Genomic DNA, 57,671 nt, shown 5'->3' with positions numbered 1-57,671 from the left:
CTGTTCGCCCTGGTGGACAGCGCCGCCCTGCGCAAGGCCAACCCGAAGATCGCCAAGCAGCTCGGCCTCGCCGAGGGCGACCAGGCCGGGCTGACCCCGATCGAGCAGGACGAGCTGCCGGCCGGCATGGAGCTCGACAAGTTCCTCGGCACCATCGCCTGGCCCGACTCCGTGGCCGGCTGCGCCCTGGTCGTCGAGCGCCTGATGCTGCCGCCGGGCGCCGAGCAGTCCCGCCCGCGCGGTGCCAGCGACGCCCAGCTCGCCGAGTGGGTGGCCAACCACCCCAAGCGCGAGGAGGTGCGGATCACCGCCGCGGTGCTCCGCGACGGCAAGAAGGAGATCGCCCTGCGGCTGCGTTCCAAGGACGTCGCCCGCGAGGTGCTGACCGGCCCCGACCTGGTGCCCGGCCTGACCGACGCGCTGCTGGCGACCTTCGCCTGACGCCTCCCCCGGCCACCGTCCCTGGTGGCCGCTCTGCGGCTACTCGGCCGCTACTCGGCCGCGCAGGACGGCAGCGCGGAGGTCTGCCCGGAGCGGACCTGCTCCAGTGACTTCAGCGCGCCGTCCAGCGTGTCCGTCTTGATCAGGGTCAGCCCGGACGGGACGTTCTTGCCCGCCTCGGCGCAGTTCGAGGACGGGGTGAAGAAGTACTCGGCGCCGGCGTCCCGGGCGGCGATCAGCTTCATCGAGATGCCGCCGATCGGGCCGACCTTGCCGTCGTCGTCGATGGTCCCGGTGCCGGCCACGAACCTGCCGCCGGTGAGGTCGCCGCCCGGGGTGAGCTTGTCGATGATCCCGAGCGAGAACATCAGGCCGGCGCTCGGGCCGCCGACGTCCTGCAGGCCGATGTCGATCTGGAACGGGTAGGTGTGCCGGATCCCGGTGCCGATGCCCACCACGGCGAGCTCGGCCCGCTCGGCCGGGGCCTTCGGGTCGAGGTCCTTGGCCCGGACGGTCGGGACGGTGACGTCGGTCTTCCCGCCCGCCGCGGCGGCGCCGTTCGCGTCCTTGACCCGCGGCACGACGGTGAAGACCGCCGACTCGCCCGGCTTGTGCTTGGTGACGGCCGCGACGACCTGGTCGACCGAGCCGGCCGGCACGCCGTCCACGGCCACGATCTGGTCGCCCGCGTGCAGCCGGCCCTCGGCCGGGGCGCCCGCGGTGACCGACTTCACGATCAGCTCGCTGCCGACCGGGATGCCCAGCTGCTTGAGCGCCGCGGTGCGGGCGCTGTCCTCGGAGGAGGCGAACTCCTCGGCGTTCTGCTTCTTGGCCTCCGCGTCCGACTGCCCCTTGGGGTAGACGTTGTCGTGCGGCACCACCAGCACGTCGTCCCGCAGCCAGCCGACCACCGCGTTGACCAGGCTGGGCTCGTACTTGGCCCCGGTGACCTGGACGGTGGTCATGTTGAGGTGACCGCTCGTCGGGTACGACTCGTGCCCGCTGATGCTGATCACCGGCTTGCCGCCCTGGCTGCCGAGCGTGTTGTACGTCGGCCCCGGGCTCATCTCCGTGTACGGCACCTTCATCAGCACCGAGACGCAGAGCAGCGCTATGAGCAGCAGGGTGGCAGCGAGCATCGTCGCGGAGCGGCGTGGCATGCCTCGACAGTACGGGACGCGCCCGAAAGGACGCCCGCCGGGCTACCTGCCGGAGCCCTCACCGGGGGCGGCGGTGCCCGCGGTGGTGCGCTCCATGGCGGCCATGAAGCGCCGGTGCTCGGCGAGTGAGGCCGGATCCCCGGTCGCCCGCGGCTCCCGCTGGGCCCACACCGCCCAGAGGCCGGCGGCGATGCCGGCGACACCCGGAATGATCAGCCAGGCGAGCGCACCCATACCAGTACTCCCAGCTCGTCGTGTCTATGAGCAGATTAACCACTCCGGCGGACAACGCGGCCGGCGCCGTCCGGGTTACGGGACGGCCGATCGGCTCACTTCCAGGGAGTATTCGGAGCGCCGCCGCGGACCCGTTGGAGTGAGAGCCCGGCGCGCCTGACCCGACGGACGCGCGAGTCGTGCCTCTCGGTTCCGGCGCACCGCGACCGTTCTCAGCAGCCGCCGGCCCCGACCCACTCCTCCTCGCCGTCGGCGAAGACCTGGTGCTTCCAGATCGGCACCTCGTGCTTGAGGTCGTCGATCAGCCGGCGGGCGGCCGCGAAGGACTCGCCGCGGTGGGCGCAGGAGACGGCGACGATCACGGCCTTGTCGGTGATCCCCAGCCGGCCCACCCGGTGGACCGCGGCGAGCGCCCGGACCGGGAAGTCCGCGACCACCTTCTCGGCGATCCGGCGCATCTCCCGCTCGGCGGTGGGGTGGCAGCTGTACTCCAGCACGGAGACCGACCTGCCGCCGTCGTGGTCCCGGACCGTCCCGACGAAGACGGTGGTGCCGCCGGCCGCGTCGTCGCCGACCGCCTCGTACACCTCGTCCAGCGAGAGCGGCGTGTCGCGGACGGCCAGCAGCCGGATGGGGTCGTGGTTCTCGGACATGACCCCATGATTGCCCATCCGGGACGGTCCGGGGCAAGAGTCTTCCGCATCACGACGAGGGGATTTCGCATCGTGAGAAGCGCCGCCTGCCGACCGACTCCCTCGGCCGGTCAGAACCGCCGCCGCTTGCGGGCCCGGCGCACCAGCGCCGCCGTACCGACCAGCGCCACCGTCGCCCCGGCCGCCCCCAGGCTGGTCGCCGCCTCCTTGCCGCCCAGCCGGCGCCCGGCCACCGCGTGCTTGCCGGACACCTGCTCCAGCAGCTCGGCCAGCACCTGCTCGTTGGTGTGCGCCGGACGCCAGCCCGCCTCGTGCAGCCGGCTGCCGGACACCACCCACGGGTACATCGTGTACGCGAGGTCCCCGGCCGGGGCCGGGGTCAGGCCCAGCCGGTGCAGCCGCGCCGCCGTGCCGAGCGCCAGCGAGGCCGGCAGCTCCATCCGCCGGATTCCGGACAGCCGCTCGACGTCCTCCTGCTCCAGCCAGCCGTCGCAGCCGACCGTCACCTCGCCCTCGACCAGGCCCAGCGCCGCGTACTCCAGCGCCGCCGCCAGGTCGTCCACGTGGCAGAACTGCCAGCACGGCCGGGAACCGGCCACCACCAGCAGCCGGGGCGCCTCGAAGTGCCGGGTCAGCACGGTGTCCACGCCGGGGCCCACCACCACGGCCGGGCGCAGCACCGTCACCTGGAGGCCCGGGTGGGCACGCGGCGCCCGGCGGGCCAGCCGCTCGATCTCCAGCAGGTCCCCGACCAGCGAGGCCTCCTCGGTGGCCCGCAGCTCGGAGTCCTCCGCCAGCGGCACCTCGTTGTCGGCCAGCGCGCCGTAGACCATCGCCGAGGTGCACAGCACCACCCGGTGCACCCCGGCGGCCGCGGCCGCGGTCAGCACCGTCTGGGCGCCGCGCACGTTGTAGGCGCTGCGGGCCCGGGCGTCGGACTCCATGCCGAAGTCCATCGCCAGGTGCACCACCACGTCGACCCCGGCCAGCCGCTCGGCCACCGCCGGGTCGCGCACGTCGAGCACCCGCCACTGGACGCCCGGCACCTCGCCGCGCCGGTCGTCCACCGCGAGGACCTTCCGTACGTGCGGGGACGCCACCAGCCGGGCGGCCACCCGCTCGCCGAGGACACCCGCGGCGCCGGTGACCGCCACGGTCAGCGGCCGTCCGCCGTAGGCTGGAGGCGGCGACGCCGTGGTGTCCGACGCCTCCTCTCCTCCGGTCAGCCCAGAGCGAACGTCCGAGGGCGGGGAACTCACCGGCCATCCTCCACGGTTAGCTTTATGTGCGTACGGACGTGTGTCACGTACGCCCATCCTGCCCGAGGCGAAGGCCCGGCGGTGCACCCGGCGCGGGCCTGCCGCGCGGGAGCCGTCCCCGAGTCCCCCACTCCGCCGCCGCCCCGGGCGCAGACTTTCCCGCCACACCCGCATGACGGCCGACCGGATCGAGGACCCCGTGAGCGACCTTCCCTTCGGATTCGGCGTTCCTCCCGAGGAGCCCGAGGACGGCAAGGCCAAGCCCGACGACGCGCAGAAGAAGAAGGACCAGGAGCAGTCCGGCGACGGTCCCCAGCCGTTCGGCTTCGGCGGCGGCAACCCCTTCGGCGCGATGTTCGGCATGCCCGGCGCCCCGGGCGGCCCCGGCGGCGCAGGGGCCGACAACCCCTTCGCCGCGATGTTCGGCGGCATGAACCCGGGCGACCTCGGCGCCGCCTTCCAGCAGCTCGGCCAGATGCTCTCGTTCGAGGGCGGCCCGGTGAACTGGGACCTCGCCACCAACATCGCCCGCCAGACCGTGGTCGCCGAGCCCGCCGAGGGCAAGAGCAAGGACCGCTCGGTCAGTGCGGCCGAGCGGTCCGCCGTCGTCGAGGCCGTCCGCCTGGCCGACCTGTGGCTCGACGGCTCCACCGAGTTCCCCTCCGGCGCCGGCACCGCCGTCGCCTGGAGCCGCGCCGAGTGGATCGAGGCCACCCTCCCGGTCTGGAAGGACCTGGTGGACCCGGTCGCCGAGCGGGTCGGCAACGCCATGGGCGGCGTCCTGCCCGAGGAGATGCAGGCCATGGCCGGCCCGCTGATGGGCGTGATGCGCTCGATGGGCGGCGCCATGTTCGGCACCCAGATCGGCCAGGCGCTCGGCGCGCTCGCCGGCGAGGTGGTCGGCTCCGCCGACGTCGGCCTGCCGCTCGCCCCGGCCGGCAAGGCCGCGCTGCTGCCGCAGAACGTCGCCGAGTTCGGCGAGGGCCTGAGCGTGCCCGCCGACGAGGTCCGCCTCTACCTCGCCCTGCGCGAGGCCGCCCACCAGCGGCTCTTCGCCCACGTGCCGTGGCTGCGGGCCCACCTGCTGGGCGCCGTCGAGGCCTACGCCCGCGGCATCAAGGTCGACACCTCCCGGATGGAGGAGCTGGCCGGCCAGCTCGACCCGACCAACCCCGAGGCCCTCCAGGAGGCGCTGGCCGGCGGCCTGCTCCAGCCCGAGGACACCCCCGAGCAGAAGGCCGCGCTCGCCCGCCTGGAGACCGCCCTCGCACTGGTCGAGGGCTGGGTCGACGCCGTCGTGCACGCCGCCGCCGCCCCGCACCTGCCGCAGGCCGGCGCGCTGCGCGAGACCGTCCGCCGCCGCCGCGCGGCCGGCGGGCCCGCCGAGCAGACCTTCGCCACCCTCGTCGGCCTGGAACTGCGCCCGCGCCGGCTGCGCGACGCCTCCCGGCTCTGGGCGCTGCTCGCCGACGCCCGCGGCATCGAGGGCCGCGACGCGCTCTGGGAGCACCCGGACATGCTGCCCACCGCCGCCGACCTGGACGACCCGGACGCCTTCGTGCACCGGGGCTCCGCCGACGACCTGGAGGGCGGCATCGACTTCGACGCCTTCGACAAGCTGCTCGGCGAGGCCGCGGCCGGCAAGCCCGACCTCACCAAGAAGGACGAGCGGCCGAAGGACGACGAGGACGGCACCGACGGAAAGGGCGAGCCCACCGCATGACGGCCACCGAGACGTCCGCCACCGGGGCCCCCGGCGCCGCGACCCCCGCCACCGGCCTGCACGCGGACGCCGTCCGCACGCTGACCGGGTGGCGGCCCGCCGACCAGGACCAGGAGCGGCTGCGGCTCGACTACCTGGAGCACCTCGCCGCGCAGCCGGAGGGCCTCTACCGCTCCTGCCTGCCCGCGCACATCACGGCGAGCGCGGCGGTCGTCGACGCGGCCGCCGGGCGGGTGCTGCTCACCCTGCACCCCAAGGTCGGCATGTGGCTCCAGATGGGCGGGCACTGCGAGCCCGGCGACCGTGACCTCGCCTCGGCCGCGCTGCGCGAGGCCGTCGAGGAGTCCGGCATCCCCGACCTGGTGCTGCTGGAGAGCGGCGGCGCCCCGGCGCCGGTCAAGCTGGACCGGCACCTCGTCCGCTGCACCGGCAAGGACCGGCCGGAGAACACCCACCTGGACGTCCAGTACATCGCGCTGGCCCCGGCCGGCGCGCAGGCGCTGATCAGCGAGGAGTCGCTGGACCTGCGCTGGTTCGACTACGACCGGCTGCCGGAGCTCACCGACCACTCGGTGCGCGACCTGGTGGCCCGGGCGCGGCAGCTGACCAGCTGAGGCGGGACACCGGAAGGGGGCGCGGACCGACAGGGTCCGCGCCCCCTTCCGTCGTTCCCCCGATCGAACCGGCCGGCCTCGGCGGGCTCACCCCGCACCGTCCCGGCCCTGAAGCCGCGGCCTCAGCCGCAGGAGGCCGCCGGATCCGGCCCGGTCGGACTCGGGGCGGCGTTCCGCGCGCCGGGGATGTGCGGCAGCCGGGCGGCGGAGACCACGCCCTCCAGGTAGCCGCGGGCCCGCTCCGTCCGCGGGTAGGCCTCCAGCAGGGCCCAGAACGCCGGACCGTGGTCCGGCACCAGCAGGTGCGCCAGTTCGTGCAGCAGCACGTAGTCCAGCACGTACTCCGGCATGCCCTGGAGGCGGTGGGAGAGGCGGATCGTGCCCTCGCTGGGGGTGCAGGAGCCCCAGCGGGAATTCTGGTTGGTGACCCAGCGGACCTGGCTGGGCCGGGCACGGTCGCCCAGGTAGGCGGCCGACAGGTCGCGGGCCCGGGCCATCAGGGCCTCGTCGCCGGGGATCCGCCGGGACTCCTGGGCGGCGAGCTTCTCCAGCATCTGCGCGACCCAGCGCTGCTCCTCGGCGTGCGACATCCGGGCCGGGATCAGCACGACGGTGCGGTCGCCCTCGCGGTAGGCGGAGACGGTACGGCTGCGGCGGGCGCTGCGCCGCACCTCGACCCGGCCGCGGTCGTGCGCCTCGGAGGGCACGGCACCGGTGGGCGGCTGCTGCGGCGGGGCCTGCCTCGGCTGCTGCCGCTGGTCCGGGCGCCCGCGCGTGTTCGGCGCCGCGACCTGTGACCCTGACGCTGCACGGGCACGCCGACGCGACGCCGGTGGATGGGAGTCCCGCTCGGCTGCCATGGCACACGACGTTACCCGGTACCACGGACAGAAGTCCGCTGCCATGGCCGGAATCTTTCATGGAGTGATCGGGAACGAAAAGTCGACGGCGGGTGTCCGGAAACCGACGCCGGGGAGGATGGCCGGTTATCCACAGGGCGTGCGAACGGATGGCCTGACCATATGCACGGCCCTGTGGATAACTTTTCGCACGACACCCCCGCGATGGGGCAAGCTGCGGTCAGCCGTCCGGAAACGATCGGAAGGGAGATCGTCGTGCGCCTCGCCCTCAAGCCCGCGCTGTCCCGCAGCTGGCGGGACTCGGAAACCCTGCAGTTCGGCACCGTCACCCGGTTCGCCGCGGTGCTCGGCAACGCCGACAAGACCCTCTGCGACTTCCTCGCGCTGCTCGACGGGACGCGCGACCGACCGGAGCTCCTGAAGGAGGGCGAACGCCTCGGGCTCGGCCGCGAACCGGCCGACGTCCTGCTCACCGGGCTGGAGGAGACCGGCCTGCTGGACGACGCGGAGGCCGGCGCCCGGGCACTGGCCCGCTTCCCCTCGCAGCAGCGGGCCGTCCTCGAACCGGACCTCGCCTCGCTCTCCCTGGTCCACTCCGGGCCGGGCGCCGCACCGGCGGTCCTGGGCCGCCGGGCCGACACCCGGATCGAGGTGCGCGGCGCGGGCCGGGTCGGCGCCGCCGTGGCGGCGGTGCTCGCCGCCGGCGGCGCCGGGACGGTCACGGTCGCGGACGGCGGCCGGGTGAGGCCCGGCGACTGCTCCCCCGCCGGGCTGTCGCCCGGGGACGTCGGACGGCTGCGCTCGACGGCGGCCCGGGAGGCGGTGCAGCGCGCCGCGGGCCGGCCTTCGGTGCCGGTGCCCCGGCGCCGGCCCGGGGATCCGCCACCGGACTTCGTGGTCCTCGCGCCCCGGGACGGCAGCGCCGCCTTCGCGGGCGGGACGTACGAGGCCCGGCTGCTACTGCGGGCCGGGGTCCCGCACCTCTACGTGGGCGTGGTCGAGGAGTTCGGCGTCATCGGGCCACTGGTGATCCCCGGGATGTCGGCCTGCGGGCACTGCCTGGTGCTGCGGCGGGAGGACGAGGACGCCGCCTGGCCGCGGGTCCTGGCCCAGCTGGCCCACGGAGGCGCCGGCCGGGCCCGTACCCCGGCGTGTGACACGGCGCTGGCGACGGCGGTCGCCGGCTTGGCGGCGCTGCACGTCCAGGTGTTCCTGGACGGCGGCCGGCCACCGAGCGTGGACGGCTGGTGCGAGGTCTCGGCCGGGGACGGCATGCCACGGCGCCTGCGGCTGCGCGGGCACCCGGACTGCGGCTGCCTGTGGCAGCCGCTGCCGCCGGCGTGAGGAGCGGGGAAGGAGGAGCACGAAGAGCAGGAGGAGCAGGACCGAACTGACGGGAGCAGGCCCGGCGGCTGCACGGCTCGGCAGCCACCGGCCTCCCACGGCACCGCGGGCACGTACCCGGCCAGACGAGCCGATGGCCAGGTGAGCCCGCGGTCCCGACCAACCCCGGACCGGGGTCGACGCCCCACGGGGCGGGCACGAGGCCTCCCACGGCCCGCGCCCTGCCCCGGGCAGGGCGCGGGCCGTACCGGGAACGGGGAAGCCACCACTCGGGGCACGAGGCGGGTGGGTGGGCAGGGCGGTGGGTGGGTGCGGTGGGTCGCGGGTGGTGGGTGGTGGGTGGCGAGGGTGGGTGGGGGGAGGGGGGAGGGGGCCCCGGGAAGCAAGCAACATCACAACTCACCTCTGCGCGGGAAGTCGGCCGAGCCGACTTCCCGCGCAGAACCACCAGAAACCCCCACCCGCCCCACCCCGACCAAGCCCCTCAACTCCCCGCAGAGGACGGCCACTCCCGCCCCGCCCCGCGGAATTCCGACGGGCACGTAGCGGGGAGCGGGCACAATGGCGTAGAGATGGTCGGCCGCCCGGAACCGGGGGGCCAGGGAATGGAGGCCCGGGGTGAGCGATCTTCCGCGCAAGGCAGTGACCCGCACGGCACGGCTCGCCGCCCTGCCGCTGGGGATAGCCGGCCGCGCCACGCTCGGCCTGGGCAGGCGGATCGGCGGGCGCTCCGCCGAGGTGGTCACCGCAGAGCTCCAACAGGCCACCGCCGACCAGCTGTTCAAGGTCCTCGGCGAACTCAAGGGCGGGGCGATGAAGTTCGGGCAGGTGCTGTCCGTCTTCGAGGCCGCGCTGCCCGAGGAGGTCGCCGGGCCGTACCGGGCGGCGCTCACCAAGCTCCAGGACGCCGCTCCCCCGATGCCCGCCGCCAAGGTGCACACCGCGCTCGCCCAGCGGCTCGGTGACGACTGGCGCGAGCTGTTCCGGGAGTTCGACGACCGGCCCGCGGCCGCCGCTTCGATCGGCCAGGTGCACAGGGCGGTCTGGCACGACGGCCGCACGGTCGCCGTCAAGGTGCAGTACCCGGGCGCGGGCGACGCGCTGCTCGCGGACCTCTCGCAGCTGAGCCGGGTGGCCTGGCTGCTGGGCCCGCTGATCCCCGGGCTGGACATCAAGCCGCTGATCGCCGAGCTGCGCGAGCGCGTCTCGGAGGAGCTGGACTACGAGCTGGAGGCGCAGGCCCAGCGCCGGCACGCCGAGGAGTTCCTGAACGACCCGGACATCGTGGTGCCGGGCGTGGTGGCCCAGGCGGACCAGGTGCTGGTCACCGAGTGGATGGCCGGCACCCCGCTGGCCGAGGTGATCGCGGGCGGCACCCAGGAGGAGCGGGACCGCGCCGGGCAATTGCTGGCCCGGTTCCTGTTCGCCGGTCCGTCCCGGACCGGTCTGCTGCACGCGGACCCGCACCCGGGCAACTTCCGGCTGCTGAAGGACGACGGCCCGGTGTCGGGTTGGCGGCTGGGCGTGCTGGACTTCGGCACCGTGGACCGGCTGCCCGGCGGGCTGCCGGCGCCGATCGGGGCGTCGCTTCGGATGGCGCTGGCCGGGGACGCGGCGGGGGTGCTCCGGATGCTGCGCGAGGAGGGCTTCGTGAAGCCCTCGGTCCGGCTGGACCCGGACGCGGTGCTGGACTACCTGCTGCCGATCATCGAGCCGGCCGCGGTGGAGAACTTCCACTTCACCCGGGCCTGGATGCGCGCCCAGGCGGCCCGGATCGCCGATCCGCGCTCGCCCGCCTACAACCTGGGCAAGCAGCTGAACCTGCCCCCGGCGTACCTGCTGATCCACCGGGTGACGCTGAGCACCATCGGGGTGCTCTGCCAGCTGGGAGCCAAGGCGCCGTTCCGCGCGGAGATGCTGGAGTGGCTGCCGGAGTTCGCCGACCACCGGCCGGCGAAGCCCACCGAATCCACCGAACCCACCGCGCCCACGAAGCCCACCGAGGCCGCACAGCCGACCCGGCCGGCCGGACCGGCCCGCGAGCGCTCCGGCGGGTCCGCCCGGGTCCGCAAGGACTGACCCCCGGCACCGCGCCAACGGCCGCAGGCCGCTCCCCGACGACGGGGAGCGGCCTGCGGCACGACGGGGGTGGACCGGAGTCCGGCGAGGGCCCTCGGAGGAGGGGCCCACGTAGCGGCGCGCTACATCAGCGCGACGGCGATCGCCTTGCGGGCCCGCATCGAGGCCCGCTCGGCCCGCTGCCGGAGCCTGCGGGCCCGAACGACCCGGGTGACGAGCCGTTGGTTCTCGGCCTCGTGCAGCCTGTCTTGCATATGGGCACGGGCCAGGGATTCGTGGAGGAGTTGCATCTCGAGGATCCTGTTCTGGGTCTGACGTTCGGTGGCCTGCTCGGCGCGGGCGGTGGGATCGACGGCGGCGGGGTTCATGTCGTGGTCCTGCTCGTGGTGCTTGCTCGGGAACGGGATGCGGGCTGCGGCGTCGGCCTTGGCGGCGGCGATCCGCACGGAACGGCGGAGGGCGCTGTCCAGCGGGGGCTGCTCTCCCCGGCGGACGGCCCTGGGCTCGTGGGCGGGGTTCACGCCATGACCTCGGTCTTGCGCGGACGGCCACGGGGACGCTTGCGGGCCACCACGACGCCCTGGACGAAGAGCTCGCCACCCCAGACGCCCCACGGCTCACGCCGCTCCAGGGCGCCGGCCAGGCAGGCGTCCTTCACCGGGCAGGTGCCACAGAGGGACTTCGCGTACTCGACGTCGGCCGGCGTCTCGGCGAAGAAGACCTCGGGGTCGAAGGCGCGGCAGGGGATGGGGAGACCGAGGGACTCGGCCTGCTCGATCGAGCTGAGCTGCATGGAAGGAACCTCCGGGGGGTCGGCCTGGTCGGCCTTGGTGATCTGGCTTGTCGGCGGTACGGACGGGGTGGGCGGTGTGATGACCGTGGACACTGTGGGCGTCTTCCTCGTCTTTTCTCAGTGGTTCCGGCCCAGGGGACTGGTGGTGCTGGGCCGGAGGCCCCGGAGGGCCTGGGTGGTCTTGCGTACCGGACAAAACAGAAGGGCCGCGGATCCCGGTGTGACGGGTTCCGCGGCCCTGGAGGTGCCGACCTGAGGCTGGCTCAGGTTCGTTCTCTCCAGGGTTCAGGGCCGCGGAAGGCCTGCATCCGGATGGCCATGGCGCCCGCGAAGGCGGCCTTGGCCTGGTTGATCTGCTGCTCGTTCTGCTTCTGGGCGTTTTCGGCACCGATGACCTGCGCATAGCCGCCATGCATGGCGGCGGCTACGGCCGCCTTCGGTGCCTGGGTCGGTCGCTCATCGCGCGGGGAGCACGACGTACCGACCGACGCCCAGTCACGGGACAGACCGGTCTCGACAAAGGTGCCGTCGACGCTCCTGCTGCCCGTGAAGCACAGATCAGTGTGTCCAAGACCACTGACAACGGGGGCGACGGAGACACCGGTGGTGTCGAGACCCAGACCGGTTCCACCGAGCTCGGCGAGCGCCCGCAGACGGGCGGCACGCAGGGAGGCAGCGACAACGGTCTGGCCAGTCATTTTGGTGATCATGTTGTTTCCCACTGTCTTCGCCTCCTCTCGGCGTCTCGCGGAGCCTGGTCTCCCTGGCTCCGAATGTTCGGATGTCTGTCTCGGTGAAGCTCTCGGGCGAGGGGCATCGGCACAGGTTTCACCCCGTGCGACCGCGTCCCCTTGACCGCTCCGGCAGGCTATTGCGCTCCCGGTACGCGGCGCAAACTATTTTTCACGCGAGTTCTTCGGCACGTCACACAACGGGTTGCAAAGCCCTCGAAAGCGGCCCCATGGACCGCGCCCGGACCGGCTCACGCCGGATCGACCGAACCGCCGTCCTCGACGTCGTCCGGATCCTCCTCGGGCTCCTCCCCCGCACACAACGAGAGCACGGCCGCCCCGTACTTGTCCAGCTTCATGGCCCCGACCCCGGAGATGGCGGCCAGCTCACCGCGCCCGGCGGGCACGTCCTCGGCGATCGCCATCAGCGTGGCGTCGGTGAACACCACGTAGGCCGGCGCGCCCTGCTTCTTCGCCTGCCGGGCCCGCCACTCGCGCAGCCGCTCGTACAGCCCCTCGTCCATCGTGGACGGGCAGCTCTCGCAGCGGCGCAGCTTGCGCTCGACGGCCTCGGTGAGCACCTTGTCGCAGACCCGGCACTTGACCGGCCCGCGGACCCGCCGCGCGGCGGAGCGTTCGCCGGGCTCGACGCCCCCTCGCCCGCCGCGCGCGCCGGTGCGCGCGCCGGGGGCGGCGGAGCCGGGGCGCAGCCCGTCCAGGAAGCGGCTGGGTTTGCGGCTGGCCCGGCCGCCCGGGGAGCGGGAGAGCGCCCAGGAGAGGGTGAGGTGCTTGCGGGCCCGGGTGACGCCGACGTAGAGGAGGCGGCGCTCCTCCTCGACCTGCTCGTCGGTCTTGGCGTAGATGATCGGCAGGGTGCCCTCGGTGAGGCCGACCAGGAAGACGGCGTCCCATTCGAGGCCCTTGGCGGCGTGCAGCGAGGCGAGGGTGACGCCTTCGACGGCGGGGGCGTGCTGGGCCGCGGCGCGGGCGTCCAGCTCGGCGACGTAGGCGGCGAGGTCGGTGGCCTGGCCGGCCTCGGTGCGGGTGCGTTCGAACTCCTCGGCCAGTCGGACGAGGGCGGCGAGCGACTCCCAGCGGTCCCGGACGGCGCCGGAGCCGGCCGGGGGTTCGGCGGTGAAGCCGCGGGTGGCCAGCACCGCGCGGACCTGTCCGGCCAGGTCGGGGGCGTCGTCGGTGAGCGGGTCGGAGGCGGCCCGGGCGGCGCCGCGCAGCAGTACGCCGGCGTCCCGGACCTCGGGGCGTTCGAAGAACCGTTCCGCGCCCTTGAGCTGGTAGGGGACGCCGAGGTCGGCGAGGGCCTGCTCGTAGACCTCGGACTGGCCGTTGGTGCGGAACAGTACGGCGATCTCGCTGGCGCGCACCCCGGCGGCGAGCAGTTCCCTGATCCGGCGGCCGGTGGTCTCGGCCTCGGTGGGCTCGTCCTCGTACTCGGTGTAGACGGGGTCGGGGCCGGCCTCGCGCTGGGAGACGAGTTCCAGGCGGTGCCGGGCGGCCTCGCCGCGGGCCTGGGCGAGCAGCCCGTTGGCGAGGTGGACGACCTGGGGGGTGGAGCGGTAGTCGCGGACCAGCTTGACCACCGTCGCCCCGGGGTGCCGGTTGCGGAAGTTGAGCAGGTAGTCGGGAGTGGCGCCGGTGAAGGAGTAGATGGTCTGGCTGGCGTCGCCGACGACGCAGAGGCTGGCGCCGCCGTCGGGGCCGGTCCACTGGTCGAGCAGGCGCTGCTGGAGCGGGGAGACGTCCTGGTACTCGTCGACGGTGAAGTGCCGGTACTGGGAGCGGACCTGGTCGGCGATGTCCGGGCGGTCCTCCAGGATGGCGGCGGTGAGCAGCAGGACGTCCTCGAAGTCGATGCTGCCGCGGCGGGTCTTGGTCTCCTCGTAGACGCGGTAGACCTGGGCGGTCTCGGCCGGGTCGCGGGGGGCCTCCCGGCCGGACTTGGCGACGGCGACGGGGTAGTCCTCGGGGGCGATCTGGGTGACCTTGGCCCATTCGATCTCGGCGGTGAGGTCGCGCAGTTCGGTGCGCTGGACGCGCAGGCCGCAGCGGCCGGCCGCCTCGGCGACGAGTTGGACCTTGCGTTCGAGGAGCTGGGGGACGGGGCCGCCGACGGCGCGGGGCCAGAAGTACTGGAGCTGGCGCAGGGCGGCGGCGTGGAAGGTGCGGGCCTGGACGCCGTCGGCGCCGAGTTGGCGCAGTCGGCCGCGCATCTCGCCGGCGGCGCGGGCGGTGAAGGTGACGGCGAGGACCTGTTGGGGGTGGTAGACGCCGCTGCGCACGCCGTAGGCGATCCGGTGGGTGATGGCGCGGGTCTTGCCGGTGCCGGCGCCGGCCAGGACGCAGACGGGGCCCTGCAGGGCGGTGGCGACGGCGCGCTGCTCGGGGTCGAGCCCGGCGAGCACGGCGTCCGGGCCCGTGGCGGTGGCGGGGTCGGCCCAGGGGGAGCCCTGGGGGCCGTCGTAGGGGCTGCCGCTCAAGAGGTCTTCCTGCATGCGTTCCATCCTCTCAGCCCGGTGGGACAACGCGGACGGAGTTGTCCACAGGCCCGGTCGGATCGCAGGATGATCGCTCCGCGGGACGGTCGACGGCGCGCCGGAATGCCCGCCGTCCGGTTGGCGTTGCGTCCGGAGACCGTACGCACCCCTCTTTCGAAGGAGCCCCCTCGATGTCCGGCACCGTGACGATGTACAGCACGACCTGGTGTGGGTACTGCAACCGACTCAAGAGCCAGCTGGACCGTGAAGGCATCGGCTACACCGAGATCAACATCGAGGAGGACCCGGCGTCGGCGTCCTTCGTCGAGTCGGTGAACAACGGCAACCAGACCGTTCCGACGGTGCTGGTGACGCCGGCCGGCGGGGGCGAGCGGGTCGTGATGACGAACCCGAGCCTGTTGCAGGTCAAGAAGGCCCTGGCGGCCTGAGCCCGTAGGACCTGAGCCCGGGAACCCGGGCCCGGGCGGTCCGGGCCGCCGAGCCCGGGCCCGACGGGCTCGGCGGGTCCGGGCCGTCGGGGCCGGCGCGCGTCACGGCGCGTCGGCCCGGGCCGGGTCGACGGGCGTGGCGGGCGCGGGCAGGGTGGTGCGCGCGCCGAGGTCGCCGACGCCGTAGACGAGCCGGCTGCGGTCGGCCGAGTAGCGGGTCTCGATGACCCGTACGGGCCCGCGCCGGTCGTAGGTGACGCGGGTCTGCACCATCAGCGGCACGCCGGGGCCGCCCTGGAACCACTGGGCCTCCTCGGGGCCCGGCATCCGCGCGACCAGGTGGTCCACCGCGCCGATCTCGGTGCGTCCGAGGGTGGCGAGCACCGCCTCGTCGCCGCCCTCGACCGGGTCGGGCTCCATCAGCGGGGTGCCGGCGGCGAGGCCGGCCCGGTAGTGGCTCTCCTCGATGGAGTACGGCTCGCGGTCGAGCAGCCGCAGCTGGCGGCGGACCACGATGGCCTCGCCGGGGCGCAGTCCGAGCCGTTCGGCGATGTCCACCCGGGCCCGGACGATCATCATCTCGAAGTCGGTGCCGAGTTCCCGCCCGGCCTCGGCGGCTTCGCCGAGGTAGACGGCGGAGGGCGCGGCGAGGCAGTCGCGCGGGGCGGGGGTCAGGCCGGGCCCGTAGGCGCGGTGGTCCAGGACGGGGTGCTCGCGCAGGTACGTGCCCTTGCCCTGGAGGCGGACCAGGCGGCCCTCGTTGACCAGGACGTCGACGGCGAGCCGGACGGTGTTGCGGGCGACGCCGTACTGGCGCTCCAGTTCGCTCTCGACCGGCAGGGCGGCGTCGGCGGTGAACTCGCCCTCGGCGATCCGGCGGCGCAGGTCGGCGGCGAGGCGCTGGTATTTGGGGGATTGGGCGGTGCCCCGGGGGATTGTCACCCTCGTGAATGTAGCGAGCGGGGTGAGCCGGTTTCAGCCGTTTCCGGCAATATCGTCCGAGCGGGTTGACTTCGCGCCCGTACCGGCCGCTCCCGGTAGCAGAACTGGCCCGTCCGGACACGAACAGCTGGTCGTGGTGAATTCGGGAAGGGATGGGAAAGAAAACGGGGGGCGCGTGGAATTTGCCACGCGCCCCCTTTCTCGTCTCCGGGACCACCGGTCCCGGGGCCGGGACCGCCGGCCCGCCTCCGGGACTACCAGCGCGCCGCCGAGGGCAGCGGCTCCCCGTACCAGAGCTCGACCAGGTGCCGGGCGATCGAGATGCCGGACGGCGGCAGGATCTCGCCCGCCTCCATCCCGGCCCGCAGCTCCTCGCGGGAGAACCAGCGTGCCTCGGCCAGCTCCTCGCCGTCCACGGTGATCTCGGTGCCGCCGGGCAGCGCCCGGCCCGTGAAGCCGAGCATCAGGCTGGACGGGAACGGCCACGGCTGGCTGGCGACGTAGCGCACCTCGCCGACCCGCACGCCCGCCTCCTCCTGCACCTCGCGGACCACCGCCTGCTCGATCGACTCCCCCGGCTCGACGAAGCCGGCCAGCGTCGACCAGCGGCCCTCCGGCCACAGCGCCTGGCGGCCGAGCAGGCAGCGGTCCTGCTCGTCGGTGATCACCATGATCACCGCCGGGTCGGTGCGCGGGTAGTGCTCGGCCGCGCAGGAGGTGCAGCGCCGCACGTGCCCGGCGCCGCCCTTCTCGGTCGGGTGCCCGCAGCGCGAGCAGAAGCTGTGCAGCCGGTGCCAGTGCTCCAGCGCCACGGCGTGCACCAGCAGCCCGGCGTCCCGGTCGGACAGCAGCCCGCCGACCTCGCGCAGCCCGGCCGGGCGGGCGTCGCCGTCCAGCCGCCCGGGCAGGCTCTCGCCGGCCAGCGCGAAGTACGAGACGCCGTCCTGGTCGGTGCCGAGGAAGTACCGGTCGCCGGTCTGCGGCGCCTCGAAGGAGGGCAGCAGCACGAGTTCGGTGCCCTGCGCGGTGTCGACCACGAACGCCTCGCCGCCGGCGATCGGCAGGACCCGGGTGTTCGGGTGGCTCCAGGCGGCCGCCAGCCAGGGCTCGTCGAAACGGTGCTCGGCCGCCCGGTCCACCCCGGACCGGGCCAGTGCCAGGTGCAGCGGGCGCTCGGTCTCAGGCACGGTGCTCACGTCTGTTCCATCCCCACGTGGTGAATCATCCGGATGAGTGATCTGGCTGCCATGGTGCGCGCAGCGGGGGTCATTCCCCCGGCCGGAAGTTCTCGGCCAGGTCGCCCCAGAGGTACGCGGCGGTCTCCACGCCCTTGGCCAGCAGGTCCAGTTCGACCTTCTCGTTGACCGAGTGCCAGCCGTCCGAGGGCACCGAGATGCCGAGGAACAGCACCGGCGCGTCCAGTGCGTCCTGGAGGTCGGCGGCGGGGCCGGAGCCGCCCTCGCGGGTGAAGAGGATCTTCTGCTCGAAGGCCCGTCCCATCGCGCGGACGGTGGACTGGAGCGCCGGGTGGTCCAGCGGGGTCAGGCAGGGCCGGGTCGCCCCCGGGAAGACCAGCTCGTACCGGACGCCCTCGGGCACCCGCTCGGCCACCCAGGCCCGCACCGCGTCGCGGACCTTCTCCACCTCCTGGCCGGCGACCAGCCGGAAGGACAGCTTGAGGTGCGCCGAGGTGGGGACGATGGTCTTGCCGCCGGGGCCGGTGTAGCCGCCCCGGATGCCGTTGACCTCGGCGGTCGGGCGGGCCCAGATCCGCTCCAGGGTGGAGTAGCCGGCCTCGCCGCGGGTGCCGTACGACCGGGCGACCTTCAGCCACTGCTCCTCGTCGAAGGGCAGCTCGGCGAAGAGTTCGCGCTCGCGCTCGGTCAGCTCGACGACGCCGTCGTAGAAGCCCGGGATCGCGACCCTGCGGTCGGCGTCGTGCAGGGCGGCGGCCAGCTCGGCCGCGACCTGGGCCGGGTTGGGGACGGCGCCGCCGAAGGAGCCGGAGTGGATGTCGGTGTCCGGCCCGTACAGGTCGATCTGGGCGTCGGCCAGGCCGCGCATGCCGGTGCAGACGGTCGGCGTGGTCGCGGACCACATGCCGGTGTCGGAGATGACGACCACGTCGGCGGCCAGCCGCCCGGCCTCGCGCCGGACCAGGGCGGGGAAGTTCGGGGAGCCGGACTCCTCCTCGCCCTCGATCAGCAGCTTGAGGTTGACGGCCGGCGCGGTGCGGCCGGTGGCGGCCAGGTGGGCGCGCACGCCCAGGGTGTGGAAGAACACCTGGCCCTTGTCGTCGGCGGCGCCGCGGGCGAACAGCCGGCCGTCGACCACGGTCGGGGTGAACGGCTCGGTGTCCCAGCCGTCCTCCCGGGCCGCGGGCTGCACGTCGTGGTGCCCGTAGACCAGGACGGTCGGCGCGGACGGGTCCCCGGAGGGCCACTCGGCGAACACCGCCGGCAGTCCGTCGGTCTCCCACACCTCGGCCACCGGGAAGCCGGTCGCGGCCAGCTTGGCGGCCAGCCACTCGGCCGAGCGCCGCACGTCGCCGGCCCGGTCCGGGTCGGCGGAGACCGAGGGGATGGCCAGCCACTCGGAGAGGTCGGCGAGGAAGGCGGCCTGGTGCCGGTCGATGTAGGAGCGGACGGCGCTGTCCGGGGTTCTCGTCATACCGACGACTGTAGTTCGCCCGTGCGGGTGCCCGCCCCGGCCGTCCGGCTGGCGGGCCCCGTCGGGGCTGTAACCTCCGTCACCCCCGCCGCGACGGTGCCGCGGACGGGGGCGACGGAGACTGTTCCGGCCTCAGCCGGAACGGCGCAGCAGGGTGATCCGCGAGCGGGTCATCAGGGCCGCGAGGACGGCCGCGAGCAGCGGCAGCAGCACCACGGTGGCGGCGACGGTGGGCCACGGGAAGACCAGGGTCGCCTTGTTGGCGATCTCGTCGGCGCTCATGCCCGGGTACCTGCTCGCCGCGGCTTCGACCTTGCGCAGGGCCACGCCCGGCACGACGCCGCAGACCACGCCGAGCAGGGCGCCCATGGCGGCGATCACCCCGCACTGGAAGCCGGACAGCGTGCGCCGGATGCGGGGCTCGGCGCCGACCGCCGCGAGGGTGGTCAGGTCGCGCTGGGAGTCGGCGGCGGCCAGTCCGGTGGCGATGCCGGCCGCGCCGAGGGCGACGATGGCGGCGAAGACGTTCAGGCCGAGCCGGACCAGGTCGGCCTGGGACTCGTAGCCGCGTTCGATCTTCATCACGTCGTGGTCGCTGAGCTTGGCCAGCGCGGCGTCGGTCCTCTGCTGGGCGCTGTCGGAGGGCGCCGAGGAGGGCAGCCAGACCGATCCGCCCGGGGCGGTGGTGAAGCCGAGCCGGGCGGCGGTGGCCGGGCTGATCACGGCCTGGCCCGGGGAGCGCAGCACGGGTTCGGCGAGCACGGCGTCCACGGCGATCTCGACGATCTCGGGCTTGTCGTGGGAGGAGCCGCCGGTGCTTCCGGTGACCGGGACGGTGTACTCGAGGGCGAGCTTGCCGTCCTTGAGGTAGCGCGCGTCGAAGACCACGGCCTTGCCGTCGGCGAGGGCCTGGACGGCCTTCTGGTCGGTGACGCCGTAGAGGTTGCGCAGCAGGTTGGCGTCACCGGCGGACAGCGGGGTGAAGGCGACGCCGCGGCGGTCGTTGGTGTGGCAGCGCTCGTCGGCCTCCAGGATCCGCTCGCGCTCGGCGAAGGGGAGGTCGACGCCCCGCAGGAGGGCGGGGCAGCGGTCCTCCTTGGGCACCTCGACGCCGATGTAGCCGCAGTAGCCGTCCTCGGGGCAGTCGCCCTTGGGGTGGACGCGCTGGACGTCGGCCCGCGGGCCGAGGTCGGGGATGCCGCGTTCGATGGCCTCGCGCATCTGCGGGAGCAGCTTGACGTCAGAGGAGTCCAGCCAGCCGGTGCCGAGCATGACGGCCCCGGACGGGCCGGAGGCGACGTAGTCGCGCCGGTACTCCTCGTCGAGGCTGGCCATGTAGACGCTGACCGCGACCGAGCCGGCGACGGCGGCCATCACGGCGGCCACGGCGGGCGCGGTGCGGCCGCGGTGGCGCACGGAGTCGCGCAGGGCGAGCCGGGGGCCGAGCGGGAGCCAGCGGCCGAGCCGGCCGAACAGGCCGACCAGGTAGGGCACCAGGACGACCATGCCGAGCTCGGCGAGGGCCGAGCCGCCGAGGACGGCGAAGCTGCTGTTGCCGATGCCGTTGGTGGCGCCGTACAGGGCGAGGGCCGCGCCGCCACCGAGCATCAGCAGGCCGAGGGCGGCGAGCCTGCGGCTGGGGGGCTTGAGGTTGTCGCGGCCGGTGAGCGCGGCGACGACGTCCTGGCGGGAGGCCTGGACGGCGGGCACGACGGCGGCCAGCAGCCCGGTGGCGAGTCCGACCAGGAGGATGCCGAGCAGGTCCAGCGGCGGCACCTCGAAGTGGCCGAAGCGCTGGCCTGCGTAGTCCTCGGCCTGGGTGCGCAGCGCGGCGACGAGGCCGATGCCGAGGCCCAGGCCGGTCAGGGCGCCGGTGATGCCGAGGACGATGCCGCCGCCGAGGACGACCCCGCGGACGTTGGCGCGTTCACCGCCGGCGGCGGCGAGCAGGCCGAGCTGCCGCCGGGAGCGCCGGGCGCCGACGGCGAAGGCGGGGCCCGCGAGGAGGACGATCTCCAGCAGGGCCATGCCGACGACGGTGGCGAGGATGACGACGCCGCTGCGGTTGAAGTAGCTGGTCTGGTCGCCTCCGCGCGCCCTCGTCTCGGTGTAGTAGGGGACGTCGGCGCGGGGCGGCGGGTCGGTCAGGACGGCGCGGGAGGTCAGCAGGTAGCCGTACTGGTTGACCTCGGTGACCTTGTGCCAGTCGAGTTCGGCTCCGGCCGGGAGCTTGACCAGCCAGCGGGTGGGTCCCTCGGGGCCGGCCGAGCCCTTGGAGCCGCTCGACGGCGTGGGGAGCCGGTCGATCAGGGTGCCGGGGCGGGTGGTGAGTTCGGTGGTGCGCAGTTCGCCGGGGTACTCGTAGACGCCGGTGATGGTGAAGGGGTTGGCCTCCAGGCCGCGGACGCTGGTCCGGTCGCCGATCCTGAGCCCGGAGCGCTTGAGGAAGTCCGAGGTGACGGCGGCCTCGGTGTCGGCGGTGGGGGCGCGGCCGTCGGTCAGGTCGAGCCGGCCCCGCCAGACGGGGTCGGTCAGGTCGGCTTCGGCGACCCTGGTGCTGACCAGGCCGGCGGAGCTGCTCGCCGCGGTGTACGGGCCCTGGCGTTCGGGCACCAGGGTGGCGCCGGGGAGCAGTTGGCGGGCGAGGTCGGCGGGGGCGGTGTCGAGGGCGCGCTGCTGGGCGGCGGTGTAGGTGGGGGGCTGGCCGTCCTTGGCGTCGTCCGTGGGGCTCTGCACGCTGAAGCCCTTGTCGGGGTCGGGCGCCTGCTTGACGGAGGAGCCGCGTTCGACTATCTCGAGTTCGCCGGCGGCCTGGCCCATGACCCGTACCGCGTGTTCGGCGGGGGACAGTTCGGCGCTGCGGAAGACCACGTCGGCGCCGGTGACGCCGAGGACGGGCAGGGCGACCATGGCGACGACGAGGGCGCTGCGGCCCTTGGCGCGCAGGGCGTCACGGCGGGCTATGCGCAGGGCCACCCGCCAGGCGCTGAGCTTCACTCGTCCACCTTCCGGCTGTTGGTGGCGGCGGTGACTAGCAGGCTGGCGGCGTCCTGGCTGACGGACTCGTCGACCATCCGGCCGTCGCGCAGGAAGACGACGCGGTCGGCCCAGGCGGCGTGCCGGGCCTCGTGGGTGACCATCATGGCGGCGGCGCCGGCGTCGCAGCGGGCGCGCAGGACGGCGAGCACGGCCTCGCCGGTGGTGGAGTCGAGGGCGCCGGTGGGTTCGTCGGCGAGGACCAGGCGGCGGTCGCCGATCAGGGCGCGGGCGATGGCGACGCGCTGCTGCTGGCCGCCGGACATGTCGTCGGGGAAGCGGTCGGCGAGTTCGGGGATGCCGAGTTCCTCCAGGGCGGTGAGGGCCTCGCGGCGGGCGGCGCGGGTGGACAGTCCGTCGAGTTCGCGCGGCAGCGAGATGTTCTCGGCGGCGGTGAGCGCCGGGATCAGGTTGTAGTCCTGGAAGACGTAGCCGACGGAGCGTCGGCGGACCTGGGCGAGCTTCTTGCGGTTGAGCTCGCCGAGGGCGACGCCCTCGACCAGGACCCGGCCGCCGCTCGGGGTGTCCAGGCCGCCGGCCAGGGTGAGCAGGGTCGACTTGCCGGACCCGGAGGGGCCCATGACGGCGACGAACTCGCCGGGGTGGACCTTGAGGTCGACGCCGCGCAGGGCCTGGACCTCGGCGGCGCCCTGGCCGTGGACGCGGGTGACGTTCTCCAGGTGGAGCACCGGCGTCTGCCGGGCCTCTTCGGTGTGGGACACGAATTCCCCCCTTGTGCTGGGTGTGCGCTCGGAGTCGGGGCCGAGCGTGGTGGTTCGGGTGGCGCGGGGGCTCAGGTGCGCAGGCGGCGGCCGCGTTTGGCGGGCGCGGCACCGTCGCTGGTGGCCTCGGCGGTTCGGTTCTGCAGGAGTTCGGCCTGCTGGGCGAGGCGGGTCTCGCAGTGGTCGAGCCAGCGGATCTCCGCTTCGGTCTGGAAGATGAGCTGGTCGAGGACGAGCAGCCAGGCCAGGTCGTTGCTGGCGGAGGGCGTCACGCCGGGGCGCTTCTCCCCCGCGAGGGCCCGGCCCTTGAGCCGGGTGTAGTCCTGGAGCGCCTTGATGCTGTGCCGGCGCTGGCCCTGGACGACGGCGGAGACGTCCACCCCCGGGACGGTCACCGCCATGGCGAGCTTGATCGCGAGTTCGTCGCGCGGGGGGTTGGTCCGGGGCACGGGGGTGTCGAACCAGGCCCGCAGTTCCTCGCGGCCGGCGTCGGTGGCGGCGTAGAACTGGTGGCCCTCGTCGTCCTCCCCGGCGGGCTCGACCAGCCCGTCGCGTTCCAGCCGGGACAGTGTGGTGTAGACCTGTCCGACGTTGAGCGGCCAGGTGGCGCCGGTGCGCGCCTCGAACTCGGTGCGCAGCTGGTAGCCGTAGCGCGGGCCCTGGTCGAGCAGGGCGAGCAGACCGTGACGGATGGACATACCGAGTATGTATACCCGGTATGCCCTGCCGCCTCAAGCCGGGCCCGCCCGCCGCGGGGAGCGGGTACCGTCGTGCGGTGTGAGCCAGTTGCGTATCGCCACCTTCAACCTCCTGCACGGTCAGCCGCTCGCCCCGGACGGCGCGCCGCGGCCCTTCCCGTCCGACGCCGGCGCGCCGTTGGCCGAGGCGGTGGCCGCGCTGGACGCCGACGTGCTGGCGCTCCAGGAGGTGGACCGGTACCAGTCGCGCTCCGGCGGCACCGACCAGGCGGCGGTGGCGGCCGCAGCGATGGGCGCCAAGGACTGGCGCTTCGCCGCCGCGCTGCACGGCCGCCCCGCGCCGGTGGCGGGGTGGGTGCGGGAGCCGGCCGGCCCGAACGGGCTGCGGGTGTACGGGCCGGACGAGGTGGGCGACGGCGCCCTGCCCTCGTACGGGACGGCGCTGCTGACGAGGCTTCCGGTGCGGCACTGGCGGGCCCGGCGGTTCGCCCCGGCGCCGTTCGGGCTGCCACTGCGGGTGGCCGGGCGGCGCGGGCTGACCCCGGTGCCGGACGAGCCGCGGGCGGCGCTGGCGGCCGTCCTGGAGGGCGAGCGCGGGCCGTTCACCGTGGTGGCGGCGCACCTGTCCTTCGTCCCCGGCTGGAACATGGCGCAGCTGACCGGCATCCGCCGCTGGATCGCCGACCTGCCGCAGCCGTACCTGGTGCTGGGCGACTTCAACCTGGTCGGCGCCGTGCCGCGGACGGTGCTCGGCGGGGCGACGGCGCTGGAGCGCACCGCGCCGCGGGCGCGGGTGCGCGAACTGCGGGCGGCCCGGCGGGCCCGGCCGGCCCTGGCCGAGCCGCGCCGGCGCCGGGTTCGCGAGCCGCGCCCCCGTCTGCAGGGCTGGTACGACCTGGTGCGCACGCCGACCTACCCCTCGCACCGGCCCGCGGTGCAGTTCGACCACGTGCTGGCGATCGGCGTGCCGCGCACGGCGGTCGGCCCGGCCGCGGCGCCGCGCGCCGCGGTGTCGGACCACCGGCCGCTGCTGGTCCAGGTGTCCCTGTAGCGAGGCGCTACTGGTGCGTCAGGACCCCGGCCTGCTGCGGGAGGTGGATGGTGGCCGCGGCCGGCGCCCCCTCCGGCGCGAGCACGGCCGGGGGGTCGAACTGGAGCAGCAGCATGGCCGCGTCGTCGCCGAGCTGGCGCCCGACGTGGCGCACCACGTCCTCGTGCAGGCGCTGCAGGACGTCGGCCGGGCGGCCGTCGGCGCAGTGCGGGAGGCGTTCGGCGAGCGGGTAGAAGACGCCCGCGCGGTCGCGGGCCTCGATCACCCCGTCGGTGAACAGCAGCACCCGGTCGTCGTCCTGGAGCAGCAGCCGGTGCACCGGCGGGCGGACGTCGGCCGGGTCGAGGACGCCCAGCGGCGGTACGGTCTCGGCGAGTTCGAGCGCGCTGACCTCTCCGTCGCGCAGCAGCAGCGGGGCGGGGTGGCCGCAGTTGACGATCTCCGCGGCGCCGTCGGGTCCGACGCCGATCAGCACCAGGGTGACGAACTCCTCCTCCACGCCCGGGTGGTCGTTCTCGTGCAGGGCGCGGTCGAGGCTGACGGCGAGCCAGCCGGCCACCCGGTCCAGCGCGGCCTCCTGGTGGGCGGCCTCGCGGAAGGCGCCGAGCACGGCGGCGGCGGTCTCCACCGCGCCGAGGCCCTTGCCGCGCACGTCCCCGACCACGGCCCGCACCCCGTGCCGGGTGTTGACCAGCTCGTAGAGGTCGCCGCCGATCCGGGCGTGGGCGGCGGCGGCCTCGTAGTGGACGGCCGCCCGGACGGTGCCGACCCGTTCGGGGACGGGCCGCAGCAGGACCCGGCGGGCGATCGAGGCGACCAGCTGGGCGTCGGCCAGCGCCCGTTCCTGGCGCAGCCTCAGGGTGGCGCTGACCCAGCCGATCGCGGCGACGAGCAGGATCGCGAAGACGCTGGCGGCGTGCACGGACTCGCCGAGCGTGTCGCCTCGGAAGGCCATCAGGAAGGCCGCCGCCTCGGTGCCCAGACCGATGGCGAGCGGGTACCAGGTTCGGCGGCTGACCACGGCGGCCAGCGCGGGTACGGCGGTGAGGGCCGGTTCGACCGTCACCTCGGTGCCGCTGAGGTAGTCGAGGGCCACGATCAGCACCATGCCGATGAACGGCAGCGCCAGCGCCGTCCTCGGCCAGGTGCCGGTCGCGCGCGGCGCGGGCCCCTGTGTCGGCCCGGTGAACCGCTCTCTGATCCATCCGGTCGCGCTCAACTTCGGTCTCTCCAGCAGAAGACGCCGATGCCCGGGGGCACCTGCGGTGATGACTGAGGGTTAGGGAATGCGGGCCTCGCTGGCGGCCGGAGCTCGGGGGTTGACCGGTTACCGACCCCACAATAGGCGCGAAACGTGCGCGACGCACAGGTTTCGGGCACTGGCGTGATGACTTGGATGCTCTGCGTGACTCAATAGTCACTGTTCCCGATCAGGAGCCGTTCCAACTCTTTTCGGTCGGGAAGTCCTGTCGGACGGACGATCCGGCCACTGCGGACGTACAGGAACGAAGCCGTGACCTGCTCGGGATCGACGCCCGCTTGCTCGGCCCAGGCCAGCCGGTAGACCGCGAGCTGCAACGGGTCGGCGGTCTCCTCCCGGTGGGTCTTCCAGTCCACCACTTCGTAGCGTGACGCACCACCGGATTCCGACAACGCGTCATCCTCCCGGTAGACCGCGTCGATCCGGCCCCGCACCACCCGGCCCGCCAGCACCAGTTGGAACGGCGCCTCCACCCGGTGGGGCCTGCGCTGCGCGTACGGGGTGCGCAGGAACGCCTCCTTGAGCCGCTCCAGGTCCTGCTCGTCCTCGATGCCGTCGTCGTCGGCGCCGGGCAGCGCACCGGGCTCGACCAGCAGCAGCGGCTCGATCCGGGACTGCACCCAGGCGTGGAAGCGGGTGCCGCGCCGGGCCGCCGGCTGCGGGGGCCGCGGCATCGGGCGGGCCAGCTCGTGCGCGAAGCCGTCCGGGTCGGCGGCCAGCCGCAGCAGCTGGGTGGCGGACAGCGCGGCGGGCAGCGGCACGTCCCGCGCGGTGCGCCGGGAGCGCTCCAACTCGCCCAGCAGCGCGGTCAGATCACGGTCCCAGGAGGCCACCTGGCGCCGCTCCTCGGGGGCCAGCTCCTCGGCGTCGGGCCCGCCCGGGGCCGAAGGGCCCGCCGGCGCCGGGTCCGCGGGCCCGGAGGCGGACGGACGGGCCGCGGCCCCGGCCAGCCGCGCGCGCACCACCTCGGCGACCCGGCGGCGGGCGTGCTGGGCGGCCGGGTCCAGCGGCAGCGGCCAGGGTCGCTCGACGGGAGCGGCCAGCACCGGGTTCTCGGCGCCCTTCTCCGGCTGCTCGGCCCAGTGCTCGACCTCGCCGGCGCCGGGCCGCTCGCAGTGCTCGCGCAACTGTTCCAGGAAGGCGGACGGGCCGCGGACGGTCTTCTGGCTCGGCCCCCACCAGTGCCCGGAGGCCAGCAGCAGCGAGCGGGGCCGGGTGAACGCCACGTATCCCAGGCGCAGTTCCTCGACGCCGGAGTGCTCGGCCAGCTCCTTCTTGAACGCCGTCATCGACTTCCCGTTCCACCCGCCGCGCACGTCGGGCAGAGTTCCGGCGTCGCCGCGCAGGGCGTGCGGGAGCACCCGCTTGGTGCTCGTCCAGCGTTCGCGCGGGCTCGATGACGGGAATGCGCCCCGTACCAGGCCGGGGACGGCCACCACGTCCCACTCCAGGCCCTTGGACTTGTGTGCGGTGAGCACCTTCACGGTGTCCTCGCCGCCGGGCAGGCTGCTGTCCAGGCCGCGGTCGTACTCCTGGGCGGCGCGCAGGAAGCCGAGGAAGGCGGCGAGGCCCGGGTCGCCGTCGAGGTCGGCGAAGGACGCGGCGACGTCCAGGAAGGCGTGCAGGGTCTCCCGCCGGCGGGCGGCCAGGGCCTGCGGGGAGGCGGCGAGTTCGACCTCCAGCCCGGTGACGGACAGTACCCGGTGCAGCACGTCCATCAGCGGGTCGGCGAGCGAGCGGCGCAGGTCGCGCAGCTCGGCGGCGAGCCGGGCGAAGCGCACCCGCGCCTCGGCGGAGAACGGCAGGTCGTCGGGCTGGTCCGGGTCGAGGAAGGTCTCCACCGCGTCGGCCAGCGAGACCACCTCGGTCGGGTCGGTCTCGGCGACGGCCGCGGCCAGCGCCTCGACGCCGTCGGGCCGGTCGGTCCGGACCAGGTCGGCGGCCCGGCGGCCGAGCAGCGCGAGGTCGCGCGGGCCGATCCGCCAGCGCGGGCCGATCAGCAGGCGCACCAGCGCGGCGTTGGCCGTCGGGTCCTGCAGCACCTCGCAGACCGCCACCAGGTCGGCCACCTCGGGCAGCTGCAACAGCCCGCCGAGGCCCACCACCTCGACCGGCACCTCCCGGGCGACCAGCGCGGCGTGGATGTCCGGGAAGGCCGCGCCGCCGCGGCACAGCACGGCGATCCGGCCGGGCGCGGTGCCGGTGCGCACCAGGTGGGCGACCGAGTCGGCCAGCCAGTCGATCTCCTCGGCGTGGGTGGGCAGCAGCGCCGCGCGGACGTAGCCGTCCTGCTCGGCGCCGGGGGCCGGGCGCAGCGCCTCCACGCCCTCGTGCATCTGCCGCAGCGGGGCGGCGAGTTCGTTGGCGAAGGCGAGCAGCCGGCCGCCGCTGCGGCGGTTCTCGCTGAGCGCGTAGCGGTCGGCGGGGCGGCCGTCGGCCTTCGGGAAGTGCCGGGGGAACTCGTCGAGGTTGGCCACCGAGGCGCCGCGCCAGCCGTAGATCGCCTGGCAGGGGTCGCCGACGGCGGTCACCGGGTGCCCGCCGCCGGTGCCGGTGCCGGTGCCGCCGGGGGCGGCGGCCTGCGGCCCGGCGCCGAACAGGCCGGCGAGCATCAGCCGCTGGGCGACCGAGGTGTCCTGGTACTCGTCCAGCAGCACCACCCGGAACTGGCCGCGCAGCAGCTCGCCGACCTCCGGGCGCTGCTGGGCCAGGCGTGCGGCGGCGGCGATCTGGTCGCCGAAGTCCATCAGCCCGGCGGAGCGCTTGCGGCGCCGGTAGTCCTCGACGAGGCGCAGCAGCTCCAGCCGGGCCCGGGCGGTGGCCGGGACGGCCCGCAGGTCGTCGTTGGTCAGCTTGACGGTGGCGAGGGTGTCCAGCAGCCGCTCGTCGAACTCGCGCAGGGTCTGCGGCTCGACCAGGTGCTCGGCGAGTTCACCGTCCAGCGCGGTCAGGTCGGCGACCAGGTTGGCGAAGGTGCCGGTGAGCGCGGGGAACGGGCCGCGGGCGGTGCGCAGCACCTTGGCGGCGAGCTGGAAGCGGGTGGCGTCGGCGAGCAGCCGGACGTCCGGTTCGATGCCGATCCGCAGGCCGTGCTCCTTGAGCAGGCGGCCGGCGAAGGCGTGGTAGGTGGAGATCTCCGGGTCGCCGAGCGGTTCGGCGGCGTCCCGGTCGGCCACGCCGGCCCGCAGGAGGGCGGCGCGCACCCGTTCGGAGAGCTCACCGGCGGCCTTGTTGGTGAAGGTGAGGCCGAGCACCTCCTCGGGCCGTACGGCGCCGGAGCCGACCAGCCAGACCACCCGGGCGGCCATCACGGTGGTCTTGCCGGAGCCGGCGCCGGCCACGATCACGGCCGGTTCCAGGGGGGCGCCGATGGCCGCCATCTGCTCCCGGTTGAACGGGATCCCCAGCAGCTCCTTGAGCTGGTCGGGATGGCTGAGCACGGCGGTCACCCCGCAACCGTAACCGGAGCGGCGGACAATCCCGACCCGCCGGGTCGGCCGCCCTCCCCGGCCCGAGGGGACGGCCGCCGTCCGCTACTCGACGAGCTGGGTGCCGTCGCGCTGGGCGGAGCAGCTGCGGCGGAAGGCGCAGCGGTCGCAGCCGCCGCCGGTCTGCGGGACGAAGCGCTCGGCGAGGACCTTCCCGGCCGCCTCGGCGAGCAGGTTCTCGATCCAGGGCTCGCCCTGCGGCGGCTCCTGCCGCTGCACCTTGGGGGCGTCCTGGGCGGCCTTGGCCGCGGGCTCGCGCAGGTGGACCAGTTCGGCGCCGCCGGTCTCCGGCGGGTGCCCGGTGAAGCCGGGCAGCTCGTTGAGGGCGCCGGCCCGGACGGCGAGCTGGTAGACGGCGAGCTGCTTGTGCTCGGGCAGCGACTTGTCGGTGGGTATCTGCTTGCCGGTCTTGAAGTCGACCACGTAGGCGCGCCCGGCCGCGTCCTTCTCGACCCGGTCCATCGAGCCGCGGATGCGCACCGAGACGCCGCCGACGTCGAGGGTGACGTCGAAGCCGTGCTCGGTGGCGACGAGGTCCCGGCCGCGCTCCAGGACGTGCCAGTTGAGGAAGCGCTCCAGGGCGGAGCGGGCCTCGGTCTTCTCCTGCTGGGACTTCCAGGGCGCGTCGAAGGCCAGCGCGTCCCAGACGGTGTCCAGCCGTTCCATGAGCACGGCGAGGTCCGCGGGACTGCGGCCGGAGCCGACCTCGTCGGCGAGGGCGTGCACCACGTTGCCGAAGCCCTGGGCGGCCGAGCCCGCGCCGCGCGCCTTGACCTCCTTGTCCAGGAACCACTGGAGGGAGCAGTTCTCCAGCTGCTCCAGCCCGCTGCCGGACAGCCGGACCGGCGCGTCGGCGCTGCGCAGCGGCTTGGGGGCGGAGGTCGGGTCGTCCAGGCCCCACCAGCGCTCGGGGCGGGCGGCGGGCACCAGCGGCACCCCGTCCTCGTCGGTGGCGGCGGCGAGGGTGGCGAGCCGTTCGGCGGCGGCGCGGCGCAGTTCGGGCGAGCGGGCGGGGTCGACGGTGACGGCGCGCAGTTCGGCGACCAGCGCGGCGACGGACAGCGGGCGGCGCGGGCGGTGGGTGACGTCCTCGACGGTGACCGGCGGGGTGCGGCGGACCACCCTGCCGGTCCTGGGGTCGACGTCCTCGCGGTACAGCTCGCGCAGGAAGCGGGACGGCTCGTCGCCGTCGTCGGCGGGGGCCTTGACGGCGGTGACGATCAGCCGCTCCTTGGCGCGGGTCGCGGCGACGTAGAAGAGCCGGCGCTCCTCGCCGAGCAGGGCGCCGGGGGAGAGCGGTTCGGCGAGGCCGTCGCGGCCGATCCGGTCGGCCTCCAGCAGGGAGCCGCGGCGGCGCAGGTCGGGCCAGAGGCCGTCCTGGACGCCGGCCACCACGACCAGGCGCCACTCCAGGCCCTTGGAGCGGTGGGCGGTCATCAGCCGCACCGCCTCGGGGCGTACCGCCCGGACGGTGAGGGTGTCGGCGGCGATGTCCTGGGCTTCGAGTTCGGCGAGCAGGTCCAGGGCGCTGCGGTGGCCGGTGACCTGCTCCTCGGCGCGGGCGGCGGTCTCGAACAGGGCGCACAGCGCGTCCAGGTCGCGGTCGGCGTTGCGGCCGGCCGCGCCGCCGCGCAGGGCGGCCCGTTCCAGGCGCTCGCGCCAGCGGCGGCTGCCGTCCCACAGCTCCCAGAGCGCCTCCTCGGCGGTGCTGCCGCCGGCCAGCTGCTCGCGGACCTTGCGCAGCAGGGTGCCGAGGTCGCGGGCGCGGCGGGCGTACGAGGGGTCGAGGGCGACGAGGCGCTCGGGTTCGGCGAGGGCCTCGCGGATCAGTTCGCCGGCCGGGCGCGGGACGGTGGCGGGGTGGCCTGCGGCGCGCAGCGCGGCGCGTTCCTCCTCGCGCAGGGCGCGGCCGAGGCGGCGCAGGTCGGAGCCGTCGAGGCCGCCGAGCGGGCCGGTGAGCAGGGCGTGCGCCAGGTCGGTGGTGAGCGGGTCGGGGGCGTCCGGGTCGCCGTTGCGGTCCCGGGCGGCCTGCTCGGCGCAGACCCGCAGGGCCAGCAGCAGCTGGGCGACGGCCGGCTCCTCGCGCAGCGGCAGGTCGTCGCCGTCGATCTCCAGCGGGACGCCGGCCGCGCCGAGCGCCCGCCGGACGCCGGGGATGGAGCGGGCGCCGGCCCGGACGAGGACGGCCATCTCGCCCCAGGGCACGCCGTCCTCCAGGTGGGCGCGGCGCAGCAGGTCGGCGATCGAGTCCAGCTCGGCGCCGGGGGTCGGGTAGGTGTAGACCTCGACCCGGCCGCCCTCGCGGGACGGCAGCAGGGCGCGGTGCTGGGCGAGCTTGTCGGCGGGCAGCCGGCCCATCGGCATCCGGCGGGCGATCTCCCGGGAGGCGGCGAGCAGCACGGCGCCGGAGCGGCGGGAGACCCGCAGCACCTTGACCTCGGCGGGGCTGCCGTCGGCCTGCCGGAAGGTCTGCGGGAAGTCGAGGATGCCGTTGATGTCGGCGCCGCGGAAGGCGTAGATCGACTGGTCCGGGTCGCCGACCGCGACCAGGTCGCGCCCGCCGCCGGCCAGCTGGCGCAGCAGCCGGACCTGGGAGGGGTCGGTGTCCTGGTACTCGTCGACGAAGACGACCTCGTAGCGCCGCCGCAGCTGCTCGCCGACCTCGGGGCGTTCGGCGAGGAGCACGGCGCGGTGGACGAGTTCGGCGTAGTCGAGGACTCCGCGCAGGTCGAGCACGTCGAGGTAGTCGGCCAGGAAGTGCGCGGCGGCGGCCCAGTCGGGGCGCTGGACGCCCTGGGCGAAGCGCTCCAGCTGGGCCTCGCCGAGGCCGAGTTCGCGGCTTCGGGCGAGGACGGCGCGGACCTCGTCGGCGAAGCCGCGGGTGGTCAGGCAGGCCCGCAGGTCCAGCGGCCAGGCGATGCGGCCCAGGCCGGCCTTGGCGTCCTCGGCGCCGCCGGCCAGCAGTTCGCGGACCATGACGTCCTGCTCGGGGCCGGAGAGCAGCCGCAGCGGCTCGGCGTAGTCCTCCGGGTCCTGGTGGGCGCGCAGCAGGGCGTAGCAGAAGGAGTGGAAGGTGGTGGCCTGCGGGGCGGCGGCCGAGGAGCCGAGCCGGCCGGACATCCGGTCGCGCAGTTCCGTCGCGGCCTTGCGGCTGAAGGTGAGGACGAGGATCCGCTCGGGGTCGGTGCCGTCCTCGATCCGCCGGGCGACGGCCTCGACGAGGGTGGTGGTCTTGCCGGTGCCCGGGCCGGCCAGCACCAGCAGCGGCCCGCCGGCGTGCTCGACCACGGCGCGCTGGTAGGCGTCCAGCACGGGGGGGTCGGGCTGGACGAGCGGGCTGCGCACGAGCCGGTAGGGGGAGCTCACGAAGTCGGTCCTGGGGTCGAACGGTGGGGCACGGCGGGGGCGGGCCCGTCGGGCCCGCCCGCATCGAGCCTACGATCCTGCCCCGTCAATCCCGTCCGTGCGGCGGTTTCCTACGAAATCGGTTCGCCGTCCCAGCGGGCCCGCCGGAGGTCGATCCGGGGCGGGTCGGCGAGTTCCCGCAGCGGGGTGCCCTCCTCGCCGTAGTGGGCGAGGGCGCGCTGCTCGTGCCCGGGCAGCAGGCGGCCGTCCGCGCGGATCACCCGCCACCAGGGCACCGAGCCGCCGTACAGGGCCATCACCCGGCCGACCTGTCGGGGGCCGCCCTGGCCGAGGTACTCGGCGACGTCGCCGTAGGTCATCACCCGGCCGGGTGGAATCCGCTCGGTCAGGTCGAGCACCAGTTCGGCGAACGGCGGCAGGGTGCCCGGGGGACCGTCGTGTGTTGCGTCCGTCACCTGCGGCATTCTTCCCTACGGGGGCGTGTCCGCGGCCCCGTACGAACGATCCGCCGCGCCCGATCCGCCCCCTGTCCCGCACGGGAGGCCGGGGCATGCCACCATCTTCCGGGGCGGTGAGTGGTGATACGAGGACAAGACCAGATGACCGGGACGGCTGACGTGGGCGTGGACAAGGACTCCGACGAGTCCGCTGCCGCCGTGCCGTCGACGCCCGGGAGCGGGAGCGAAGGCCGGCCCGAACCGGGGCCGACGCCGGAAGTCTCCCTGATCAAGGACCGGACGATCAAGACCCCCGCACCCGCGAAGACACCCGAACGGCCCGGCCCGACCGCGGAGCCGGCGGCCCCCGCCGCCCCGTCCGACGACCAGGACGCACTGGACGACGCCCCGCACCTGGACGTCGACGAGCCGCTGCTCGCCGCCCGCGCGCACCGCCCGTCCGACCTGATCCGCTTCCTGGCCGGCGTCTTCGGGATAGTCGCCGTCTTCGTGCTGGCCGGCATCGCCACCTCGACCACCACCGGCATCGAGCAGGACATCGCCTCCAACGCACCGCACTTCTCCGCGGTGTTCTCCACCCTCACCGGCCTGATCTCCAGCGTCGCGGTGCTCGCCGTGCCGCTGGCCTTCGCCGTCGAGCGGCTGATCAAACGCGACGGCCTGCGGGTCGCCGACGGCGTGCTCGCCTCGGTGCTGGCGTACGGCGTCTCGCTCGGCATCGACTGGTGGGTGGCCGAAGGCGCCTCCGAGCACATCCGGGACGCGCTGACCCGGCTGCCGATGGACAGCAACGGCACCCTCACCGACCCGGTGCACGGCTACCTCGCCCCGGTGATCGCCTACATGACCGCCGTCGGCATGTCGAGCAGACCGCGCTGGCGGGTCGCCCTGTGGGTGGTGGTGGTCTTCAGCGGGGTCACCGAGCTGCTCGGCGGCTACACCACCCCGCTGTCGCTGATGCTCACCGTGCTGATCGGCTGGTCCGTCGCCTACGGCACGCTGTACGCGATCGGCTCCCCCAACATCCGGCCCACCGGCCAGCACCTGATGATCGGCCTGCGCAAGGTCGGCTTCACCCCGGCCGGCGCCGTACGCGCCCCCGACGCCCCCGGCGGCACCCGCCGCTACCACGTCACCCAGCAGGGCGGCCCCCCGCTGGACGTGCACATCATCGACCGCGAGCAGCAGGCGTCCGGCTTCTTCTACCGCGCCTGGCGGCGGCTGCGGCTGCGCTCGGTCGCGGTGCGCCGCAGCCCCCAGTCGCTGCGCCAGGCGCTGGAGCAGGAGGCCCTGATCGCGTACGCGGCGGCCGCCTCGGGCGCCCGCGCACCGCAGCTGGTCGCCACCTCCGAGCTCGGCCCGGACGCCGCGATCCTGGTGTACGAGAACGTCGAGGGCCGCACCCTGGACGAGCTGGCCGACGAGGAGGTCACCGACCTGGTGATGGCCTCGATCTGGCAGTCGGTGGCCGCCCTGCACGAGCGCCGGATCGCCCACCGCCGGCTCACCGGCGAGTCGCTGCTGGTGGTGGACGAGCGGACCGGCTGCCTGGTCAACCTGTCCGGCGGCGACATCGCCGCCACCGACCTGACCCTGCGGATCGACGTCGCCCAGCTGCTCACCACCTTCGCGCTGCGGATCGGCCCGGAGCGCGCCGTCGCCACCGCCAACGCGGTGCTCGGCGCCGAGCGGGTGGCCCAGGCGCTGCCGCTGCTCCAGCCGGTCGGGATGAGCCGCTCCACCCGGGTCGACCTCGCCAAGCTCACCAAGGAGCGCAAGGCCGCCGCCCGGGCCCGGGCGCTGGAGCAGGTCGCGGCCGGCGAGCGCACCCAGCAGCAGGCCGAGGAGGACATCGCGGCGGCCGGTGAGGACCTGCTGAGCCGCATCCGCGGCCAGATCCTCCAGATCGCCCCCGAGGCCCCGATGGCCCCGGTCAAGCTGGAACGGCTGAAGCCGAAGAGCCTGATCATGGTGATCGCGCTCACCTTCGCCGCCTACCTGGCCCTGACCACCATCAAGCCGGCCCAGCTGAAGCTCTCCCAGATGAACTGGGCGTGGGCCGCGGCCGCCCTGCTCGCCGCCGCCTTCAGCTACGTCGCCGCCGCGATGAGCCTGACCGGCTTCGTCCCGGAGCGGCTGCCGTTCCGGCGCACCGTCGCCGCCCAGCTGGCCGGCTCGTTCGTCAAGCTGGTCGCCCCCGCCGCGATCGGCGGCATCGCGCTCAACACCCGCTACCTGCAGAAGGCCGGCATCCGTTCCGGCCAGGCGGTGGCCTCGGTCGGCGCCTCCCAGCTGGCGGGCCTGGCCGGGCACCTGCTGCTGCTGTTCAGCTTCGGCCTGATCACCGGCAGCCAGACCAACGGGGACCTCTCCGCCTCCCGCGCGGTGATCATCGGCGTGCTGTCCGCCGCCGTGCTCGCCCTGGTGGTGGCCGCCGTCGCGCCGCTGCGCCGGTTCGTGCTGGGCCGGCTGCGCTCGCTGTTCTTCGGCGTGGTGCCGCGGATGCTCGACCTGATGCAGACGCCCAGCAAGCTGGTCACCGGCTTCGGCGGCATCCTGCTGCTGACCCTCTCCTTCACCGCCTGCCTGGACTTCTCGGTGCAGGCCTTCGGCGGCGACGTCAGCTTCTCGGCCGTCGCGGTGGTCTTCCTGACCGCCAACGCGGCCGGCTCGGCGATCCCCACCCCCGGCGGCATCGGCCCGGTCGAGGTCGCCCTGATCGGCGCCCTGACCGTCGCGGACGTCTCCCCCACGATCGCCACCCCGGCGGTCTTCCTCTACCGGGCGCTGACCTTCTGGCTGCCGGTGCTGCCGGGCTGGATCTCGTACAACGTGCTCCAGCGCAGGAACGCCCTCTGAGCCGGCCCCGGCTCTCCTGAGCCCCCGCGCTTCCCACGCTTCCCACGCGAACGGAAAGGGCCCGCCGGTCGGCGGGCCCTTCCACGTGGAGCGTCGGTCAGTAGACCGGCTTGTGCGGCTCGATCTGGTTCACCCAGCCGAGCACGCCGCCGCCCAGGTGCACGGCGTTGGCGAAGCCGGCGGCCTTCACCACGGCCAGCACCTCGGCCGAGCGCACGCCCGACTTGCAGTGCAGCACGATCTTCCGGTCCTGCGGCAGCTTCTCCAGCGCGTCGCCCATCAGGAACTCGTTCTTCGGGATCAGCACCGCGCCGGGGATGTTGACGATCTCGTACTCGCCGGGCTCGCGGACGTCGATGAGGTAGATGTCCTCCTTGTCGTCCTGCCACTGCTTGAGCTGCTGCGAGGTGACGGTCGAACCGGCGGCGGCGGCCTGCGCCTCCTCCGACACGACGCCGCAGAAGGCCTCGTAGTCGATCAGCTCGGTGACCGTCGGGTTCTCACCGCAGACGGCGCAGTTCGGGTCCTTGCGGACCTTCACCTGGCGGTAGTTCATCTCCAGGGCGTCGTAGATCATCAGCCGGCCGACCAGCGGGTCGCCGATGCCGGCCAGCAGCTTGATCGCCTCGTTGACCTGGATCGAGCCGATGGACGCGCACAGCACGCCCAGCACGCCGCCCTCGGCGCAGGAGGGGACCATGCCCGGCGGCGGCGCCTCCGGGTAGAGGCAGCGGTAGCAGGGGCCGTGCTCGGCCCAGAACACGCTGGCCTGGCCGTCGAAGCGGTAGATCGAGCCCCACACGTACGGCTTGCCGAGCAGCACCGCGGCGTCGTTCACCAGGTAGCGGGTGGCGAAGTTGTCGGTGCCGTCCACGATCAGGTCGTAGCCGGAGAAGATCTCCATGACGTTGGAGTTGTCGAGGCGCTCCTCGTGCAGCACCACGTCGACGTACGGGTTGATCTCCTTGACCGAGTCGCGGGCCGACTCCGCCTTGGAGCGGCCGATGTCCGACTGGCCGTGGATCACCTGGCGCTGGAGGTTCGACTCGTCGACCACGTCGAACTCGACGATGCCCAGCGTGCCGACACCGGCGGCGGCCAGGTAGAGCAGGGCCGGCGAGCCGAGGCCCCCGGCGCCGACGCACAGCACCTTGGCGTTCTTCAGCCGCTTCTGCCCCGCCATCCCCACGTCCGGGATGATCAGGTGGCGGGAGTACCGGCGGACCTCGTCAACGGTGAGCTCGTCGGCCGGCTCGACCAGGGGTGGCAACGACACGGGGACTCCGATGGGTCTTGTTCGGATGGCCAGGGCCACCTCGGTGCGGGGTGGTTGCTCCGCCACGCGGGTGGCTGTCTAGGCCAACAGTGTCACGCCCCCTCGCTATTCCGAGACAGCTCGTCCGATGGGCGAGACGGGCCGCGCCGGATCGTGGAACCGGCGACGGGTGCCGGGAAGGCGCCCCGAGCCCGTGGTTGACGGGCCCGGGGCACTCCGCGGGACGCTCACACCCGGCAGGCCGTCTCCAGCCAGACGTCGCCCAGCGACTCCTCCAGCGGCACCTGCGTCCGCCATCCGAGACGGTCCCGGGCGGTGCGCACGTCCGCCTGCCGCCACGGCACCGGCTCGCCCGGCACCGGCCGGCCCTCCGGCCGGTGCCCCTCCGGACGGTGCCCGGGCAGGTGGTGGCCGGGCGGGTGGTCGCCGCCCGCCCCGGCGGCCTGCGCGGGCAGCAGGACCTGCCGGTTCTCCTCGACGATCTGCCCCTCGAAGCCCGAGGCCCGCACCAGTAGCTGGGCCGCGTCCCGGGCCCGGACGGCGTGCCCGCTGCCGATGTTGACCACCCCGGTGGCGGCCGACACGGCGGCCGCCTGGATGGCCCGCGCGACGTCCCGCACGTCCACGAAATCCCGGTATCCGGACAGGTCCGGCATCCGCACCTGGTGCTCGTCCCGCTCCAGCGCCCGCCGCAGGCCCTCGGCCAGCCGCCCGAACAGCGAGGCAGTCGGCGCCCCCGGGCCCACCACGTCGAACACCCGCAGCACCGCCGCGTCCAGTCCGGAGGCCAGCACCAGCTCAGTCCCGGCCAGCTTGGACACCCCGTACGGGCCGACCGGTCGCGGCTCGGCCTGCTCGGACACCGGCACCCCGCCGGGCACCGGCCCGTACTCGGCGGCCGAGCCGACGTGCACCAGCCGGGCCGGCTCCCGGCTGCGCCGGATGCCCTCGCAGACGGTCGCGACGGCCAGCGTGTTCGACCGGATCAGGGTCCGCGAGCTGCCGTAGGTGGCGCCCGCGCAGTTGATCACCACCTGCGGCGCGACCGCGTCCAGGAACCGGGCCAGCGCGCCCGGGCTCCCGGTGGTCAGGTCGAAGCGGATGTCGGCCGAGTCGCGCCGGCCGAGCACCGTCACCTGCAACTCCTGGTCCATCAGCAGACGATCGGTGACCCGGCGGCCGATGAAGCCGTCGGCGCCCAGCAGCAGCACCCTCATCGGGGGTGTCCTTCCACGAAGCCAGTTCGGGACGACCTGGCGGACTGAGTTCAACGAACGGGACGAAAACGGGGATCACACGGCGGATCCCGGGGTGGTTCGACAGGGTGGATCGGAGGGGTCGGCTCGGCGGGCGGCGCTCAGCGGTGCGAGCCGGCCCGGCCGAGCACCGCCCCGGCGTACGCCAGCAGCGCCACCGCGACGGTGCCGCCGCCGAGCAGCCAGGCCTCCGGGGCGGAGCGCCCCAGGGCGAGCGGTCCGAGCACCGCGGCGGCCGCGGCCGACGCCCCCGCCGCGGCGGCCGCCGTCCGGCCGCACCGCGCCAGCAGCACCGGCAGCACCAGCAGCAGGCCCAGCACGCCCTGCGCCGCCCACTGGGCGGGGCCGGCCCGCTCGGCCGCCAGGTGCAGCAGCCCGCCGCCGTGGCCCGGCCCCGGGCGCGGCGCGACCACGGCCAGGACGGCCAGCGCGGCGAAGCTCAGCGCCCCGAGCACCGCCAGGTGCAGGGCCAGCGCGACCGGGAGAACCGGCCGCATCCGGGCCCGGAACTCGGCCAGGGTGCCCGCCACGCCCAGGTGGCCGCGGCCGACCTGCCGGTACCAGCGGGCCGCCCGCTCGGCCGACCCGGCCGACACCGCCGCCGCCAGCACCAGCGCGACGCCCGCCGGGCGGTCCCCGCCCGGCGCGGCCGACGGGAGCAGCAGCAGCGCGGCCAGGCCCAGCCCGTGGCCCAGCGCCGCCGGCCGCAGCCGGGAGCCCGGGCGCGGCGCGGGCGCGGCCGGCGGCCCCAGGGCGGGCCCCGGCGCGTCCGGCGGGCGGACCGCCCCGGCGCTCGGCGGAGTCACGGACGGCACGGTCAGCGCGGGCAGCAGCACCAGCGGGACGGCGGCGGACAGCAGCACCGGCCAGCGGGGGCCGAGCGCGGCCACCCCCGTGCAGGGCAGCACGGCCAGCGCGGCGGCGGTCAGGGCGGCCCGGACGGCGGACCCGCCCGGCCGCGGCTCCGCGGGCCCGGGCGGCGGCGGGCGGCGGGGCACCCGGGCGTACAGCTCCTCGGCCAGCGCGAACAGGTCGGCGTGCCGGCAGCGGGCGGCGGCGTCCGGGCCGAGGCCGGCCTCCTCCAGTCCGGCGGCGATCTCCAGCGGGTCGACGGCGCGCTCGCACAGCTCGCGGTGCTCCGCCATCACCTCGCGCACCGGGTCCGCGCTGGCGCCGAGCAGGGTGTCGCCGGACATCAGACGGCCTCCGCGAGTTCGGTCGGGCGCCCGGTCGGCGCCCGCACACCGTCGGCCCCCGGGGTCACGTCCTGCGGGGTGCCGCTCCCGCCACCACGCGGACCGTCGGCCAGCCAGTACTCGGCGGGGCGGGCGAACGGGCGCGGCGCGGGCCCGTCCTCGGCACCGGGGAAGGCCGGGTAGTGCGAGACCAGCTCCAGGTAGATCTCCCGGAAGGTGCCGATCACCGGCTCCACGGCGAAGCGTTCCTGCGCGCGCAGCCGGCCGGCCAGCCCGAGCCGGCCCCGCCGTTCCTCGTCGCGCAGCAGCGCCAGACAGGCGCCGGCCAGGGCGCGCGGATCGCGGGCGGGCACCAGCAGTCCGGTCGGCCCGACCGCCTCGCGGGCCACCCCGACGTCGGTGGAGACCACCGCCCGGCCGCTGAGCATGGCGTCCACGAGCAGCCGGGGGCTGCGCTGGGAGCGCCCCGAGAAGACCGCCACCGTGCCCGACTCCCAGGCCTCGGCGAGCGAGCCGGGCCGTCCGGCGAACTCCACCGCCGGGGCCACCCCCAGCCGCGCGGCCACCGCCGTGCAGTGCGCCCGGTGGCCGGGCGCCGTCTCCTCGCCGTACACCACCAGCCGGGCGTCGGGCAGGCCGGCGCGGACCAGGGCGAAGGCGTGCAGCGCGAGTTCCGGGTCCCGGCCCGGCTCCAGCGCGCCCGCCCACACCAGGGTCGGCGCCGCGGGCTCGGGTCCGGCGGCCGGGCGGTCCACCGCCGGCGTGCCCTCGTACACCACCCGGGTGCGCGCCGGGTCGGCGCCGCAGCGGTGCTGCCACTGCTGGTCGTGGGCGCTGCCGGGGGTGAGTGTCGCGGCCTGCCGGTAGGTCTCCGCGGTGAGCGCCCGGAAGAAGGACAGCAGCAGGGCGCGGACCGGCCAGCGGTACGGGGCCGCGTGACTCGCCCACTCGCCTCCGGGCGCTCGGACCCGGCGCCGACGGTCTCCCCCGGCCTGGCGGCCGGGAGGCGCCCCCAGGCTCCGGCGCTCGTCCCTCACTTGTCGCTCGCCCTCCTTGCCCACCCCCGGGCAGGAGGGGCCCACGCTTTCGGCACCGGCGCGCCCTTCGGCCCGGGGCGGGTGGCACAGGTACTGCTCGCGCAGGTGCAGGCCGTGCTCGGTGACCACGAACGGCACCCCGTGCAGGTGCCGGGCCACCAGGGCGGGCAGCGCGGCCGGGCCGCCGCCGACCACGTGGCACAGGTCGGCCGCGCCGAGGCCGCCGGGGCCGGTGCCGTACCAGGGCGCGGACAGCGGGCGCAGGCACTGCTCCAGCAGGTCCGCCGCGACCAGCACGTCGCAGACCAGCGGCTGCCCGGCGGAGGTGTCCGCGCCGGGCAGCCGCCAGGTCCGTTCCAGCAGTCGGCGGGCATGCCCGGAGGCCAGGAAGGCGGGCAGCGCGCCGTCCTCCCGGGCGAGCGCCGCCAGCCGGTACAGCCCGGGTCCGAAGCCGGCTCTCTCCCCGGGCAGCACCAGCGCCCGCACCAGTTGTTCGTACGCGCCGGCGTACCGGCGTCTGCGCACCGCGCCCGGGGCCCGGCCGCCCGGCCGGCGCCCCCGCAGCGCCAGCTCGTGGGTGGCGCGCCAGGTGGGCGACGGCCGCTGCACCGCGCCGTCCGGGGCTTCCCGGCCGGTCAGCAGGTACAGCTCGAACGCGTGCTCGGGCAGGCCCTCGGCCAGCCGGTCGCACCAGTCTCCGGCACCACGCCGGGGATGCGGACGGGCACCCTCGGTGAGCAGGGCAACGCGCACGGGAGACCTCCAGGGCAGAGCGGATCGGCTGGGCGGGATCGCGGACGGGATCGACGGGTTTCCTGGCGGCCCGGGCAGTCGCCCGGGGCGGCCCCGCACGGCGGCGGGGACGGACGGTCGGGGAAGAGGGGTCCGGTCGGCCGGGCCGGCGCCGCGGTGCCTGCGGGCGGCCCGCCGGCGGCCCGGCCGCGGACGCTCCGCGCTCCGTTCCCCCGGGCACCCGCCCGCTCCGGCGGTCGGGCCCGACCCGCCGGGACCCTTCTGCCGCGGCCGCCCTCCGGTACCTCCGGCGGCCGCGACTCCCCCCACACCTGTTCGGTCCGACAGCAGAAAGGTAGGACCGGCCCGGGCCGATCCATCGGTCACGTGCCTGCCTGCCACCTGATCGAGTGAACCGCCGTGACCTCGGCCCCGGCCGGGGCGTTACCGGGCGGTATGCGCGGCCGCCCGCGCGGGCGCGGTCGGCCCGGCCCCGGCGTACCTACAGCCCGGGCGGCATCCCTTCAGCCCGGCGGCGCACGTCCGGCCCGCGGCGCGTGCTCAGCCGGTGGTGCGCACTCAGCCGGTGGTGCGCGCGATCAGCTCCCGCACCGCCCGGGCGACCTGGTCGGGGTGCTCCATCATCGCCACGTGCCCGGACTCCGGCAGCACCAGCAGCCGGGCGTCCGCGAAGGCCGCGCAGGCGCGGCGGGCCGAGCGGTAGGAGACCAGCTTGTCGCGCAGCCCGTACACCAGCAGCACCGGCGCCGCGACCTGCTCGGCCTGCCGCCACAGCGCCTGGTCGCCGCGCTCGGTGTACGCGGAGACGATGCCGCGGGCCGAGCCGACCAGCGCCTGCATCGCGTGCGGAACCTCCAGCCGGCGCCGGTAGTCGGCCACCGCCTGGGCCCGGGCCGCCGGGCTCAGGGCGCCCGGGTCGCCGTAGACCAGTCGCAGCAGGTCCTCGGTGGCCGCCTCGGCGTCGCGCCCGCCCGCCGACAGCCGGCGCAGCACCGCGGGCACTCCCGGCACCGCGAGCAGGCCGGTCGGCCAGGCCGAGCGCTGCGGGGGCAGCTCGGGCAGGGCCGGGGAGACCAGGGTGAGGCTGCGCACCAGGTCCGGGCGCAGGGCCGCCAGCCGGACGGCGACGGCGCCGCCCAGGGAGTTGCCGACCAGGTGGACCGGGCCGCGGCCGGTCGCCTCCAGGTAGCCGATCACCGCGCGGACGTGGCCGGAGACGGTGAGGTTGCCGTCGGTGGGCGGGTGGGAGCGGCCGAAGCCCGGCAGGTCCACGGCCTCGCCGTCGATCTGTCCGGAGAGCCGGTCCATCAGGACCTGCCAGTTGGCGGCCGAGCCGCCGAGGCCGTGTACGAAGAGCCCGGGCTCGCGCCCGTCGGGGGCGCCGCCGGCGGCGGGGCGGTGCACCGCGAGCACCGCGCCGGGGACCTCGACCGTACGTACCTGCTGCTCAGCGCTGCTCATGGTGGACGATGGTAGTGAGCCCCGGCCGGAGACCCCCGGGGTGGTCCGGCCGTCGGCCGCCTCCGTCGCACCACTGCCGAGGCCGAGGTCAGCGCCGTATTGTGGGCTCCTGACAACCAGGCCGATCGTCTTTTCTCGCCTCCGCCGAACGCGGGCGCGGTTACCGAAAAGTAGAATCGGCCCTCTTGCCAGCAGCGAACAGACCCCGAAGTGAGGAGCGCCGTGACGGCCATCCAGGAGGCGCAGGAGCGCCCGCGCGGTGCCCGCCTGCCGCGAAGCGCCCGCCGTGAACAACTGCTCGGTGCCGCCCAGGAGGTGTTCGTCGCGCAGGGCTACCACGCGGCCGCCATGGACGACATCGCCGACCGCGCCGGGGTGAGCAAGCCGGTGCTCTACCAGCACTTCCCCGGGAAGCTGGAGCTCTACCTGGCGCTGTTGGACAAGCACTGCGACGCCCTGGTCGAGTCGACCCGCGAGGCGCTGTCGACGACCAACGACAACAAGCAGCGGGTGGCCAACACCATGGAGGCGTACTTCAACTACGTCTCCAGCGAGTCCGGCGCCTTCCGACTGGTCTTCGAGTCGGACCTGACCAACGAGCCGGCCGTGCGCGAGCGGGTCGAGCGCGCCTCCGAGGCGAGCGCGACGCTGGTCAGCAAGGTGATCCAGGAGGACACCGACCTGCCCGAGGCGGAGTCCAAGCTGCTCGCCGCCGGGGTCTGCGGCCTGGCCCAGATCACCGCCCGGTACTGGCTCTCGCAGGGCCTGGAGATCCCCCGCGACGAGGCGGTGCGGCTGGTCGCCAGCCTGTCCTGGCGCGGCTTGAAGGGCTTCCCGATGCACCCGGGCGAGCAGTCCGGCGAGGGCGCCGCCCACCAGGGCTGATCCGCCGACCTTCGCCTGGCCGGGGATCCCGTGCTCTATGGTGAAGCCGTACGGCACGGTCGCCGCGAACGCTTGTCCCAGGCGGTCCGGTGTCCGTGCATGGAGGCTGCAACCCCGGAGGGACGGAAGCCGTGGAGGTCAAGATCGGCGTGCAGAACGCGCCTCGCGAGATCGTGATCGAGAGCTCGCAGACTGCCGATGAGGTCCAGAGCGCGGTCGCCAAGGCGCTGGAGGGCTCGGAGAAGATCTTCGCGCTGTCCGACGAGCACGGCCGTCGCATCATCGTCCCGGCAGAGCGCCTGGCGTACGTGGAGATCGGCGAGCAGGCCGTCCGCAAGGTCGGCTTCGGCACCACCTGAGGCGCCCGCCGCACAGGATCGTCCGGTGCCCCGTTCCCGCGAGGGAGCGGGGCACCGTCGCGTGTGGGGCCCGGTGCGGCGGGGTACGGCGAGGGTGCGGCGCCGGTGCCGCACGCCCGTCACCCCCGGGAGGCAGTCTTGCTGGTCGAGTCGATCGCCTTCGCCCTCGTCGGCCTGGTCACGGGCGGCGCCGCCCTGCTGGCCCTGCCCGCGTACTTCCGGGCCGCCCGGGCCCTGACGCTGGGCACCGCGCTGGCGGCGGCCATGGTCGGCGGGTTGGTCGCGCACTTCAGCGTGGACGGGCGCCAGCCGGCGCTGTCCGTCGCGGCCGCGGCGGTGGCCGCGGGCGTGCTCACCTCGCTGCTGGCCCGGCCGGACCTCGCCGCCGGGCGCGCCCCGGCGCACCGGCACCACCCGCACCGGTCCGGCGCCCACCGCGCCCGGCGGCACCGGGCGGCCTGAGGCCCTCCCCGAAGCCGGGCAGAAAGCCGGGCAGAAAGCCGGGCCGAAGGCTAGGAGGCCAGGCCGAGGGCGGCCATCCGCCGGGTGTGCGCCTCGGTGATCCGGTTGAACATCTTGCCGACCTCGACCAGGTCGAAGCCCTGTACCTGGACGCCGCCGACCAGCAGGTTGGACAGCGCGTCGCGCTCGGCGACCACCCGCTGGGCCTGGCTGAGCGCCTCACCCATCAGGCGCCGGCCCCACAGGGCGAGCCGGCCGCCGGCCCGGGGGTCGGCCTCGATGGCCTGGCGGACCTTGTCGACGGCGAACTGGGCGTGGCCGGTGTCGGACATCACGCTCAGCACCAGGTCGCGGGTGTCGTCGTCCAGCCGGACGGCCACCTCGCGGTAGAAGTCGGTCGCGATGGCGTCGCCGACGTAGGCCTTGACCAGGCCCTCCAGCCAGTCGGAGGGCGCCGTCATCCGGTGGAACAGCTCCAGCGGCTCGACGAACGGCCGCATCGCCTCCTGCGGGTCGGCGCCGATCTCGGCGAGCCGGTCGTGCAGCCGCTGGTAGTGCTGGAACTCGGCGGAGGCCATCCGGGCCAGCGCCGCCTTGTCGGCGAGGTCGGGCGCCAGCTTGGCGTCCTCGGCGAGCCGCTCGAAGGCGCTCAGCTCGCCGTACGCGAGCGCGCCGAGCAGGTCCAGCACCGCCGCCCGGTACCCGGGGTCGGCCGAGCACGCGGCCCAGTCCCCGATCGAGCCGGCCGCTCCGTCCTGCGTCTCACCATGGGTCTCCATGACCCGCCACCTTAGTCCCGCCGGCCTCGCCACCCCACCACCAGGCACGCCCGGTGACCGGCCGGAGCGGCCGGTCCGGTGGCGGTTGCCGGGGGCAATGTCAGACGCGTCACGTGTTCGAGTCGTCGCCTGACTGTATGGTGGTACGGAGCCCGTCGTGTTCGCATGGTGTCACCGCCGTCTCGGTACCCCGCGCGAACCCCCGTAGCGTCACCGTCCAGCCGGACGTGTCCGCGCCGGAGGCACGGGTACTCACGTACGCGGATGCCCGGTCGGAGAGCCGATCGGCTCCGACCATGGCTTGGACTTCAAGCCTTGGCACCGCATCAGTGGCCGAGCGAGGGCCGCCGAGACCACGCCCCGAGGCGGAGGTCCCGCGCAGGTCCCTCACGGGAACTCTCCCCGACGCCGCCGGCGACGCGCCCCGCACAGGGCAGCGCGCACCGGCCGGCCGCAGGGACCGGCGCGGTTGTGCGTCCGCGCAGCTGTATCAGGGCCGCCCAGGCCCGTAGGCAGCCGCGCGGTTGCCCGCCCGCCGCTCGCTCTCGGCCCCTCCACACGGAAGAGGCAGCACCCTGTCCACCACCGCTGAACCCATCAAGACGACCTTCCGCGACCTGGGGATCCTCCCGGAGACCGCCGAGGCACTCGAGGCCGTCGGCATCGTCCACCCCTTCCCCATCCAGGAGATGACCCTCCCGGTCGCGCTGACCGGCCACGACGTCATCGGCCAGGCCAAGACCGGCACCGGCAAGACCCTCGGCTTCGGCCTCCCGCTGATCGAGCGGGTCGTCGTGCGCGCCGACGTGGACGCCGGCCGCGCCACCGAGGAGCAGCTCTCCGAGGCCCCGCAGGCGCTGATCGTCGTCCCGACCCGCGAGCTCTGCACCCAGGTCACCAACGACCTCCAGACCGCGGGCAAGGTCCGCGACGTGCGCGTCCTCGCCGTCTACGGCGGCCGGGCGTACGAGCCGCAGGTGGAGGCGCTCACCAAGGGCGTCGACATCGTGGTCGGCACCCCGGGCCGCCTGCTCGACCTGGCCGGGCAGAAGAAGCTGAACCTGTCCAAGGTCCGCGCGCTGGTCCTGGACGAGGCCGACGAGATGCTCGACCTGGGCTTCCTGCCCGACGTCGAGAAGATCATCACCATGCTGCCCGCCAAGCGGCAGACCCTGCTGTTCTCGGCCACCATGCCGGGCCAGGTCATCAACCTCGCCCGCCGGTACATGAGCCAGCCGACCCACATCCGGGCCACCGCCCCGGACGACACCGGCACGACCGTCGCCAACACCGAGCAGCACATCTTCCGTGCGCACTCGCTGGACAAGGTCGAGATGGTCTCGCGCATCCTCCAGGCCGACGGCCGCGGGCTGGCGATGATCTTCTGCCGCACCAAGCGCACCGCCGCCGACGTCTCCGACCAGCTGACCCAGCGCGGCTTCGCGGCCGGCGCGGTCCACGGCGACCTCGGCCAGGGCGCCCGCGAGCAGGCCCTGCGGGCCTTCCGCAACGGCAAGGTCGACGTGCTGGTCTGCACCGACGTGGCCGCCCGCGGCATCGACGTCGAGGGCGTCACCCACGTCATCAACTACCAGTGCCCCGAGGACGAGAAGACCTACCTGCACCGGATCGGCCGCACCGGCCGGGCCGGCGCCTCGGGCACCGCCGTCACGCTGGTCGACTGGGACGACATCCCGCGCTGGCAGCTGATCAACAAGGCGCTGGACCTGACGTTCAACGACCCGGAGGAGACCTACTCCACCTCGGCGCACCTGTACGAGCTGCTGAAGATCGCGCCGGGCACCAAGGGCATCCTGCCGCGCTCGGAGCGGACCCGCGCGGGGCTCAACGCGGAGGAGGTCGAGGACCTCGGCGAGACCGGTGGACGCGGCGCCCGTGCGGCCCGCACCGGCGGTCGCGGTGGGCGCGGCGGTCAGGGCGGCTCCGGCCGTCCGGGCGCCGGTGCCCCGGCGGCCGAGACCGAGGAGAAGCCGCGCCGCACCCGTGAGCGCCGTCGCACCCGTCGGGGCTCGGCGGTCGGCGCCGAGGGCGAGGCCGCTGCCGCCGCAACCGAGGCCGCCGCGGCCGCTCCGGCCGTCGAGGGCGCCGAGGGCGAGGCCGCGCCGCGCCGCCGCCGTCGCCGCTCGCGCGGCGGTGCCGCCGGTGCCGAGGCCGTGGTGGCGGTCGAGGCGGCTGCGGTCGCCGAGGCCGTCGTGGCCGAGGCCGTGGCGGTCGTCGAGGCCGCCGTCGAGGCGGGCGCCGCCCCGGTCGCCGAGGCGGTCACCGAGGCTCCGGCCCCGGCGAAGAAGGCCACCCGCACCCGGACCCGCAAGCCCAAGGCGGAGGCCGTCGAGGCCGACGCCCCGGCCGCCGAGGCCGCTGCCGAGGCCGTCGAGGCGGCCACCGAGGCTCCGGCCACCGAGGCTCCGGCTCCGGCGAAGAAGGCCGCCCGCACCCGGACCCGCAAGCCCAAGGCGGAGGCCGTCGAGGCCGACGCCCCGGCCGCCGAGGCCGCTGTCGAGGCGGTCACCGAGGCGGTCACCGAGGCTCCGGCCCCGGCGAAGAAGGCCACCCGGGCCCGCAAGCCGAAGGCCGAGACCGTCGAGGCGGCCGCGGCCACCGAGACCGCCGAAGCCCCCGCCCCGGCCAAGAAGGCCACCCGGGCCCGCAAGCCCAAGGCCGTCGCCGAGACCGCCCCGGAGGCCCCGGCCGCCGAGGCCACCGAGGCCGCCGCCGAGGTCCCGGCCCCCCGCAAGCGCACCCGCACCCGCAAGGTCGCCGCGCCCGCGGAGGCCACCCCGGAGAGCTGACACCCCCGTGTCTCCCCCCGAGGGGGCGAGCCAGGCCGCACCCGGCCCGGCCCGCCCCCTCGGGCGTTCCGCCCCTAAGCTCGGGGGCGTCGGAGCGTCGGGGAGCCGACGACAGGACAGCAGGTCACCGGCAGGACAGCAGGGAGAGCAGCCCATGAGCACGCCGCCGTTTCTGACGCTTCCCGGCTGTGCACGGGCCGAGCGCGTGGTGACCGGGCGCGGCGAGTTCGCGGCGCTGCGGGCGGAGCCGGCCGGGCCGGTGCGCGGCTCGGCGCTGCTGGTGCCGGGGTTCACCGGCAGCAAGGAGGACTTCATCGCGCTGCTGGAGCCGCTGGCGGCCGCCGGGTACCGGGTGACGGCCGTGGACCAGCGCGGGCAGTACCAGACCGGTGGCCCGGACGACCCGGCGGCGTACGGCGTCGGGGCGCTCGGTGCGGACGTCCGGGCGCTCACCGAGGTGCTGGCGGCCGACGGCGCCCCTCTGCACCTGCTGGGGCACTCCTTCGGCGGCCACGTGGTGCGCGAGGCGGTGCTCGCCGCGGCCGCCGAGGGCCCGCTGCCCTGGCGCTCGCTGACCCTGGTGTCCACCGGCCCGGGCGCGATCGACCCGGCGGAGGCGGCCCGCACCGGGCTGCTGCTGGACGCCCTGCGGGGGATGGACCTGGAGCAGATCTGGCAGGTCATGCGGCAGCTGGAGGCGGAGAGCGGGCGGCCGCGGCCGAGCCTGGATCCGGCCGTCGCGGAGTTCCTGCACCGGCGCTGGCTGGCCAACGTGCCGCGGGCGCTGTCCGTCACCGGCGCCCACCTGGTGGCCGCGCCGGACCGGGTGGCGGAGCTGGCCGCCGTCACCGCCGGAATGCCGCTGCTGGTGCTGTCCGGGGTGCGGGACTACGCCTGGCCGGTCCCCGAGCAGACCGCCATGGCCGAGCGCCTGGGCGCCCGCCGGGTGGTGGTCGCGGACGCCGGCCACTCCCCCAACGCCGAGCAGCCGGCCGCCACGGCCGAGGCGCTGGCCGCGTTCTGGGCCTGACCGGACCGCGCCGGAACGGCCGGCCCGGTCAGGTTCCGTCGATCGACCGAAAGTGGTCTGTACCACTTCTGCAACTTCGATCGGCTTCAACACAGGACAAAAGTCGTTAGTTACGGTAATCTTTGATTCTGTCCGGGAATCATCGCCGGCCTCCGCTCCGGCGCCGATCACCCGAAACCTGGACTTCACGGGCGGGCAACGGCCCGGTAGCACCGCCACCTCACCGTGGTACCCGAGGCAGTGGACGCACCCGGCGAGCAGGGGTAGCCCCTGCCGCAGCAGACCGCCGTACGCGCGACCACGAACCGCCCGGTCCGGCCGCACCGCCGGATCCGCACGATCCCGAAAGGGCTGATACCGACTCAGCCGCGACCGCCCCGCCCCGCGGGGCCAGGAAAGGAGACGCCCATGACGAAGACCATGCGCTTCGAGATCGTCCGACTCGACGACACCAACGGCTCCGCCACCGACCGCCAGATCGCCGACGCCGCCACCGTGCGCGAGGTCGTCCAGGCCGCCGCCCGCACCGGCGAACGCCTGCTCATCCGTCCGTGCCCGACCGTCTGACCCGGTGCGGCGCCTCCGATCCGGAGTCCTCACCCGCCGCCGATGAGCCGGGAGCGTCCGATCCGGACGTCCCGATACCCGACTGACGCCCCGTCACCGCATTCGCCGTCGACGGGGCGTCAGTGTGTCCGGGGACGGACCCCGGGACGTTTGCCGCCGCCCGTGACGGGACATCCCCCAACGGGAACCGCCCGCGCCGCACCCACCCGGCGACGGCCGGGCATCCGCCACCGACAGGTTCCGCCGAGCCCTCCGTACGGGTGATCGTCCTTGACGCGGCGGTCCGGAGGGAGGAGCGTTGACGGCTATGAGGGGCGAGCCAAGCTGCCCGAGGTGCGCCGGTCGGGTCCGCGCCCCCGGTCTGTTCTCAGACACCTGGCAGTGCGACCGGCACGGAGCCGTGCACCCGATGCAGCCGGTGCTGCCACCGAGCGTGGAGGCCCTCGACGTCGCCGTCGCCCGCTCCCAGGTCCCGGTCTGGCTGCCCTGGCCGCTCCCGGTCGGCTGGCTCTACACCGGCATCGCCCACGTCGGCGACGACGTCTCGGGCGCCCGGGCCACCGCAGTCGCCTGCTCCGGGCCGGCGCCGCTCGGCGGCTTCGGCGAACTGGTGCTGGTCGCCGAGGAGCTGGGCGTCGGCCTCGGCGCCCGCTACGCCGGCATGCCCGGGCCGGACCCGGGCGACTCCGTCGGCCTCTACAAGCCCGCCGACGCCAAGCTGATGGCGGCCGGGCGGCCCACCCCCATGTTCCACGTCCCGGACGCCCCGGCCGACCGCGCGGTGTTCGTCGGCGAGGCCCGCGGCCTGTGGCTCTGGGCGGTCGCCTGGCCCGAGCAGTCCGCGCTGGTGATGTACGACGAGCTGGTGCTGACCGACCTGCGCGAGGCCGGCGCCGAACTGGACCTGCTGCCCTGCGGGGCGCTCTCCCCCCGGCTGCTCGGCTGAGGGGTGTCCTGCAGGTATTCGCCGGGTCCGGCAGGACCCCCAGGACGCCCCCGGCCGCCGGCCGCTGACCTATCCTGGGCGGCACCCACGAGCCCCCAGGAGCCCGATCCGTGCGCATCGACCTGCACGCCCACAGCAACGCCTCCGACGGCACCGACACCCCGGCCGAGCTGGTCGCGGCGGCCGTCGCCGCGGACCTCGACGTGGTGGCGCTGACCGACCACGACACCGTGGCCGGCCACGCCGAGGCAGCCGCGGCGGTGCGCGCGCTGCCCGCGGGCAGCCGGCTGACCGTCGTCCCGGGCGCCGAACTGTCCTGCGTCGTGGACGACATCAGCATGCACCTGCTGGCGTACCTGTTCGACCCCGAGGAGCCGGAGTTCGCGCGCGAGCGGGACCTGGTGCGCAACGACCGGTTCCGGCGCGGGCGGGCCGTCGTCGAGCGCTGCCGGGAGCTCGGCGCGGAGATCAGCTGGGAGCAGGTGCAGCGGATCGCCGGGATGGGCTCGGTCGGGCGGCCGCACATCGCCAGCGCGCTGGTCGAGGCGGGCGTGGTGGCCACCGTCTCGGACGCCTTCACCGCCGACTGGCTGGCCAATGGCGGGCGGGCGGACGTCCGCAAGCACGAGACCGACCCGGTCGCGGCGGTCCGGCTGGTCCGGGCGGCCGGCGGGGTGCCGGTGTTCGCCCACCCGGGCGCGGTCAAGCGCGGCCGGACGGTCTCCGACCAGGTGATCGCCGACCTCGCGGAGGCCGGGCTGGCCGCGCTGGAGGTCGACCACACCGACCACGACGAGGAGACCAGGGCCCGGCTGCGCGGCCTGGCCGGTGAACTCGGCCTGCTGGTCACCGGCTCCAGCGACTACCACGGCAGCCGCAAGACCGTCCGGCTGGGCGAGCACACCACCGACCCGGAGGTGTACGAGGCACTGCTGGCGCAGGCCACCGGGGCGAAGCCGATCGAGCGCTGAGCCGACGCGGACCCGGGAACCGGCCCCCGGACGCCGGACCAGGGGATGATGAGTCCCCTGGTCCGGCGGACGGTGCCGCCGCCGCTGCCATGCCCCGGCGTACCGGAGCGCCCGGCGGGCGTGCGGACCATCCCGCCCGCCCGGCCTGACCGGGCGTCGGTCAGTCCAGCCGGACGCCGCGCCGGTCCGGGTCGCGCAGGTCGGCGCCCTGGTCGAGCCAGCGCTCCTGGAGCGCGGCCGCGCCGTGCACCCGCTTCCAGCCCGCCTCGTTGGGCGTCATCGGCAGCAGCGGCAGGAAGCGGACCGGGTCGGCCGGCTCGGCCAGCTCCAGGTCCTCGACCAGGCCGCCGGGTTCGGCCGCGAGCACCGAGGTGAAGGGCGCGCCGTCCCAGAGCGGGGAGCCGAGGTCCAGCGAGCCGCCGGGGGCCACCACCAGGCCCTCGACCTGCGGGGTGGCGGCGAAGGTGGCCAGGGTGCGCAGCACGCTGTCGCGCCCGCCCCGGACGGTGAGCACCAGTTCGACGCGCGGGCCGCGCACCTGGTCGGCGACGGGTGAGGTCGGGTCGGCCATCGGCGCGGCGGACATGCCGAGCGTCGCGTACCGCACCAGGCCCTCGGCGTCCGGGCCGAAGCGCAGCACCTCGATCCGGTCGGCCCCGAGGAAGGTGACCGCGGCTCGGCCGCCCGGTTCGCCGAAGGTGGAGATCAGCCGGGCCTCGACGGCGGCCAGCACCGCCTCCCGGGAGAGCTCCGAGGGGTTGCCGCCGTGGGGGTCGCCGAAGAGCGGGAAGTCGTGCGCCATGCCGGTGAGCGTAACCCCCGGGGGTTCGGCGGGCCGCGTGCGGGCGGGCCGGAGGCTGCCCGCGCGAGGGAGGGGGCGGGGCGGGGCGGTGCCCCCGGTCCCGTAAAGGCTTCGAAAACCTCCGGGAAACCCGTCGGCTTCGACGCCCGGTCAGATGTTAGGGTGAGCGACTGGCCACCGGAACCGTTTCGTTCCGGGGCGGCGGCGCGAAGGAGGTGGTTGCGGTGGATACCGGCCGACCATGCAGTACCGGCAGCTCTGCCCGGCCCCGCCTTCCCCGTACCCAGCGCCCCGCGGGCCCAACCGGCTGAATCAGCCGCGGTAGCCCCGGGCGTCGGCCCCACGGCGGACGGACCGGCCGGGAGAGCACTTTCATTCCCCGTTTCACCGGTGTTCTCCGCCGTCGTACCGCGGCCGAACGTTTTTCCTTCCGTGCCGCCGCGCGACGGTTCCTGCCTCTGGGAGCCTGCCATGTCGATGATCAACAGCCTGCGCGCCGCCGTCCGCACCAACCGCCGCCGCGTCGCGGCCGGCGTCTACGCCGTCCTGCCCGAGGACGCCGCCTCGGCGGTCGTGGACTGCGCCGTCTACCAGCACGGCAGGCGCAGGGGCGAGACCTGCAGCCCGCGCGAGGCCGCCCGCCGGGTCAAGGCCGCGCACCAACTCCCCGAGGGGGAAGGATCGTTCAGCTGGATCGGGCTGCACGAGCCGACCGAGGCCGAGTTCGAGGGGATCGCCCAGCGCTTCGGCCTGCACCCGCTCGCGGTCGAGGACGCGGTGCACGCGCACCAGCGGCCCAAGGTCGAGCGCTACGACGACGTGCTGTTCGCCGTCTTCAAGACCATCCGCTACGTCGAGCACGACCAACTGACGCCCACCAGCGAGGTGGTGGAGACCGGCGAGCTGATGGTCTTCGCCGGCCCGGACTTCGTGATCACCGTCCGGCACGGCGGCCACGGTTCGCTGCAGGAGCTGCGCCACCGGCTGGAGGCCGACGCGGACGAGGCCGGGCTGCTCGCCAAGGGGCCGTCGGCGGTGCTGCACGCGATCGCCGACCACGTCGTGGACAACTACCTGCTGGTCGCCGAGCGGCTCCAGAACGACGTGGACGAGATCGAGTACGGCGTCTTCTCCGCCAAGGGCGGGCGCAGCGCCGACGTCGGCCGGGTCTACCAACTCAAGCGCGAGGTCCTGGAGTTCAAGCGCGCCGTGGTGCCGCTGCTGCGCCCGATGCAGCAGTTGTCCGAGCCGCTCCAGCGGCTGGTCGACCCGGACATCCAGAAGTACTTCCGGGACGTCGCCGACCACCTGGCCCGGGTCGCCGAGCAGGTGCACGGCTTCGACGAGCTGCTGAACTCGCTGCTCCAGGCGAACCTGGCGCAGGTCTCGGTGGCGCAGAACGAGGACATGCGCAAGATCACCGCCTGGGCGGCGATCTTCGCGGTGCCCACGATGATCACCGGCGTCTACGGCATGAACTTCGACTACATGCCCGAGCTGCACCAGGAGTACGGCTACCCGACGGTGCTCGGCGCGATCGCGGTGATCTGCTTCGGGATGTACCGGGGCTTCCGCCGCAACGGCTGGCTCTGAGCGCCGGCGCCGCCCGCGCCTACCTGCGTCCGCCGCGGGCGACCAGGACCAGGCCGAGCAGGATCAGCACCACCGCCGGGTAGGCGGCCGCCGGCGGCCACTGGCCCAGCCAGAGGGCGGCGATCAGGGTCGCGCCCGGGGTCTCCAGCAGGATCGCGGTGGAGGTGATCGACGGCCCGAGGCTGCGTACCACGCGGTTGCTCAGCGAGTGGCCGAGCAGTTGGGCGGCGACCATCAGCAGCACGATCTGCCACCACACCCCGGCCGGCCATCCGGCCAGCGGCGTCCCGGCGACCAGGCAGATCCCCAGCAGCACCGCCGCCGTGGTGGCGTAGCAGACCAGGGTGTACGCGGTGGTGCTGACGGTCCTGCGGACCTCGGCGCCCAGCAGCATGTACCCGGCCGCGGCCAGGCCGGCGGCGAGCGCGAGCGCGTCGCCGAGCAGCGCGCGCGGGGAGAGCGAGAGGTCGACCCCGGTCAGCACCAGCACGCCGGCGAAGGCGACGGTCGTGCCGAGCCAGACCAGCCGCGGCGCCCGGACGCCCATCAGCCGCATCAGCAGGATGGTCCACAGCGGGGTGGTGGTGACCAGGGCGGTGGCCGAGGCCACCGAGGTCATCCGCAGGCTGGGCATCCAGAGCGCGAAGTGCACGGCGAGCAGCGCCCCGGCGGCCACCGCGAGCAGCAACGCCCGCCGGCCGATCCCGCGCAGTTCGGCGCGGTGGCGCAGCAGCGCGTACGGGCCGAGGACGCCGACCGACATGACGTTGCGCCAGAAGGCGATCGCCAGCGCGGGCGCGGCGGTGGCGCTGATCAGCGGGCCGGACAGCGAGATGCCGCCGATCGAGACGGCGAGCAGCAGCAGGTCGAGGGTGGGCAGCGGCGGGTGCGCCGGGGCCGGGCCGGCGGTCGCGGGGGCGGCGGAGGGGGCGGTCGCGGGCCGGGCGGCGGGCACGGCGCTCCTTGCTGGTCGCTGAGGTGGGCGGTCATACGGTAAGGCCCGTGGCGACGTAATGGAACTGTCGCCCGGAGGCTGAGACTCCCGGCAGGCCCGGACGCCCCACCCGACGGGCCCCGGTGGCCGTACGCTGTCCGCCATGGACCGTACGCCCGCCGCCGCGACCGCCGACGACTTCCTCGACCAGGCCCTGCTGGAGGAGGCCGCGAAGAAGTCCGGCCTGCTCTGGGTGCGCGCGGACGGGCAGGAGCACGCCCGGCCGCTGTGGCACGCCTGGCACGACGGTGCGGTCGTGGTGGTCGGCGGCGGCGGCGAGCAGCCGCTGCACGGCCTGGAGCCCGGCGCCGGGGCCGTGGTCACCGTCCGCAGCAAGGACAAGGGCGGCCGGCTGACCGGCTGGAGCGCCCGGGTGGTCGAGCTCGCCCCGGACGGCGAGGCCTGGCTGGGAGCCGTCGAGGAGCTCAAGGGCAAGCGGCTGAACGCGCCCGACACCGACGCCATCACCGCCCGCTGGGCCCGCGAGTGCCGGGTGCTGCGGCTGGAGCCGGCCGGCCCGCTCACCGAGCGCCCCGGCGCGATGCCGGACGGCTCGCACGCCGCACAGCCGGTGCCCACCCCGGCCACCACCCGCCGCCCGATCCCGGCCGGCCTGCCCAAACTGCTGTTCAAGCGCCGCTAAAGCTTCACGCCCAGGACGTCTCCCACGGCTACCGTGCCTCCGGGCCGGGCTCCCGCCGCGCGGGTAGCCTTGGCCGCGAGTGCGCCCCCGGGCGCTTCCGGTACGGCGTCGAGGGAGTCGAGGGTTTATGGCAGGGCCAGGCACCCGGGTCTTCATCTCCCATCTGTCCGCCATCGCGGTCTTCGACCCGAACGGCGACCAGGTCGGCCGGGTCCGGGACGTGGTCGTCTCGCTGCGGCTCGGCGGCCGTCCGCCACGCGTGCTCGGCCTGGTGGTCGAGGTGGTCGGCCGGCGCCGGATCTTCCTGCCGATGACCCGGGTGACCAGCCTGGAGTCCGGCCAGGTGCTCACCACGGGCGTGATCAACCTGCGCCGCTTCGAGCAGCGCCCGGCCGAGACCCTGGTGCTCGCCGAGCTGCTGGACCGCACCGTCACCTGGTCCAAGACCGGCGAGGAGGTCACCGTGCTGGACGTCGGCATGGTGCAGAGCCGGCTGCGCGAGTGGGAGATCAGCAAGGTCTTCGTCCAGGTCGGCCGGGCCGGCCGGCTGCGCAAGGGCAAGGGCGAGCGGCTCACCCTGGACTGGCAGGACGTCACCGGCTTCTCGGTGCCCGAGCAGGACCAGGGCGCGGCCAACCTGCTCGCCACCTTCGAGCAGCTTCGCCCCGCCGACCTCGCCAGCGTGCTGCACCACCTGTCCGCCAAGCGCCGCGCCGAGGTGGCCGCCGCCCTCGACGACGAGCGGCTGGCCGACGTCCTGGAGGAGCTGCCCGAGGACGACCAGGTCGAGATCATCGGCAAGCTCCAGGAGGAGCGCGCCGCCGACGTCCTGGAGGCGATGGACCCGGACGACGCCGCCGACCTGCTCTCCGAGCTGCCCGGCGACGAGGCCGAGCGGCTGCTCCAGCTGATGGAGCCGGAGGAGGCCGCGCCGGTGCGCCGTCTGCTGACGTACGAGGAGGACACCGCCGGCGGTCTGATGACCACCGAGCCGGTCGTGCTGGAGCCGGACGCGACGGTCGCCGAGGCGCTGGCCCGGATCCGGATCAGCGACCACAAGCCCGCGCTGGCCGCACAGGTCTTCGTCTGCCGCCCGCCGAACGAGACCCCGACCGGCCGCTACCTGGGCACCGTGCACTTCCAGCGGCTGCTGCGCGAGCCCCCGTACGTCCTGGTCGGCTCGCTGGTGGACGACGACCTCGACCCGCTGCCGCCGGACACCCCGCTGTCGCTGATCACCAGCTACCTGGCGACCTACAACTTGGTGGCCGCGCCGGTCGTGGACGAGGCGGACCACCTGCTCGGCGCGGTGACCGTCGACGACGTGCTCGACCACCTGCTGCCGGACGACTGGCGCGACGCCGCGCCGCACGCCCACGACGAGGACCACGACGACGACAGGGAAGGGGTGACCGGTGGACGGTGACCGCAGCGGACGGCCGGACGACTCCGCGCGCCGGCGCCTCCAGGGCGAACTGCGCCAACTGCGTCAGCTGCGCGAGCTGCGCACCCGCGAGGGCGGCCGGGACCGGCGCGCGGAGACCGCGCCGATCACCGGCACCGGCCGCGCCCGGCTCGACCAGCCGCGCACCGCGCGGCCCGGCCTGCTCACACTCCCCTCCTACGACCCGGAGGCCTTCGGCGTCCTGTCCGAGCGGATCGCCCGCTTCCTCGGCACCGGGCGGTTCATCGTCTGGATGACGGTGGTGGTCGTCGTCTGGATAGCGTGGAACACCCTGCTGCCGGCGAGCGCGCGCTTCGACGAGTACCCGTTCATCTTCCTCACCCTGGCGCTGTCCCTCCAGGCCTCGTACGCGGCCCCGCTGATCCTGCTGGCGCAGAACCGCCAGGACAACCGGGACCGCGTCAACATGGAGCAGGACCGCGCCCGCAGCGACCGCAACATCGCCGACACCGAGTACCTGACCCGCGAGGTCGCCGCCCTGCGGCACGGGCTCGGCGAGGTCGCCACCCGCGACTTCATCCGGTCCGAACTCCAGTCGCTGCTCAAGGAGATCGACGAGCGCCGGGAAGCCCCCGAGGCGCTGTGACCGGCGGCACGCTACCGACGGGTTAAGGGGATCCGTCGGCGCCGTACCATCAAGGCATGGCCAACGAGACAGAGGTCGCGGCCGGCGTCACGGAGGAGTCCGTACGCCAGGCGCTGGCGACCGTCAACGACCCGGAGATCAACCGCCCGATCACCGAGATCGGCATGGTGAAATCGGTCGGGATCGCCGAGGGCGGCGCGGTGCGCGTCGCGGTCTACCTGACGGTCTCCGGCTGTCCGATGCGCGACACCATCGTCACCCGGGTGCGCGAGGCGGTCGGGAAGGTCCCCGGCGTGACCGGCGTCGAGGTCGAGCTCGACGTGATGAGCGACGAGCAGCGCAAGGAGCTGTCCCAGCTGCTGCGCGGCGGCGCCCCCGAGCGGGAGATCCCGTTCGCCAAGCCGGGCACCCTGACCC

General features: G+C 74.8%; 48 protein-coding genes (2 of these 48 cut by a window edge). 21 read left to right on the top strand and 27 right to left on the bottom strand.

Annotated features, from left to right (window positions below; all coding sequences use genetic code 11):
- A protein-coding gene (locus ACZ7RU_RS04780) for a PPA1309 family protein (RefSeq protein WP_401110628.1) crosses the window boundary here: on the top strand, nt 1-441 show its 3' portion. Its footprint begins 132 nt before the window's first position; 441 of the gene's 573 nt are visible here — the last part of the coding sequence; its start codon lies beyond the left edge, outside the window; the stop codon is at nt 439-441.
- A 50-nt stretch (nt 442-491) separates the two neighbouring features.
- Here the strand turns inward: ACZ7RU_RS04780 and ACZ7RU_RS04775 are convergent, their stop codons facing one another.
- The 4 genes from ACZ7RU_RS04775 to ACZ7RU_RS04760 all read right to left on the bottom strand — a co-directional run bounded on the left by ACZ7RU_RS04775 (nt 492) and on the right by ACZ7RU_RS04760 (nt 3,747).
- Complete coding sequence (locus ACZ7RU_RS04775) at nt 492-1,601, bottom strand: YlbL family protein (protein ID WP_470339505.1); 1,110 nt, start codon at nt 1,599-1,601, stop codon at nt 492-494.
- 42 nt (nt 1,602-1,643) lie between these two features.
- On the bottom strand, nt 1,644-1,835 hold the full coding sequence (locus ACZ7RU_RS04770) for a hypothetical protein (RefSeq protein WP_387750031.1): 192 nt from the start codon (nt 1,833-1,835) through the stop codon (nt 1,644-1,646).
- A 212-nt stretch (nt 1,836-2,047) separates the two neighbouring features.
- Complete coding sequence (locus ACZ7RU_RS04765; RefSeq protein WP_470339504.1) at nt 2,048-2,488, bottom strand: molybdenum cofactor biosynthesis protein MoaE; 441 nt, start codon at nt 2,486-2,488, stop codon at nt 2,048-2,050.
- A gap of 110 nt (nt 2,489-2,598) precedes the next feature.
- Nucleotides 2,599-3,747: an NAD-dependent epimerase/dehydratase family protein gene (locus ACZ7RU_RS04760; protein WP_470339503.1), complete on the bottom strand. Its 1,149-nt coding sequence runs from the start codon at nt 3,745-3,747 to the stop codon at nt 2,599-2,601.
- Nucleotides 3,748-3,946: 199 nt separating this feature from the next.
- Here ACZ7RU_RS04760 and ACZ7RU_RS04755 point away from each other — a divergent pair, with 199 nt between their 5' ends.
- Nucleotides 3,947-5,470 carry a zinc-dependent metalloprotease gene (locus ACZ7RU_RS04755; RefSeq protein WP_470339502.1) on the top strand — a complete coding sequence of 508 codons (1,524 nt, stop codon included), beginning with the start codon at nt 3,947-3,949 and terminating at the stop codon, nt 5,468-5,470.
- On the top strand, nt 5,467-6,084 hold the full coding sequence (locus ACZ7RU_RS04750) for an NUDIX hydrolase (protein ID WP_470339501.1): 618 nt from the start codon (nt 5,467-5,469) through the stop codon (nt 6,082-6,084). The genes ACZ7RU_RS04755 and ACZ7RU_RS04750 overlap by 4 nt, the downstream gene beginning before the upstream one ends.
- Before the next feature lie 122 nt (nt 6,085-6,206).
- On the opposite strand, the gene ACZ7RU_RS04745 is transcribed toward ACZ7RU_RS04750, so the two are convergent.
- Nucleotides 6,207-6,791, bottom strand: coding sequence for a M48 metallopeptidase family protein (locus tag ACZ7RU_RS04745; RefSeq protein WP_470339500.1), 585 nt, complete (start codon nt 6,789-6,791; stop codon nt 6,207-6,209).
- 408 nt (nt 6,792-7,199) lie between these two features.
- Here ACZ7RU_RS04745 and ACZ7RU_RS04740 point away from each other — a divergent pair, with 408 nt between their 5' ends.
- Nucleotides 7,200-8,288: a ThiF family adenylyltransferase gene (locus ACZ7RU_RS04740; RefSeq protein WP_470339499.1), complete on the top strand. Its 1,089-nt coding sequence runs from the start codon at nt 7,200-7,202 to the stop codon at nt 8,286-8,288.
- A 618-nt stretch (nt 8,289-8,906) separates the two neighbouring features.
- Nucleotides 8,907-10,367 carry an ABC1 kinase family protein gene (locus ACZ7RU_RS04735; protein ID WP_470339498.1) on the top strand — a complete coding sequence of 487 codons (1,461 nt, stop codon included), beginning with the start codon at nt 8,907-8,909 and terminating at the stop codon, nt 10,365-10,367.
- A gap of 122 nt (nt 10,368-10,489) precedes the next feature.
- Here ACZ7RU_RS04735 and ACZ7RU_RS04730 read toward each other — a convergent pair whose 3' ends face one another.
- The 4 genes from ACZ7RU_RS04730 to ACZ7RU_RS04715 all read right to left on the bottom strand — a co-directional run bounded on the left by ACZ7RU_RS04730 (nt 10,490) and on the right by ACZ7RU_RS04715 (nt 14,410).
- On the bottom strand, nt 10,490-10,888 hold the full coding sequence (locus ACZ7RU_RS04730) for a hypothetical protein (protein WP_470339497.1): 399 nt from the start codon (nt 10,886-10,888) through the stop codon (nt 10,490-10,492).
- Entirely contained in the window at nt 10,885-11,253 is a 369-nt protein-coding gene (locus tag ACZ7RU_RS04725) for a WhiB family transcriptional regulator (protein WP_374120130.1), read from the bottom strand. Before ACZ7RU_RS04725 ends, ACZ7RU_RS04730 begins: the two co-directional genes overlap by 4 nt.
- A 170-nt stretch (nt 11,254-11,423) precedes the next feature.
- Complete coding sequence (locus ACZ7RU_RS04720; RefSeq protein ID WP_470339496.1) at nt 11,424-11,882, bottom strand: hypothetical protein; 459 nt, start codon at nt 11,880-11,882, stop codon at nt 11,424-11,426.
- A gap of 260 nt (nt 11,883-12,142) precedes the next feature.
- Complete coding sequence (locus ACZ7RU_RS04715; RefSeq protein WP_470339495.1) at nt 12,143-14,410, bottom strand: ATP-dependent DNA helicase UvrD2; 2,268 nt, start codon at nt 14,408-14,410, stop codon at nt 12,143-12,145.
- A gap of 164 nt (nt 14,411-14,574) precedes the next feature.
- On the opposite strand from ACZ7RU_RS04715, the gene ACZ7RU_RS04710 reads away from it, so the two are divergent.
- Nucleotides 14,575-14,832 (top strand): mycoredoxin, encoded by a 258-nt coding sequence (locus ACZ7RU_RS04710; RefSeq protein ID WP_329928084.1) that lies wholly within the window; start codon nt 14,575-14,577, stop codon nt 14,830-14,832.
- Nucleotides 14,833-14,934: 102 nt separating this feature from the next.
- Here the strand turns inward: ACZ7RU_RS04710 and ACZ7RU_RS04705 are convergent, their stop codons facing one another.
- The 6 genes from ACZ7RU_RS04705 to ACZ7RU_RS04680 all read right to left on the bottom strand — a co-directional run bounded on the left by ACZ7RU_RS04705 (nt 14,935) and on the right by ACZ7RU_RS04680 (nt 22,900).
- The gene (locus ACZ7RU_RS04705) at nt 14,935-15,774 is read right to left on the bottom strand and encodes a GntR family transcriptional regulator (protein WP_470339494.1); all 840 of its coding nucleotides are present in this window, start codon (nt 15,772-15,774) and stop codon (nt 14,935-14,937) included.
- A gap of 254 nt (nt 15,775-16,028) precedes the next feature.
- Entirely contained in the window at nt 16,029-16,970 is a 942-nt protein-coding gene (nudC, locus tag ACZ7RU_RS04700) for an NAD(+) diphosphatase (RefSeq protein ID WP_470339493.1), read from the bottom strand.
- A gap of 70 nt (nt 16,971-17,040) precedes the next feature.
- A complete protein-coding gene (locus tag ACZ7RU_RS04695; RefSeq protein ID WP_470339492.1) occupies nt 17,041-18,444 on the bottom strand; it encodes a dipeptidase in 1,404 nt (467 codons plus the stop codon).
- Nucleotides 18,445-18,576: 132 nt separating this feature from the next.
- Nucleotides 18,577-21,441, bottom strand: coding sequence for an FtsX-like permease family protein (locus ACZ7RU_RS04690; RefSeq protein WP_470339491.1), 2,865 nt, complete (start codon nt 21,439-21,441; stop codon nt 18,577-18,579).
- Complete coding sequence (locus tag ACZ7RU_RS04685) at nt 21,438-22,202, bottom strand: ABC transporter ATP-binding protein (protein WP_470339490.1); 765 nt, start codon at nt 22,200-22,202, stop codon at nt 21,438-21,440. Before ACZ7RU_RS04685 ends, ACZ7RU_RS04690 begins: the two co-directional genes overlap by 4 nt.
- A gap of 71 nt (nt 22,203-22,273) precedes the next feature.
- Nucleotides 22,274-22,900, bottom strand: coding sequence for a PadR family transcriptional regulator (locus ACZ7RU_RS04680; protein WP_470339489.1), 627 nt, complete (start codon nt 22,898-22,900; stop codon nt 22,274-22,276).
- 79 nt (nt 22,901-22,979) lie between these two features.
- Here ACZ7RU_RS04680 and ACZ7RU_RS04675 point away from each other — a divergent pair, with 79 nt between their 5' ends.
- The gene (locus ACZ7RU_RS04675; RefSeq protein ID WP_470339488.1) at nt 22,980-23,951 is read left to right on the top strand and encodes an endonuclease/exonuclease/phosphatase family protein; all 972 of its coding nucleotides are present in this window, start codon (nt 22,980-22,982) and stop codon (nt 23,949-23,951) included.
- Nucleotides 23,952-23,958: 7 nt separating this feature from the next.
- Here ACZ7RU_RS04675 and ACZ7RU_RS04670 read toward each other — a convergent pair whose 3' ends face one another.
- From ACZ7RU_RS04670 to ACZ7RU_RS04655, 4 genes are all read right to left on the bottom strand, one after another.
- Nucleotides 23,959-25,170 carry a PP2C family protein-serine/threonine phosphatase gene (locus tag ACZ7RU_RS04670; RefSeq protein WP_470339487.1) on the bottom strand — a complete coding sequence of 404 codons (1,212 nt, stop codon included), beginning with the start codon at nt 25,168-25,170 and terminating at the stop codon, nt 23,959-23,961.
- A 191-nt stretch (nt 25,171-25,361) separates the two neighbouring features.
- The gene (locus tag ACZ7RU_RS04665) at nt 25,362-28,661 is read right to left on the bottom strand and encodes a UvrD-helicase domain-containing protein (RefSeq protein ID WP_470339486.1); all 3,300 of its coding nucleotides are present in this window, start codon (nt 28,659-28,661) and stop codon (nt 25,362-25,364) included.
- A gap of 84 nt (nt 28,662-28,745) precedes the next feature.
- Nucleotides 28,746-32,066: an ATP-dependent helicase gene (locus ACZ7RU_RS04660; RefSeq protein ID WP_470339485.1), complete on the bottom strand. Its 3,321-nt coding sequence runs from the start codon at nt 32,064-32,066 to the stop codon at nt 28,746-28,748.
- A gap of 110 nt (nt 32,067-32,176) precedes the next feature.
- Nucleotides 32,177-32,530, bottom strand: coding sequence for an MGMT family protein (locus ACZ7RU_RS04655; RefSeq protein WP_387749968.1), 354 nt, complete (start codon nt 32,528-32,530; stop codon nt 32,177-32,179).
- A 135-nt stretch (nt 32,531-32,665) separates the two neighbouring features.
- On the opposite strand from ACZ7RU_RS04655, the gene ACZ7RU_RS04650 reads away from it, so the two are divergent.
- Entirely contained in the window at nt 32,666-35,383 is a 2,718-nt protein-coding gene (locus tag ACZ7RU_RS04650; protein WP_470339484.1) for a flippase-like domain-containing protein, read from the top strand.
- Nucleotides 35,384-35,480: 97 nt separating this feature from the next.
- Here ACZ7RU_RS04650 and moeZ read toward each other — a convergent pair whose 3' ends face one another.
- From moeZ to ACZ7RU_RS04625, 5 genes are all read right to left on the bottom strand, one after another.
- Entirely contained in the window at nt 35,481-36,659 is a 1,179-nt protein-coding gene (moeZ, locus tag ACZ7RU_RS04645; RefSeq protein ID WP_470339483.1) for an adenylyltransferase/sulfurtransferase MoeZ, read from the bottom strand.
- 227 nt (nt 36,660-36,886) lie between these two features.
- Nucleotides 36,887-37,876 (bottom strand): NAD-dependent epimerase/dehydratase family protein, encoded by a 990-nt coding sequence (locus ACZ7RU_RS04640; RefSeq protein WP_470339482.1) that lies wholly within the window; start codon nt 37,874-37,876, stop codon nt 36,887-36,889.
- Between the two features lie 140 nt (nt 37,877-38,016).
- A complete protein-coding gene (locus ACZ7RU_RS04635; protein WP_470339481.1) occupies nt 38,017-39,111 on the bottom strand; it encodes a hypothetical protein in 1,095 nt (364 codons plus the stop codon).
- Nucleotides 39,111-40,901, bottom strand: coding sequence for a DUF3492 domain-containing protein (locus ACZ7RU_RS04630; protein WP_470339480.1), 1,791 nt, complete (start codon nt 40,899-40,901; stop codon nt 39,111-39,113). Before ACZ7RU_RS04630 ends, ACZ7RU_RS04635 begins: the two co-directional genes overlap by 1 nt.
- A 558-nt stretch (nt 40,902-41,459) precedes the next feature.
- Nucleotides 41,460-42,362 carry an alpha/beta fold hydrolase gene (locus tag ACZ7RU_RS04625; protein ID WP_470339479.1) on the bottom strand — a complete coding sequence of 301 codons (903 nt, stop codon included), beginning with the start codon at nt 42,360-42,362 and terminating at the stop codon, nt 41,460-41,462.
- 222 nt (nt 42,363-42,584) lie between these two features.
- Between ACZ7RU_RS04625 and ACZ7RU_RS04620 the strand changes: the two genes are divergently transcribed.
- From ACZ7RU_RS04620 to ACZ7RU_RS04610, 3 genes are all read left to right on the top strand, one after another.
- Entirely contained in the window at nt 42,585-43,247 is a 663-nt protein-coding gene (locus ACZ7RU_RS04620) for a TetR/AcrR family transcriptional regulator (protein ID WP_387749949.1), read from the top strand.
- A gap of 131 nt (nt 43,248-43,378) precedes the next feature.
- Nucleotides 43,379-43,606: a DUF3107 domain-containing protein gene (locus ACZ7RU_RS04615; RefSeq protein WP_470339478.1), complete on the top strand. Its 228-nt coding sequence runs from the start codon at nt 43,379-43,381 to the stop codon at nt 43,604-43,606.
- Between the two features lie 138 nt (nt 43,607-43,744).
- A complete protein-coding gene (locus ACZ7RU_RS04610; RefSeq protein WP_470339477.1) occupies nt 43,745-44,068 on the top strand; it encodes a hypothetical protein in 324 nt (107 codons plus the stop codon).
- Between the two features lie 50 nt (nt 44,069-44,118).
- Here the strand turns inward: ACZ7RU_RS04610 and ACZ7RU_RS04605 are convergent, their stop codons facing one another.
- Nucleotides 44,119-44,847 (bottom strand): ferritin-like fold-containing protein, encoded by a 729-nt coding sequence (locus ACZ7RU_RS04605; RefSeq protein ID WP_470339476.1) that lies wholly within the window; start codon nt 44,845-44,847, stop codon nt 44,119-44,121.
- Nucleotides 44,848-45,536: 689 nt separating this feature from the next.
- Between ACZ7RU_RS04605 and ACZ7RU_RS04600 the strand changes: the two genes are divergently transcribed.
- From ACZ7RU_RS04600 to ACZ7RU_RS04580, 5 genes are all read left to right on the top strand, one after another.
- Nucleotides 45,537-47,657, top strand: a complete 2,121-nt coding sequence (locus ACZ7RU_RS04600) for a DEAD/DEAH box helicase (RefSeq protein ID WP_470339475.1) — start codon at nt 45,537-45,539, stop codon at nt 47,655-47,657.
- A 154-nt stretch (nt 47,658-47,811) separates the two neighbouring features.
- Nucleotides 47,812-48,687: an alpha/beta fold hydrolase gene (locus ACZ7RU_RS04595; RefSeq protein WP_470339474.1), complete on the top strand. Its 876-nt coding sequence runs from the start codon at nt 47,812-47,814 to the stop codon at nt 48,685-48,687.
- 408 nt (nt 48,688-49,095) lie between these two features.
- Nucleotides 49,096-49,254, top strand: coding sequence for a hypothetical protein (locus ACZ7RU_RS04590; protein ID WP_470339780.1), 159 nt, complete (start codon nt 49,096-49,098; stop codon nt 49,252-49,254).
- A gap of 307 nt (nt 49,255-49,561) precedes the next feature.
- Nucleotides 49,562-50,200 (top strand): DUF6758 family protein, encoded by a 639-nt coding sequence (locus tag ACZ7RU_RS04585; RefSeq protein WP_470339473.1) that lies wholly within the window; start codon nt 49,562-49,564, stop codon nt 50,198-50,200.
- 110 nt (nt 50,201-50,310) lie between these two features.
- Complete coding sequence (locus ACZ7RU_RS04580; protein WP_470339472.1) at nt 50,311-51,171, top strand: PHP domain-containing protein; 861 nt, start codon at nt 50,311-50,313, stop codon at nt 51,169-51,171.
- Between the two features lie 160 nt (nt 51,172-51,331).
- Here ACZ7RU_RS04580 and ACZ7RU_RS04575 read toward each other — a convergent pair whose 3' ends face one another.
- A complete protein-coding gene (locus tag ACZ7RU_RS04575) occupies nt 51,332-51,973 on the bottom strand; it encodes a suppressor of fused domain protein (RefSeq protein ID WP_470339471.1) in 642 nt (213 codons plus the stop codon).
- A gap of 471 nt (nt 51,974-52,444) precedes the next feature.
- Here ACZ7RU_RS04575 and corA point away from each other — a divergent pair, with 471 nt between their 5' ends.
- Nucleotides 52,445-53,566 carry a magnesium/cobalt transporter CorA gene (gene corA, locus ACZ7RU_RS04570; RefSeq protein ID WP_470339470.1) on the top strand — a complete coding sequence of 374 codons (1,122 nt, stop codon included), beginning with the start codon at nt 52,445-52,447 and terminating at the stop codon, nt 53,564-53,566.
- A 19-nt stretch (nt 53,567-53,585) separates the two neighbouring features.
- Here the strand turns inward: corA and ACZ7RU_RS04565 are convergent, their stop codons facing one another.
- Nucleotides 53,586-54,521: a DMT family transporter gene (locus ACZ7RU_RS04565; protein WP_470339469.1), complete on the bottom strand. Its 936-nt coding sequence runs from the start codon at nt 54,519-54,521 to the stop codon at nt 53,586-53,588.
- Between the two features lie 142 nt (nt 54,522-54,663).
- Between ACZ7RU_RS04565 and ACZ7RU_RS04560 the strand changes: the two genes are divergently transcribed.
- The 4 genes from ACZ7RU_RS04560 to ACZ7RU_RS04545 all read left to right on the top strand — a co-directional run.
- The gene (locus ACZ7RU_RS04560; RefSeq protein WP_470339468.1) at nt 54,664-55,203 is read left to right on the top strand and encodes a hypothetical protein; all 540 of its coding nucleotides are present in this window, start codon (nt 54,664-54,666) and stop codon (nt 55,201-55,203) included.
- Nucleotides 55,204-55,330: 127 nt separating this feature from the next.
- Nucleotides 55,331-56,629: a magnesium transporter MgtE N-terminal domain-containing protein gene (locus tag ACZ7RU_RS04555; protein WP_470339467.1), complete on the top strand. Its 1,299-nt coding sequence runs from the start codon at nt 55,331-55,333 to the stop codon at nt 56,627-56,629.
- A gap of 76 nt (nt 56,630-56,705) precedes the next feature.
- Entirely contained in the window at nt 56,706-57,254 is a 549-nt protein-coding gene (locus ACZ7RU_RS04550; protein WP_470339757.1) for a DUF1003 domain-containing protein, read from the top strand.
- Nucleotides 57,255-57,310: 56 nt separating this feature from the next.
- A protein-coding gene (locus tag ACZ7RU_RS04545; protein WP_387694902.1) for an Mrp/NBP35 family ATP-binding protein crosses the window boundary here: on the top strand, nt 57,311-57,671 show its 5' portion. It continues 800 nt past the right edge of the window; only the first 361 of its 1,161 coding nucleotides appear in the window; its start codon is at nt 57,311-57,313; the stop codon falls past the right edge of the window.

Source organism: Kitasatospora sp. NPDC114501 (assembly GCF_055633695.1).
Note: the sequence above shows the minus strand (reverse complement) of the source record. Positions and strands in the feature narration are given on the sequence as shown.

Coding starts and splice junctions, on each gene's coding strand:
- ACZ7RU_RS04775 (WP_470339505.1), bottom strand. CDS start 1,601: ATGCCACGCCGCTCCGCGACGATGCTCGCTGCCACCCTGCTGCTCATA.
- ACZ7RU_RS04695 (WP_470339492.1), bottom strand. CDS start 18,444: ATGACGAGAACCCCGGACAGCGCCGTCCGCTCCTACATCGACCGGCAC.
- ACZ7RU_RS04655 (WP_387749968.1), bottom strand. CDS start 32,530: ATGCCGCAGGTGACGGACGCAACACACGACGGTCCCCCGGGCACCCTG.
- ACZ7RU_RS04770 (WP_387750031.1), bottom strand. CDS start 1,835: ATGGGTGCGCTCGCCTGGCTGATCATTCCGGGTGTCGCCGGCATCGCC.
- ACZ7RU_RS04625 (WP_470339479.1), bottom strand. CDS start 42,362: ATGAGCAGCGCTGAGCAGCAGGTACGTACGGTCGAGGTCCCCGGCGCG.
- ACZ7RU_RS04595 (WP_470339474.1), top strand. CDS start 47,812: ATGAGCACGCCGCCGTTTCTGACGCTTCCCGGCTGTGCACGGGCCGAG.
- ACZ7RU_RS04585 (WP_470339473.1), top strand. CDS start 49,562: ATGAGGGGCGAGCCAAGCTGCCCGAGGTGCGCCGGTCGGGTCCGCGCC.
- ACZ7RU_RS04765 (WP_470339504.1), bottom strand. CDS start 2,488: ATGTCCGAGAACCACGACCCCATCCGGCTGCTGGCCGTCCGCGACACG.
- corA (WP_470339470.1), top strand. CDS start 52,445: ATGTCGATGATCAACAGCCTGCGCGCCGCCGTCCGCACCAACCGCCGC.
- ACZ7RU_RS04715 (WP_470339495.1), bottom strand. CDS start 14,410: ATGGAACGCATGCAGGAAGACCTCTTGAGCGGCAGCCCCTACGACGGC.
- ACZ7RU_RS04640 (WP_470339482.1), bottom strand. CDS start 37,876: ATGAGGGTGCTGCTGCTGGGCGCCGACGGCTTCATCGGCCGCCGGGTC.
- ACZ7RU_RS04680 (WP_470339489.1), bottom strand. CDS start 22,900: ATGTCCATCCGTCACGGTCTGCTCGCCCTGCTCGACCAGGGCCCGCGC.
- ACZ7RU_RS04605 (WP_470339476.1), bottom strand. CDS start 44,847: ATGGAGACCCATGGTGAGACGCAGGACGGAGCGGCCGGCTCGATCGGG.
- ACZ7RU_RS04710 (WP_329928084.1), top strand. CDS start 14,575: ATGTCCGGCACCGTGACGATGTACAGCACGACCTGGTGTGGGTACTGC.
- ACZ7RU_RS04635 (WP_470339481.1), bottom strand. CDS start 39,111: ATGTCCGGCGACACCCTGCTCGGCGCCAGCGCGGACCCGGTGCGCGAG.
- ACZ7RU_RS04575 (WP_470339471.1), bottom strand. CDS start 51,973: ATGGCGCACGACTTCCCGCTCTTCGGCGACCCCCACGGCGGCAACCCC.
- ACZ7RU_RS04560 (WP_470339468.1), top strand. CDS start 54,664: ATGGACCGTACGCCCGCCGCCGCGACCGCCGACGACTTCCTCGACCAG.
- ACZ7RU_RS04750 (WP_470339501.1), top strand. CDS start 5,467: ATGACGGCCACCGAGACGTCCGCCACCGGGGCCCCCGGCGCCGCGACC.
- ACZ7RU_RS04555 (WP_470339467.1), top strand. CDS start 55,331: ATGGCAGGGCCAGGCACCCGGGTCTTCATCTCCCATCTGTCCGCCATC.
- ACZ7RU_RS04600 (WP_470339475.1), top strand. CDS start 45,537: ATGACCCTCCCGGTCGCGCTGACCGGCCACGACGTCATCGGCCAGGCC.
- ACZ7RU_RS04650 (WP_470339484.1), top strand. CDS start 32,666: ATGACCGGGACGGCTGACGTGGGCGTGGACAAGGACTCCGACGAGTCC.
- ACZ7RU_RS04590 (WP_470339780.1), top strand. CDS start 49,096: ATGACGAAGACCATGCGCTTCGAGATCGTCCGACTCGACGACACCAAC.